Origin of the sequence: Klebsiella sp. 7-CIP_Kleb. (genome assembly GCF_050378655.1) — a bacterium.
Taxonomy (GTDB): domain Bacteria; phylum Pseudomonadota; class Gammaproteobacteria; order Enterobacterales; family Enterobacteriaceae; genus Klebsiella; species Klebsiella quasipneumoniae.
In genome coordinates this window covers 111,712-166,760 of sequence record NZ_JBNRLJ010000005.1, presented here as the reverse complement: position 1 = coordinate 166,760, position 55,049 = coordinate 111,712, and the positions used below count along the sequence as shown (strand labels likewise).

At 58.1% G+C, this 55,049-nt stretch carries 54 protein-coding genes, 1 tRNA gene, 4 pseudogenes and 1 riboswitch (2 of these 60 only partly in view); of the genes and pseudogenes, 27 read left to right on the top strand and 32 right to left on the bottom strand.

The window, feature by feature from the left end:
* Positions 1–1,895 carry the 3' portion of a dihydroxyacetone kinase operon transcriptional regulator DhaR gene (gene dhaR, locus ACQUTI_RS18070; RefSeq protein ID WP_348878286.1) on the top strand. The gene continues 31 nt to the left of window position 1, outside the view, so only the last 1,895 of its 1,926 coding nucleotides appear in the window; its start codon lies off the left edge, out of view; it ends in the stop codon at positions 1,893–1,895.
* Here the strand turns inward: dhaR and ACQUTI_RS18065 are convergent.
* The 3 genes and pseudogenes from ACQUTI_RS18065 to ACQUTI_RS18055 all read right to left on the bottom strand — a co-directional run.
* Positions 1,873–2,004, bottom strand: a pseudogene (locus ACQUTI_RS18065) (cob(I)yrinic acid a,c-diamide adenosyltransferase); the annotation flags it as partial. The gene dhaR and the pseudogene ACQUTI_RS18065 sit on opposite strands and share 23 nt — an antisense overlap.
* Before the next feature lie 80 nt (positions 2,005–2,084).
* Positions 2,085–2,390, bottom strand: coding sequence for an acid-activated periplasmic chaperone HdeB (hdeB, locus tag ACQUTI_RS18060; RefSeq protein ID WP_004206087.1), 306 nt, complete (start codon positions 2,388–2,390; stop codon positions 2,085–2,087).
* Positions 2,391–2,416: 26 nt separating this feature from the next.
* The gene (locus ACQUTI_RS18055; protein WP_049004694.1) at positions 2,417–2,992 is read right to left on the bottom strand and encodes an HdeD family acid-resistance protein; all 576 of its coding nucleotides are present in this window, start codon (positions 2,990–2,992) and stop codon (positions 2,417–2,419) included.
* 239 nt (positions 2,993–3,231) lie between these two features.
* On the opposite strand from ACQUTI_RS18055, the gene ACQUTI_RS18050 reads away from it, so the two are divergent.
* A complete protein-coding gene (locus ACQUTI_RS18050; RefSeq protein WP_072140371.1) occupies positions 3,232–3,894 on the top strand; it encodes a YfdX family protein in 663 nt (220 codons plus the stop codon).
* 89 nt (positions 3,895–3,983) lie between these two features.
* Here ACQUTI_RS18050 and ACQUTI_RS18045 read toward each other — a convergent pair whose 3' ends face one another.
* The gene (locus tag ACQUTI_RS18045; RefSeq protein ID WP_064187769.1) at positions 3,984–7,226 is read right to left on the bottom strand and encodes an ATP-binding protein; all 3,243 of its coding nucleotides are present in this window, start codon (positions 7,224–7,226) and stop codon (positions 3,984–3,986) included.
* A gap of 4 nt (positions 7,227–7,230) precedes the next feature.
* Positions 7,231–7,845 carry an acid-sensing system DNA-binding response regulator EvgA gene (evgA, locus tag ACQUTI_RS18040; protein ID WP_004205283.1) on the bottom strand — a complete coding sequence of 205 codons (615 nt, stop codon included), beginning with the start codon at positions 7,843–7,845 and terminating at the stop codon, positions 7,231–7,233.
* 300 nt (positions 7,846–8,145) lie between these two features.
* Between evgA and ACQUTI_RS18035 the strand changes: the two genes are divergently transcribed.
* Positions 8,146–8,511: an HdeA/HdeB family chaperone gene (locus ACQUTI_RS18035; RefSeq protein ID WP_017899731.1), complete on the top strand. Its 366-nt coding sequence runs from the start codon at positions 8,146–8,148 to the stop codon at positions 8,509–8,511.
* Positions 8,512–8,579: 68 nt separating this feature from the next.
* Here ACQUTI_RS18035 and ACQUTI_RS18030 read toward each other — a convergent pair whose 3' ends face one another.
* Positions 8,580–8,852, bottom strand: a complete 273-nt coding sequence (locus ACQUTI_RS18030; protein ID WP_004205279.1) for a hypothetical protein — start codon at positions 8,850–8,852, stop codon at positions 8,580–8,582.
* A gap of 871 nt (positions 8,853–9,723) precedes the next feature.
* Between ACQUTI_RS18030 and ACQUTI_RS18025 the strand changes: the two genes are divergently transcribed.
* From ACQUTI_RS18025 to ACQUTI_RS18010, 4 genes and pseudogenes are all read left to right on the top strand, one after another.
* A complete protein-coding gene (locus ACQUTI_RS18025) occupies positions 9,724–9,972 on the top strand; it encodes a hypothetical protein (RefSeq protein WP_131405006.1) in 249 nt (82 codons plus the stop codon).
* Between the two features lie 153 nt (positions 9,973–10,125).
* Positions 10,126–10,533, top strand: coding sequence for a hypothetical protein (locus tag ACQUTI_RS18020; protein WP_131405005.1), 408 nt, complete (start codon positions 10,126–10,128; stop codon positions 10,531–10,533).
* 76 nt (positions 10,534–10,609) lie between these two features.
* Positions 10,610–11,123, top strand: a pseudogene (locus ACQUTI_RS18015) (transposase); the annotation flags it as partial.
* A 919-nt stretch (positions 11,124–12,042) separates the two neighbouring features.
* Positions 12,043–12,240, top strand: a complete 198-nt coding sequence (locus tag ACQUTI_RS18010) for a hypothetical protein (RefSeq protein WP_023340736.1) — start codon at positions 12,043–12,045, stop codon at positions 12,238–12,240.
* 221 nt (positions 12,241–12,461) lie between these two features.
* Here ACQUTI_RS18010 and ACQUTI_RS18005 read toward each other — a convergent pair.
* Positions 12,462–12,537, bottom strand: a tRNA-Ile gene (locus ACQUTI_RS18005).
* Positions 12,538–12,661: 124 nt separating this feature from the next.
* On the opposite strand from ACQUTI_RS18005, the gene mug reads away from it, so the two are divergent.
* The gene (gene mug / locus ACQUTI_RS18000) at positions 12,662–13,168 is read left to right on the top strand and encodes a G/U mismatch-specific DNA glycosylase (RefSeq protein ID WP_108450842.1); all 507 of its coding nucleotides are present in this window, start codon (positions 12,662–12,664) and stop codon (positions 13,166–13,168) included.
* Positions 13,169–13,267: 99 nt separating this feature from the next.
* Here mug and rpoD read toward each other — a convergent pair whose 3' ends face one another.
* The 3 genes from rpoD to rpsU all read right to left on the bottom strand — a co-directional run bounded on the left by rpoD (position 13,268) and on the right by rpsU (position 17,401).
* Positions 13,268–15,109 (bottom strand): RNA polymerase sigma factor RpoD, encoded by a 1,842-nt coding sequence (gene rpoD / locus ACQUTI_RS17995; RefSeq protein ID WP_004174339.1) that lies wholly within the window; start codon positions 15,107–15,109, stop codon positions 13,268–13,270.
* Between the two features lie 219 nt (positions 15,110–15,328).
* On the bottom strand, positions 15,329–17,074 hold the full coding sequence (gene dnaG, locus ACQUTI_RS17990) for a DNA primase (protein WP_048295607.1): 1,746 nt from the start codon (positions 17,072–17,074) through the stop codon (positions 15,329–15,331).
* Between the two features lie 111 nt (positions 17,075–17,185).
* Positions 17,186–17,401 carry a 30S ribosomal protein S21 gene (gene rpsU / locus ACQUTI_RS17985; RefSeq protein WP_001144069.1) on the bottom strand — a complete coding sequence of 72 codons (216 nt, stop codon included), beginning with the start codon at positions 17,399–17,401 and terminating at the stop codon, positions 17,186–17,188.
* 237 nt (positions 17,402–17,638) lie between these two features.
* On the opposite strand from rpsU, the gene tsaD reads away from it, so the two are divergent.
* Positions 17,639–18,652 (top strand): tRNA (adenosine(37)-N6)-threonylcarbamoyltransferase complex transferase subunit TsaD, encoded by a 1,014-nt coding sequence (gene tsaD / locus ACQUTI_RS17980; RefSeq protein WP_002916879.1) that lies wholly within the window; start codon positions 17,639–17,641, stop codon positions 18,650–18,652.
* A gap of 44 nt (positions 18,653–18,696) precedes the next feature.
* Here the strand turns inward: tsaD and ACQUTI_RS17975 are convergent, their stop codons facing one another.
* The 8 genes from ACQUTI_RS17975 to ACQUTI_RS17940 all read right to left on the bottom strand — a co-directional run bounded on the left by ACQUTI_RS17975 (position 18,697) and on the right by ACQUTI_RS17940 (position 25,407).
* Positions 18,697–20,304: a purine-cytosine permease family protein gene (locus ACQUTI_RS17975; protein WP_428923334.1), complete on the bottom strand. Its 1,608-nt coding sequence runs from the start codon at positions 20,302–20,304 to the stop codon at positions 18,697–18,699.
* Between the two features lie 152 nt (positions 20,305–20,456).
* Positions 20,457–21,074 (bottom strand): urease accessory protein UreG, encoded by a 618-nt coding sequence (ureG, locus tag ACQUTI_RS17970; protein ID WP_002916877.1) that lies wholly within the window; start codon positions 21,072–21,074, stop codon positions 20,457–20,459.
* Positions 21,075–21,082: 8 nt separating this feature from the next.
* Entirely contained in the window at positions 21,083–21,757 is a 675-nt protein-coding gene (locus tag ACQUTI_RS17965) for an urease accessory protein UreF (RefSeq protein WP_004205263.1), read from the bottom strand.
* 1 nt (position 21,758) lies between these two features.
* Positions 21,759–22,235, bottom strand: a complete 477-nt coding sequence (ureE, locus tag ACQUTI_RS17960) for an urease accessory protein UreE (RefSeq protein WP_017899736.1) — start codon at positions 22,233–22,235, stop codon at positions 21,759–21,761.
* Positions 22,236–22,244: 9 nt separating this feature from the next.
* Positions 22,245–23,948 carry an urease subunit alpha gene (gene ureC, locus ACQUTI_RS17955; protein WP_004205260.1) on the bottom strand — a complete coding sequence of 568 codons (1,704 nt, stop codon included), beginning with the start codon at positions 23,946–23,948 and terminating at the stop codon, positions 22,245–22,247.
* On the bottom strand, positions 23,941–24,261 hold the full coding sequence (locus ACQUTI_RS17950) for an urease subunit beta (RefSeq protein ID WP_064183227.1): 321 nt from the start codon (positions 24,259–24,261) through the stop codon (positions 23,941–23,943). The genes ureC and ACQUTI_RS17950 overlap by 8 nt, the downstream gene beginning before the upstream one ends.
* Before the next feature lie 9 nt (positions 24,262–24,270).
* Positions 24,271–24,573: an urease subunit gamma gene (locus tag ACQUTI_RS17945; RefSeq protein WP_002916871.1), complete on the bottom strand. Its 303-nt coding sequence runs from the start codon at positions 24,571–24,573 to the stop codon at positions 24,271–24,273.
* 9 nt (positions 24,574–24,582) lie between these two features.
* Positions 24,583–25,407 carry an urease accessory protein UreD gene (locus ACQUTI_RS17940; RefSeq protein WP_032456633.1) on the bottom strand — a complete coding sequence of 275 codons (825 nt, stop codon included), beginning with the start codon at positions 25,405–25,407 and terminating at the stop codon, positions 24,583–24,585.
* On the opposite strand from ACQUTI_RS17940, the gene ACQUTI_RS17935 reads away from it, so the two are divergent.
* Positions 25,397–25,543: a hypothetical protein gene (locus ACQUTI_RS17935; RefSeq protein ID WP_032447021.1), complete on the top strand. Its 147-nt coding sequence runs from the start codon at positions 25,397–25,399 to the stop codon at positions 25,541–25,543. The genes ACQUTI_RS17940 and ACQUTI_RS17935 overlap by 11 nt on opposite strands.
* Positions 25,544–25,553: 10 nt before the next feature.
* On the opposite strand, the pseudogene ACQUTI_RS17930 reads toward ACQUTI_RS17935, so the two are convergent.
* Positions 25,554–25,655 (bottom strand): annotated as a pseudogene (locus tag ACQUTI_RS17930) (hypothetical protein); the annotation flags it as partial.
* Positions 25,656–25,804: 149 nt separating this feature from the next.
* A complete protein-coding gene (plsY, locus tag ACQUTI_RS17925) occupies positions 25,805–26,422 on the bottom strand; it encodes a glycerol-3-phosphate 1-O-acyltransferase PlsY (protein WP_004205257.1) in 618 nt (205 codons plus the stop codon).
* Positions 26,423–26,529: 107 nt separating this feature from the next.
* On the opposite strand from plsY, the gene folB reads away from it, so the two are divergent.
* On the top strand, positions 26,530–26,913 hold the full coding sequence (gene folB / locus ACQUTI_RS17920) for a bifunctional dihydroneopterin aldolase/7,8-dihydroneopterin epimerase (RefSeq protein ID WP_004150923.1): 384 nt from the start codon (positions 26,530–26,532) through the stop codon (positions 26,911–26,913).
* A gap of 198 nt (positions 26,914–27,111) precedes the next feature.
* Positions 27,112–27,933: an undecaprenyl-diphosphate phosphatase gene (gene bacA, locus ACQUTI_RS17915; protein WP_004205255.1), complete on the top strand. Its 822-nt coding sequence runs from the start codon at positions 27,112–27,114 to the stop codon at positions 27,931–27,933.
* Between the two features lie 11 nt (positions 27,934–27,944).
* Here the strand turns inward: bacA and ACQUTI_RS17910 are convergent, their stop codons facing one another.
* Both ACQUTI_RS17910 and ACQUTI_RS17905 read right to left on the bottom strand, forming a co-directional pair.
* Positions 27,945–29,186 carry a multifunctional CCA addition/repair protein gene (locus tag ACQUTI_RS17910; protein WP_017899740.1) on the bottom strand — a complete coding sequence of 414 codons (1,242 nt, stop codon included), beginning with the start codon at positions 29,184–29,186 and terminating at the stop codon, positions 27,945–27,947.
* A 61-nt stretch (positions 29,187–29,247) separates the two neighbouring features.
* A complete protein-coding gene (locus tag ACQUTI_RS17905; protein WP_004205252.1) occupies positions 29,248–29,868 on the bottom strand; it encodes a TIGR04211 family SH3 domain-containing protein in 621 nt (206 codons plus the stop codon).
* Between the two features lie 214 nt (positions 29,869–30,082).
* Between ACQUTI_RS17905 and ACQUTI_RS17900 the strand changes: the two genes are divergently transcribed.
* Genes ACQUTI_RS17900 through hldE form a run of 3 tightly spaced genes read left to right on the top strand, consistent with a single transcriptional unit; the run spans position 30,083 to position 35,731 of the window.
* Positions 30,083–31,381 carry an inorganic triphosphatase gene (locus ACQUTI_RS17900; protein WP_032456631.1) on the top strand — a complete coding sequence of 433 codons (1,299 nt, stop codon included), beginning with the start codon at positions 30,083–30,085 and terminating at the stop codon, positions 31,379–31,381.
* Positions 31,382–31,401: 20 nt separating this feature from the next.
* The gene (gene glnE / locus ACQUTI_RS17895) at positions 31,402–34,239 is read left to right on the top strand and encodes a bifunctional [glutamate--ammonia ligase]-adenylyl-L-tyrosine phosphorylase/[glutamate--ammonia-ligase] adenylyltransferase (protein ID WP_074194589.1); all 2,838 of its coding nucleotides are present in this window, start codon (positions 31,402–31,404) and stop codon (positions 34,237–34,239) included.
* A gap of 58 nt (positions 34,240–34,297) precedes the next feature.
* Positions 34,298–35,731, top strand: a complete 1,434-nt coding sequence (gene hldE / locus ACQUTI_RS17890; protein ID WP_064187774.1) for a bifunctional D-glycero-beta-D-manno-heptose-7-phosphate kinase/D-glycero-beta-D-manno-heptose 1-phosphate adenylyltransferase HldE — start codon at positions 34,298–34,300, stop codon at positions 35,729–35,731.
* 80 nt (positions 35,732–35,811) lie between these two features.
* On the opposite strand, the pseudogene ACQUTI_RS17885 reads toward hldE, so the two are convergent.
* A pseudogene (locus tag ACQUTI_RS17885) lies at positions 35,812–35,958 on the bottom strand (hypothetical protein); the annotation flags it as partial.
* Here ACQUTI_RS17885 and glgS point away from each other — a divergent pair.
* On the top strand, positions 35,950–36,147 hold the full coding sequence (gene glgS, locus ACQUTI_RS17880) for a cell surface composition regulator GlgS (protein WP_004205248.1): 198 nt from the start codon (positions 35,950–35,952) through the stop codon (positions 36,145–36,147). The pseudogene ACQUTI_RS17885 and the gene glgS sit on opposite strands and share 9 nt — an antisense overlap.
* A 34-nt stretch (positions 36,148–36,181) precedes the next feature.
* Here glgS and ubiK read toward each other — a convergent pair whose 3' ends face one another.
* A complete protein-coding gene (gene ubiK, locus ACQUTI_RS17875; RefSeq protein ID WP_004174355.1) occupies positions 36,182–36,454 on the bottom strand; it encodes a ubiquinone biosynthesis accessory factor UbiK in 273 nt (90 codons plus the stop codon).
* A 120-nt stretch (positions 36,455–36,574) separates the two neighbouring features.
* A riboswitch (FMN riboswitch) is annotated at positions 36,575–36,726 on the top strand.
* 105 nt (positions 36,727–36,831) lie between these two features.
* On the opposite strand from ubiK, the gene ribB reads away from it, so the two are divergent.
* Entirely contained in the window at positions 36,832–37,485 is a 654-nt protein-coding gene (ribB, locus tag ACQUTI_RS17870; RefSeq protein WP_017899745.1) for a 3,4-dihydroxy-2-butanone-4-phosphate synthase, read from the top strand.
* Between the two features lie 63 nt (positions 37,486–37,548).
* Here the strand turns inward: ribB and zupT are convergent, their stop codons facing one another.
* Positions 37,549–38,319 carry a zinc transporter ZupT gene (gene zupT, locus ACQUTI_RS17865; protein ID WP_017899746.1) on the bottom strand — a complete coding sequence of 257 codons (771 nt, stop codon included), beginning with the start codon at positions 38,317–38,319 and terminating at the stop codon, positions 37,549–37,551.
* 185 nt (positions 38,320–38,504) lie between these two features.
* On the opposite strand from zupT, the gene ygiD reads away from it, so the two are divergent.
* A complete protein-coding gene (gene ygiD / locus ACQUTI_RS17860; RefSeq protein ID WP_049093667.1) occupies positions 38,505–39,296 on the top strand; it encodes a 4,5-DOPA dioxygenase extradiol in 792 nt (263 codons plus the stop codon).
* Positions 39,297–39,340: 44 nt separating this feature from the next.
* Here ygiD and ACQUTI_RS17855 read toward each other — a convergent pair whose 3' ends face one another.
* The 3 genes from ACQUTI_RS17855 to tolC all read right to left on the bottom strand — a co-directional run bounded on the left by ACQUTI_RS17855 (position 39,341) and on the right by tolC (position 42,806).
* Positions 39,341–40,501 (bottom strand): glutathionylspermidine synthase family protein, encoded by a 1,161-nt coding sequence (locus tag ACQUTI_RS17855; RefSeq protein WP_017899748.1) that lies wholly within the window; start codon positions 40,499–40,501, stop codon positions 39,341–39,343.
* A gap of 5 nt (positions 40,502–40,506) precedes the next feature.
* Positions 40,507–41,178, bottom strand: coding sequence for a DUF1190 family protein (locus ACQUTI_RS17850; protein WP_002916849.1), 672 nt, complete (start codon positions 41,176–41,178; stop codon positions 40,507–40,509).
* A 167-nt stretch (positions 41,179–41,345) separates the two neighbouring features.
* A complete protein-coding gene (gene tolC, locus ACQUTI_RS17845; protein ID WP_004205242.1) occupies positions 41,346–42,806 on the bottom strand; it encodes an outer membrane channel protein TolC in 1,461 nt (486 codons plus the stop codon).
* 196 nt (positions 42,807–43,002) lie between these two features.
* Here tolC and nudF point away from each other — a divergent pair, with 196 nt between their 5' ends.
* From nudF to parE, 5 genes are read left to right on the top strand one after another with little or no spacing between them, the layout of a single operon-like run.
* Positions 43,003–43,635, top strand: coding sequence for an ADP-ribose diphosphatase (gene nudF / locus ACQUTI_RS17840; RefSeq protein WP_004205241.1), 633 nt, complete (start codon positions 43,003–43,005; stop codon positions 43,633–43,635).
* Positions 43,632–44,054: a DUF1249 family protein gene (locus ACQUTI_RS17835; RefSeq protein ID WP_004205239.1), complete on the top strand. Its 423-nt coding sequence runs from the start codon at positions 43,632–43,634 to the stop codon at positions 44,052–44,054. The genes nudF and ACQUTI_RS17835 overlap by 4 nt, the downstream gene beginning before the upstream one ends.
* A 24-nt stretch (positions 44,055–44,078) precedes the next feature.
* Positions 44,079–44,906 (top strand): 3',5'-cyclic-AMP phosphodiesterase, encoded by an 828-nt coding sequence (gene cpdA, locus ACQUTI_RS17830; protein ID WP_004205237.1) that lies wholly within the window; start codon positions 44,079–44,081, stop codon positions 44,904–44,906.
* Positions 44,906–45,481 carry an esterase YqiA gene (gene yqiA, locus ACQUTI_RS17825; protein ID WP_004205236.1) on the top strand — a complete coding sequence of 192 codons (576 nt, stop codon included), beginning with the start codon at positions 44,906–44,908 and terminating at the stop codon, positions 45,479–45,481. Before cpdA ends, yqiA begins: the two co-directional genes overlap by 1 nt.
* Positions 45,482–45,511: 30 nt before the next feature.
* On the top strand, positions 45,512–47,407 hold the full coding sequence (parE, locus tag ACQUTI_RS17820; protein ID WP_004205235.1) for a DNA topoisomerase IV subunit B: 1,896 nt from the start codon (positions 45,512–45,514) through the stop codon (positions 47,405–47,407).
* Positions 47,408–47,480: 73 nt separating this feature from the next.
* On the opposite strand, the gene ACQUTI_RS17815 is transcribed toward parE, so the two are convergent.
* From ACQUTI_RS17815 to qseB, 4 genes are all read right to left on the bottom strand, one after another.
* Positions 47,481–47,795: a putative quinol monooxygenase gene (locus ACQUTI_RS17815; RefSeq protein WP_004205233.1), complete on the bottom strand. Its 315-nt coding sequence runs from the start codon at positions 47,793–47,795 to the stop codon at positions 47,481–47,483.
* 81 nt (positions 47,796–47,876) lie between these two features.
* Positions 47,877–48,458, bottom strand: a complete 582-nt coding sequence (locus ACQUTI_RS17810) for an NAD(P)H-dependent oxidoreductase (RefSeq protein WP_023319164.1) — start codon at positions 48,456–48,458, stop codon at positions 47,877–47,879.
* A 106-nt stretch (positions 48,459–48,564) separates the two neighbouring features.
* Positions 48,565–49,914, bottom strand: coding sequence for a quorum sensing histidine kinase QseC (gene qseC, locus ACQUTI_RS17805; protein ID WP_048295599.1), 1,350 nt, complete (start codon positions 49,912–49,914; stop codon positions 48,565–48,567).
* Positions 49,911–50,570, bottom strand: a complete 660-nt coding sequence (gene qseB, locus ACQUTI_RS17800) for a quorum sensing response regulator transcription factor QseB (protein WP_023319162.1) — start codon at positions 50,568–50,570, stop codon at positions 49,911–49,913. The genes qseC and qseB overlap by 4 nt, the downstream gene beginning before the upstream one ends.
* A 149-nt stretch (positions 50,571–50,719) precedes the next feature.
* Between qseB and ACQUTI_RS17795 the strand changes: the two genes are divergently transcribed.
* The 4 genes from ACQUTI_RS17795 to plsC all read left to right on the top strand — a co-directional run.
* Positions 50,720–51,127, top strand: a complete 408-nt coding sequence (locus tag ACQUTI_RS17795) for a YgiW/YdeI family stress tolerance OB fold protein (RefSeq protein WP_023319161.1) — start codon at positions 50,720–50,722, stop codon at positions 51,125–51,127.
* Positions 51,128–51,204: 77 nt separating this feature from the next.
* A complete protein-coding gene (locus ACQUTI_RS17790; protein WP_053809950.1) occupies positions 51,205–52,074 on the top strand; it encodes an AraC family transcriptional regulator in 870 nt (289 codons plus the stop codon).
* Between the two features lie 120 nt (positions 52,075–52,194).
* Positions 52,195–54,453 (top strand): DNA topoisomerase IV subunit A, encoded by a 2,259-nt coding sequence (gene parC / locus ACQUTI_RS17785; RefSeq protein WP_004205224.1) that lies wholly within the window; start codon positions 52,195–52,197, stop codon positions 54,451–54,453.
* Positions 54,454–54,644: 191 nt separating this feature from the next.
* Positions 54,645–55,049, top strand: partial view of a 1-acylglycerol-3-phosphate O-acyltransferase gene (gene plsC, locus ACQUTI_RS17780; protein WP_004205223.1) — the 5' portion only. The gene runs 333 nt beyond the window's last position; 405 of the gene's 738 nt are visible here — the first part of the coding sequence; the start codon lies at positions 54,645–54,647; its stop codon lies off the right edge, out of view.

The window sequence follows — 55,049 nt, the reverse complement described above, 5'->3', positions numbered from 1 at the left end:
CGGTCTCTGCCGTCATCGCCCAGTCATGGCATCGCTGCAGCAAGTTTATGCAGCGTGAAACCTGGCAAACGCCGCACCAGGCCCAGGGCCTGACTTTTGACTCTATCTGTCGGCGTAAAACCGCGCTGCTGACCATCGGTCAGGCGGCGCTGGAGGACGCCTGGGAGTTTATGGACGGTCGCCCCTGCGCGCTGTTTATTCTTGATGAGACCGCCTGCATCCTGAGCCGCTGCGGCGAACCGCAAACGCTGGCGCAGTTGGCTGACCTGGGATTTCGCGACGGCAGCTACTGCGCGGAGAGCATTATCGGCACCTGCGCGCTGTCGCTGGCCGCGATGCAGGGGCAGCCGATCAACACCGCCGGCGATCGGCATTTTAAGCAGGCCCTGCAGCCATGGAGCTTTTGTTCGACGCCGGTGTTCGATAACCACGGGCGCCTGTTCGGCTCTATCTCGCTTTGCTGTCTGGTGGAGCACCAGTCCAGCGCCGACCTTTCCCTGACGCTGGCCATCGCCCGCGAGGTGGGCAATTCCCTGCTCACCGACAGCCTGCTGGCGGAATCCAACCGCCACCTTAATCAGATGTACGGCCTGCTGGAGAGCATGGACGACGGGGTGATGGCGTGGAACGAACAGGGGGTGCTGCAATTTCTCAATGTTCAGGCGGCGAGACTGCTGCATCTTGATGCCCAGGCCAGCCAGGGGAAAAATATCGCCGATCTGGTGACCCTTCCGGCGCTGCTGCGCCGGGCCATCAAACACGCCCGCGGCCTGAATCACGTTGAAGTTACCTTTGAAAGCCAGCACCAGTTTATCGACGCGGTGATCACCTTAAAACCGATCGTCGAGGCGCAAGGCAACAGCTTTATTCTGCTGCTGCACCCGGTGGAGCAGATGCGGCAGCTGATGACCAGCCAGCTGGGCAAAGTCAGCCACACCTTTGAGCAGATGTCAGCCGACGATCCGGAAACCCGGCGGCTGATCCACTTTGGCCGCCAGGCGGCGCGCGGCGGCTTCCCGGTGCTGCTGTGCGGTGAAGAAGGGGTGGGGAAAGAGCTGCTGAGCCAGGCCATCCACAATGAAAGCGAGCGGGCGGGCGGCCCCTATATCGCCGTCAACTGCCAGCTGTATGCCGACAGCGTGCTGGGCCAGGACTTTATGGGCAACGCCCCCACTGACGATGAAAATGGCCGCCTGAGCCGCCTTGAGCTGGCCAATGGCGGCACCCTGTTTCTGGAAAAAATTGAGTATCTGGCGCCGGAGCTGCAGTCGGCCCTGCTGCAGGTGATTAAGCAGGGAGTGCTTACCCGCCTCGACGCCCGCCGCCTGATCCCGGTGGATGTGAAGGTGATCGCCACCACCACCGTCGATCTGGCCAACCTGGTGGAACAGAACCGCTTTAGCCGCCAGCTGTACTATGCGCTGCACTCCTTCGAGATTGTCATCCCCCCGCTGCGCGCCCGGCGCAACAGCATCCCGTCGCTGGTGCATAACCGGCTGAAGAGCCTGGAGAAGCGTTTCTCTTCGCGGCTGAAAGTGGACGATGACGCGCTGGCCCAACTGGTGGCCTACTCGTGGCCGGGAAATGATTTTGAGCTTAACAGCGTGATAGAGAACATTGCCATCAGCAGCGACAACGGCCACATTCGGCTAAGCAACCTGCCGGAATATCTCTTTTCCGATCGGCCGGGGGTCGATAGCGGCTCATCGCTGCTGCCGGCCAGCCTGACCTTTAGCGCCATCGAAAAAGAGGCCATCATTCACGCTGCCCGGGTGACCAGCGGGCGGGTGCAGGAGATGTCGCAACTGCTGAATATTGGCCGCACCACCCTGTGGCGCAAAATGAAGCAGTACGATATCGACGCCAGCCAGTTCAAGCGCAAGCATCAGGCCTAGTCTTCTCGATACGCGCCATGGAGAACAGGGCGTCCGACAGACGATTGCTGTAGCGTTTGAGCGCGTCGCGCAGTGGGCCAAATTGGCCATCCTCTGCCGTGCGAATGCGCTAGCGATGAGTGTGACGGGGCCCGCCGCATAACGGCGGGTAACGAGGTTAACTTTCCCCGGCGAGCGCCGGGGGATGGCTTATTTTTTAATAACCGAGTTGAGGTCGCCGAGTTTAGCGGCGGGGTTCTTGTGGCACTGCTGCAGCATTTTCGGCACCGAGACGGTCTCGACTTCATGCCAGTCGACATAGTCCCCGCCGCTGAAGTCGGTGTTGCGATTCACTACCCAGAAGGCCACCGGGGTCATGCTTTTCGGGTTCATATCCATAAATTCCTGACAGGTCATATTCTGCGGTGTGGTTTCCTGTACCGCGAATGCCGGGCTGGTCATCAGACAGAATGTGGTCGCCGCCACGGTCAATACGAGTGCTTTAGGTAAATTCATTTTCTTCTCCAGTCATAAAATACGGCTTAAGCCCGAGCATGCTTCATCTTATTTCTCAGGACCAGAAAGCCGATGGCGCTAAATATCATTTCAACGCCGATAAATGCGGTAATAAATAACCAGCTTTGCTGCGGGTTCATTGCCAGCCACAGGCAGGCGATAATTAAATCCAGCAGACCGATAAAAATATTCCAGCCAGCGCCGCTTTGTTTTCGGGTTTTACATCCGCTGACGATGCGGGAAATACCGCCGAGAACAAATAAAAGGCCGAATAAAAAGGCCAGACTGCTCATGCCGTTGAGGGGATTGACGACAAAACTCAGGCCGAGCACGATCCAGGCGATGGCGAAGATCAGCGCCACCAGGCGTGATTTCCAGTGCTGCTGACGGAAAACAATCAGGCTGTATAGCGAATAGAAGCCGCAGATCATGAACAACATGCCGGTCACCGTGGCGAGATACCAGCCGGCGACCAATGGCCAGGCCAGACAACAGGCTCCGCAGATAAACAGCAGGGTGGCCATCATGCCGGCATGCCGTTTATATCGAATGAAGACGCGTGGGCTAAACGCATTTAAGGTGTAATGGCTAAACATAAACATAATTGCTCCGCAGATCCGGTTGGCGGCCTGACGCTGAATAAAATACGTTATGATTTATTCAGCGGGCCAAAAGAAATGTCTGAGGAAAATAGTAGGCCGTGCCATCGCCAGGCGTAAATAAGAGTGCTGAGGTCACTTTATACGCCTTGTCTGACAGCTGTCAGACAAGGCCCGCAATATCGATTCCGGGCTCTGATTCTCAATAACCACGATATTTTTTAAGCTGGCTGCGTTTGGTGATGCTTACCGATTTTAATCAGGAGTTAACGATGAAAAAAGTCATTCTGGCGAGCCTGCTGGCAACCATGATGGGTACCTCTCCGGTGTGGGCAGCAGATAACGCGACGGCAGCGCCTGCCGCGGCAGCCACAGCGCAGGTGCAGAAAGAAGCCGCCGATGTGTTACAGGTGGCGGTTCAGGGCGCGAACGCGATGCGCGACGTCCAGTTCGCCCGCCTGGCGTTGTTTCACGGCCAGCCGGAGAGCGCTAAAAAACTGACAGACGACGCCGCCGCGCTGCTGGCCGCCGATGACGCCAGCTGGGCGAAGTTCGTGAAAACCGACGCGACAGCCAAAATGATCGCCGATCGCTATGTGGTGATCAATGCGACCATCGCCTTGTCTGAAGACTATGTGGCCACCCCGGAAAAAGAGAGTGCCATTAAATCTGCCAACGAAAAACTGGCGAAAGGCGATCAGAAAGGGGCTATCGATACCCTGCGCCTGGCCGGTATTGGCGTGATTGAGAACCAGTATCTGATGCCGCTTAACCAGACCCGTAAGGCGGTGGCGCAGGCGCAAAAACTGCTGAAAGCCGGGAAGTATTACGAAGCGAATCTGGTGCTGAAAGGCGCTGAAGAGGGCATCGTGGTGGACAGCGAGATGCTGGTGGCGGGTAACTGATACCTGTTCCACCCTGAGAGAGCGCAGAGGAAGAGACTGACAAGGATGTCCCCTTAACGGTCGGGCAGCGGACTGCCCGACCGGAACGGCTAGCGGCCGATGAGGGCGTCGATTTCGCCATCGATCTCGCGCATGACGCCGGTGATGCGCTGTACCACCTCCAGACAGCTTGCCGGCGTCAGCGAATCAGGCCGCTTAGCCTCAAAAGGGGCGCACAGTTGTTGTAGCGCAGTAATCCCCAGGATTTGTGCTGAACCGTGCAGACGGTGCAGCGCCCGCAGAAAGGTCTGCGGTTCATGCCGGGCGATAGCCTGTCCGGCGGCCTGTAAATCTGTGGCCGACGCATCGCGGAACGTCTCCAGCATCTCAGCCATCAGCGCCTGGTCTCCCCCCGTATTTTCGGTCAGCACGCTGAGCTTCAGATGCCGGGCGGCGTTAGGTGATGCGTGGCCCACCGCTAAGCGGCTGAGCTCATGGCTCAGCGTCTGAACCGACACTGGCTTAAACAGACACATATTCATGCCGCTGGCCAGACATGCCTCCCGCGACTGCGGCAGCGCGCTGGCGGTCACTCCCCAAATCACCAGGCTCGGGTAGCGTCGGCGTAACGACGCCGCCAGCGCCAGGCCATCTTTCTTCGGCATATTGAGGTCCGTGATCAGCAGATCGTAATGTTTGCCGGCGAGCTTATTCTCCGCTTCTTCACCGTCGCAGGCTTCATCGACACTGTAGCCGATAGTGTTGAGCTGGCGTTTGAGCAACAGCCGGTTGGTGGGGTGGTCGTCCGCTATCAATATCGACAGCCCGGGCAGGGCCTGCGGCCTGACGGGCAATGCCTGTGGCGCGTGAATCGCGCAGCGACTCACCCTGACCGGCAGCGTGATGGTGAAAGTGGTCCCCACGCCCGGACGGCTGACCATCTCCAGCCGGCCCTGCATCAGCGTAACCAGCTCCTGGCAAATGACCAGCCCCAGCCCGGAGCCGGTCTGCTGGCGTCCCTGGCGCGCCTGGGCATAGCGATGAAAGAGGGTGGCCTGCTCTGCTTCACTGATCCCGCAGCCGCTGTCGCTAACGATGAGGGTCAGCTCTCCCTGTGTCTCATCCGCCTGCGCCAGCCGGCATGAGATCTGAATCGCGCCCTCGGCGGTAAACTTCAGCGCATTGCCGATGAGATTATTGAGAATTTGCCGCAGCGCCTGAGGGTCGACCCACAGCGCGATCCCCTCCTGCAGAGGGAGATGGCTATGCAGCGCGATCCCCTTCTGCTGCGCCAGCGCGCCGAAGGTGTGGCACTGCTGCGACACCACCTGCGCCACATCGCTCCACTGTGGGGTGATCTGGTATTTTCCCGACTCAATCTTGTCGATATCGAGAATATTGCCGATAAGTCCCAGCAGGGTTTGCGCCGTCGACCCCGCCAGCTCGATCGCCTCTTTACGCTGACCGACGTTCAGCTCTGGTTTCGCCAGCAGTTCCAGAAAGCCGACGATGGCGCTCACCGGCGTGCGCAGCTCGTGGCTCATGCTGGCCAGAAAGCGACTCTTGGCTTTTGTCGCTTGAATCGCTTTGTCTTTTTCCCGCTCCAGCGCGCAGGAGAGGGCTTCCTTCTGCGCCAGCTCCTCTTCCAGCCGCTGCTGAGAGTCTTTGCGTTTGCGTACTTCCCGGCACAGGGAGAGTCCCCAGCCGAGGCTGATGGCGATCAGCACCAGCGCGAAGGCGATCAGCTGGTAAAACTGGCGGCTGTACTGGCTCCAGTTCTCTATTTGCTGGCTGGAGATTTTCGACCACTTCTCGGTCATCTGCAGAATGTCCCGCGGCGGAATGGCCTGCAGCGCTTTGTTGAGCACGGCGGCCAGCACCGGTTCATCGCGTGGGATCGCCAGCCGAATGGCGGCGACCGGGAGTCCATCGATGCGGGTGTAGTGAAGATCTTGCGGATAGTAGTGATCGATCATATAGCGGGCGGAAAGCTCCGAGGCCACGGCGGCATCCACCTCGCCTTCCTCCACCATCTTCATGGCGACACCAACGTTATCCGTCTCCACCCAGTTAACCTGCGGAAAGCGCGCTTTCAGGTCGTGGGCGGCGATCGGCCCCACCGGCAGGGCGATCCGTGCCGGGCGCGTCAGCAGATGCGGGTCGGGCGCGCTGCCGCGGGCGACCAGCACAAAGGCCACGTTAATGAGCGGCTCGCTGAGGGTGACGTAAGCCTGCGGCTGCGGGGTCAGGGTCGCGGCGGGCATGATCGCCCAATCCTCTTTTTCCATGCGCTTTGCCAGATCCTGACGATTGCGCACCAGAATAGGGTCAAACTGCAGCCCGGTCTGTAGTGAGAAAATATTCAGCATATCGGCCATGATGCCGCGCAGCTCATCTTCGTCATCCACCAGGGTAAAAGGTGGAAAGTAGGGGTTAACCAGCAGGCGGATGTGACGATGCTTCCGCAGCCAGCGCTGCTCCTCAGCGGTAAAAGGCAACGGGGTATTAAGAAACGACAGATCGCCGCGGTTGAGCCAGTTTTGCATGATCCGCATCGCGGTATCGCTGTCGATGGCGTGGATAAAACGGTCAAGGAGCTGGTGCAGCGCCGGTCGATCTTCACGGGTGACAAAGCGGTTGTGCTGCTCCTGCTGACGAAAATAGTGCGTGATGACCAGCGATTGCGAGAAATATTTCGAGATGCAGTGGCCGGTGGTGATGTTGTTGCCGATGAAATACTGATTCTCGCCGCTGACCACCGAGGCGAGGGCCTGATAGTCGCTATCATAAAGGGTGATTTTGGCGTTGGGAAACGCCTGTTGAATAATATCGAAAAAGGCGCAATCGCGGGTGCAGGCTAGCTTGACGCGGCGGTCGGTGGTTAGCGGCGGCAGGGGGGATTTTAGCGAGGTGACCAGCGTCGGCCAGGTTTTGATCAGCGGTGCGGATTGAACCAGGCCCGGGGCGAGCGCATCCCGGTGCGCCACCTGAGTGAGCAGGGTATCGACCTGGCGGTCGGCCAGGGCGGCCAGCGCCTGCTGCTCGGTGTCATATTGGCGGATAACCACCTTTAGCCCGAGGCTGTGCGCCATCAGCGCCAGATAGTCGGCGTTAATCCCCTGATAGCTTTCTTCGTCGCTGTCGTAGACGACGGGCGTCATCTCAGGGAGCCAGGTGCCGACGATCAGCGTTGGCTGGGCGGCCAGCCAGGCCTTTGCCTTATCGTTGAGCGGAATGTCGATCGCCGCAATGTGGGCATGGCTTTTCAGCTCCAGTTGCTTCATGGCAAACGCGGAGGGAGAGAGACTCAGCGCCAGCCCGACAATCAGGGATAAAATAAGACGAACGACCATGCCATCACCCTATTTTATTGCGTTGCGCAAAGTCATAAAGCTCAAGCAGGGAGCTGCAGCCTAATTTATCCATCAGACGGACCTTATAGGTGCTTACCGTCTTATTGCTGATATTCATTTTGCTGCCGATGGTGGTGTAGTCGATGCCGCTGAGAATATAGCGGAAGACCTTCATCTCCTGCGTTGACAGCGTATCCAGTCGGTCCTGATCGGTGATGCCGTGGGTGCAGAAGCGCTCCAGTGAAAAAGGGAAATAGCTGTAGCCATTATTGGCCGCGTCGATCGCGGCGAGGATATTATTCATTCCCTCTTTTTTACTCACAAAACCATTGGCCCCGCAGTCGGCGCTACGTTTGCCGTAAAACAGTTCATTCTTGGCGGAAATGACGATGATTTTTCCCCGGTAGCGGCGTTTTCGCAGCTGCTCCAGAACGTCTATGCCGCTGAGTTCCGGAATATCAACGTCGACGATCAGCAGGTCAGGCTGCATGGTTTCGGCGGTCTGTACCGCATGGGCGCCGCTGTCGAGTTCCGCTGCGACGGTAATGCCGTTGCTGTCGAGAAGGTTGCGAATGGCGATACGTGCCAATGGATGATCGTCAATGATTATCGCATTCATGGGGGCGTAAATCCTGATATGAAAAAAGAGGGCGATGCCTGATGCAGGTGCGGCGGGGGTTATTTTTATCGGTGCCGTAATAAGGCGCAATTGTAACACAAATCGTTTTCGGCCGGGAAAATATTGTGGATGTGTGCCTGCCGAATATATTTGCATATCGGGATGACAGCTGTAGGAAAAGGCGTTCGCTTGCTTCAGCGCTGTCTGCTGTTAAAAAAAATGCAAACGATTAATCTGCGCTTTTTAAGGTGAGGTGCCGGGAATATCGTCCGGTGACAGCTGGCAGGTAAAATAATAACAATGGTAAAAGCAAAGCGCCGCCTCTGGCGAAAATGGGCTTGGAAACGTCTGATGGCAGGAATAATCGTCCTGGCAATAAGTAACGCCGCGGTGGGAAAGGACGTGACGACCACTGAGGCGCGGACGCGCGATATGATGCGCTGTCAGGATTATCTGCAGCTGGATCCGCGCACCTGGACGCCGATGGTGATCTGGCTGATGAACGATCCTTTTTCCCTGCAGCCGCCGGAGTGGACCGACTTCCATGAAGCCGAGCTGGTGCTGACGCCGATCCTCACCGAAATCTGCCGTCAGGAGCCAGATGCCTGGCTGACTTCGCTGCGGGAACGGCTCAATTCTTATCAGCAGGTGCGGTCGCTGAACTAAGCGACCGCGGTAAAGCGGCAGAAAAAGTGACTAAACGTGCAGTTAGCGGCCAATTTCTGCGCCGAAGATCAGCAGCGGCCCGCTTTTTTCGACAGGGCGTCGCAGGTTTTGCTCGCTGGCGTCGGGTTGGCGCCGGCACAGATGGCATCCGAGACGGTGCTACTGCCGCCCAGCGGGATCAGTCCATACAGTTTCGGCTCGGCGGCTTTAGTCACATAGCAGCGATGGCGGGTGTTGCCGATGGTCGCCACAAAGTTGGTTTTCACATCCTGCTGCTTCGCATCGGAAATGGTCACCTGCGAAACATCGACATTAAAGGCAAAAGCGGCGGCTTCTTTCATTTCGCTTTCCGTCGCCATCGGTGGTTTAGCTACGCAACCCGTTAATAACAGTGCCAGACAGGTACTGACTGATATATCCCGTATTTTCATATTTTCATCCTTTTGTGTGAGTCAGCGGGTTGTATATATGAGCGACGGGAGGGGGGCGTTGATTTTGATCAGCTGGTACAGGGAAGGGGTATTTTTCGGAAATTGGCCTGAATTGTTAAAGTTATCGTGAGCAGTATGAATTCCAGCGTTGCGGGAATGAAAGGTGTTTTATGCCGACCTTGCGTAGTAAGACAGAGTAAACAGGAACGCGGCAATGATGGACTGGCTTCGGGAGGTGGGCAACGCAGATGGCCTGCGCAAACTTTTGCCAGGATAGAGCACTGTCTATTTTAGCGTAAGCGTAAATTTTCCTTTTCGCGATAACGGATTTTTTATCCTCTTAGCGGAATGGCAAGAAAATGCTGACCACGCGCATTGCTCAACGGCTTATGTTGCCATTTTATCGCTATTCTAAAATTTAGAAACAAAAAAGCCACTCTTTAGAGTGGCCTAACTGTATGTATTTACTGCTAAAATTTGGTGGCCCCTGTTGGGTTTGAACCAACGACCAAGCGATTATGAGTTCCTACCTGAACAACCGAAAATCAATGTTTTGCGTTATTTATCATTGACATAGATTGCCATCATTTGCCAATGATTACCCATTATTCGCCATTTCTACCGAAACTTTATCGCCATTTCATTTCTTTACTGTTTGAGGTGTTGCTTCAACGAAACTATGGCCGTACATTTTGAATTAAGCCGTGAGTATACCCGCACTGGCTTGTTTGAAAGTGGCAAGGTGGCTTCCTCATATCCCTTAAATCCCTAAGGAATGGATATGAAAAAGAAGCTTAAGAGAAAACATAAAACCTACGCTAAAAGCGTTCAAGTTTCTCGTTGTAGTCGAACTGTTGCAAAAAGCAAAATTTCATGTAAGGCATTGAAAGTTTTTCAATTTATTTCATGTGCTTTTTCAATGTACAGATCTATGCGGGACTTAGGTTGGTTAGAACACCTTCCAGCGCTTGTGGAGAAAATAGGCGTAGTTTTGAAGTTGCTGTCATTGGTTTTTAAACGATTTTTTTAGAATAATGGAGGGCTTATGAGTAATTCGTCCCTATCTTCTACGATTTCTGAAGTATAAAAACCACTTAAAACGGAGGAATCCCCTCCATTTTAGCTTCCGTTGAAGAGGAGTAGCTCTTCTGGAACGTTAGGGTAAATGTAACGAGGAAAAGCATTGAAGCAATTACTAGTCACAAAGCGAAATGGTAACTTGGAAGCGATCAACATTGATCGAATCCATAAGGTGCTATCGCATGCGGCTGATGCTTTAGGCTTTGATGCTAGCGAAGATGATCTAGAAAGTAGTTATCTTGATTATGCTATAAGAGTTATCGTTGGTCGATCTCCTAGTGATCCAAAGGTAAACGTTGGAAAGATAGAGATACAAAACTATATTTTTCTTCTGCCTTATCAAGGTGTTGTTAGAGTTTTTGTCATCGCGACAAAAAATGCACCCCAAAATTTCTCGATTTGTGATGCATTGTTTTCCGTTACTACAATCCAACTACTCAAAGCTTCGAGAAGGTTAGCCCGTTCTCCTCCATTTCAGCGATTACCCATTGTTCCTCATTTTTGCCACTGATCTCCTCCCTGCAAATAGTGCCTGGCTAAACTGAAGCCTCCGGTCTTTCTTCCATCTCACAGAGAGGCACATCGCCATGAAAAAGACCCGCTATACCGAAGAACAGATTGCGTTTGCGCTGAAACGGGCCGAAACCGGCACCCGCGTCGGGAAGTCTGCCGAAAGATGGGCATTTCTGAAGCCACTTTTTATAACTGGAAGAAGAAATTCGCCGGTCTGGGCGTAACGGAACTGCGGCGTCTGCGGCAACTGGAGGATGAAAATCAGCGGCTGAAGAAACTGGTGGCTGACCTGAGTCTGGACAAGGAGATGCTGCAGGAGGTACTGAAACAAAAGTTCTGAGGCCGGCTCAGAAGCGTCAGGCGGTGCATTTTCTGCGGGAGGCTTACCGTATCAGTGTCCGACGGGGGGGCGGACTGCTGATACAGAGCAGAACCGTTTACCACTGGCAGAGCCGGCGGGATGATCGGGCGATAACCCTGCGTATCCGGGAAATAGCGGAAACCCGGATCCGCTACGGTTGCCCGCGTATTCATATTCAGTTGCGGCGGGAAGGCTGGCCTGTTAACCACAAGAAAACACACCGGATTCGGCTGAATTCATCCGAAGTCTCCGGAAAGACGAAGATCTCTGATTTAGCACTGCACTGAATTTGGGCTAGGGTCAAAACCCCCGAAATCTCAAAAAGTGCGTGGAACTAAAACGGGTGCGCTTACACAGTGGCCAAAGTCAGCTTTGTATGTGAATGTAGAAGTACAAAATTTTGCCATAGTTGTTGCGACTAACTGACTACCATCGCTATAAAAAAACCCCACCGAAAGATGGGGTTTTTTTATAGCGGAAATTTGGCATGATTCGCGCTATGTCACATCAATTCGATAAATGGTTTGGCGACCACTTATGAAAGTCTGTGAGACTGCAAGTTGATCAGATGTATTTTCGAACACCTAAGCGCATACGTCAACCCATCATCTTTATAGCTATATGCTATCAACGTCATGAAATGGATGGTTCAAAGCAAAAGTTTTTGGACTGATAGTAAGCTTCAGCCGTATAATCTCCCTAGATCAAAGACTTCTTGCTCTATGGTTGATCAGAATGTGGATGCTATTGAACTCTGTTGTTAAGCGATAATCGGTCCTAAGGTAGCGAAATTCCTTGTCGGGTAAGTTCCGAGAAGACTAAGCCTATTGAGGCTTTTGAACGCCGAGCTGGAGAGTAGCCGTTAGCGCATAAGCGCAAACTACCGAACTTTCCTTTTCGTACGTACAAGATGCTTATCATTCTCAATATGAGAGCAGATAAAGTTATTAATGTGGCTTAATCTGTTGAATTCAATATAAGTTGCTCACCGGTGGCACGGTTTGGTGGGGTTCTCGTTTTACGAGGGTAGTGACTTCAATCCCGAGGCTGTGAGACTGCAAGTTGATCCTTTGGTCGCTCATGAGTATTTTTGCGGCCCCTGACGCTATCTTTTGAGATACAGCCTCCTTTAACCAGGAGGTTAAAATGCCAAAAAAACGTAAAAAATCGAGCGGAAAAAAGGGCGGGCTACCTGCAATGTTCATCACATTCTTGTTGTCAGTCTCAGGAGCATTGCTAGTGCACGGCGACCAGGGAAACCTTTTAGCTAACCCACTGATCAATGTGACGGTTGTTAATGTTCACAGTAATGTGACTGTTAACAACTTAAGTTCTGTAAGGTAAGCTGTAAGGGGGAAGCGGAGCTCGGAAACGGGTTCCGCTTTTCTTTTTTCTTACCCAGATTGCAAAGTGGTTGTGCATTGAGACAGAAAATTTGTTAGGGCATGAGCACTGAATGAGCATGGCTGAAAAAATACACCGCCATTTTATCGCCACTCAAAAAACATATAACAAAAAGGCCACTCGCTAGAGTGGCCTAAATGCATGTATTTATTGTTAAAATTTGGTGGCCCCTGTTGGGTTTGAACCAACGACCAAGCGATTATGAGTCGCCTGCTCTAACCACTGAGCTAAGGGGCCGTGGCGAGGGATTATAAAGTAACTGACGGTTGCAATCCAGCGTAAAGCGCGCAGCTGCTGTTTTTATAAACAATGCATTTTCAATCCTTTATAATCATGTTTTAGCCATACAGCCGGAGAAAACATGATTAGCGATATCCTTGCGCCGGGCCTGCGCGTCGTCTTTTGCGGTATCAACCCGGGGAAGTCTTCCGCCCATACCGGCTTTCATTTTGCCCATCCTGGCAACCGCTTCTGGAAGGTCATCCATCAGGCCGGCTTTACCGATCGGCAGCTCAGGCCGGAAGAGGAGCTACAGCTGCTGGATACGCGCTGCGGCATCACCATGCTGGTTGAGCGTCCGACGGTGCAGGCCAGCGAGGTCGCCCTGCAGGAGCTGCGCAGCGGCGGCCGTGAGCTGGTGAAGAAGATTGAGGAGTATCAGCCGCAGGCCCTGGCGGTGCTCGGCAAGCAGGCCTTCGAGCTGGCCTTTAACCAGCGCGGGGCGAAGTGGGGGAAACAGGCGATAACCATTGGCACGACCCAGGTGTGGGTGCTGCCCAATCCCAGCGGTTTAAACCGGGCGACGCTCGATAAGCTGGTGGCGGCCTATCGTGAACTGGATGATGCCCTGGCGACCCGCGGTCAGTAGCGGAGAGCGGCGGCTTTCCCCGAGCGGCCAGCGAAACGCCATAAAAAAAGCTCCCCGCAGGGAGCTTTTTAACCGGCTTTGGACGCTGTCCCGCGACGATTAATCGTCGAGGAAGCTACGCAGCACTTCAGAACGGCTCGGGTGGCGCAGTTTACGCAGCGCCTTCGCTTCGATCTGACGGATACGTTCGCGAGTAACGTCGAACTGTTTACCCACTTCTTCCAGCGTGTGGTCGGTGTTCATGTCGATACCGAAACGCATACGCAGGACTTTCGCTTCACGAGCGGTAAGGCCGGCCAGCACGTCGTGCGTTGCCGCACGCAGGCTCTCGGTGGTCGCGGAATCCAGCGGCAGCTCGAGGGTGGTATCCTCGATGAAATCCCCCAGATGCGAATCTTCATCGTCGCCGATCGGCGTTTCCATGGAGATAGGCTCTTTGGCGATCTTCAGCACTTTACGGATTTTGTCTTCCGGCATCAGCATGCGCTCGGCCAGCTCTTCCGGGGTCGGTTCACGGCCCATCTCCTGCAGCATCTGACGGGAGATACGGTTGAGCTTGTTAATGGTCTCAATCATATGCACCGGAATACGGATGGTGCGCGCCTGATCCGCGATGGAGCGGGTGATCGCCTGACGGATCCACCAGGTAGCGTAGGTCGAGAACTTGTAGCCGCGACGGTATTCGAACTTATCCACCGCTTTCATCAGACCGATGTTGCCTTCCTGAATCAGGTCGAGGAACTGCAGACCGCGGTTGGTGTATTTCTTGGCGATCGAGATAACCAGACGCAGGTTCGCTTCCACCATCTCTTTCTTCGCACGGCGGGCTTTCGCTTCACCGATGGACATGCGACGGTTGATATCCTTCACCTGCTCGATGGTCAGGCCGGTCTCTTCTTCGATCTGCTGCAGCTTCTGCAGGCCGCGCTGCACGTCTTCTTTCACTTCCAGCAGCTTCTCGGACCACGGCTTGTTCATCGCCACCGCGGCGTTGAACCAGGTTTCGCTGGTTTCGTTGCCGGTGAACAGGGTGATGAAGTTTTTCTTCGGCATTTTGCACTGCTCAACGCACAGCTTCATGATGATACGTTCCTGAGTACGAACGCGATCCATCATGCTACGCATGCTGTTGACCAGGTAATCGAACTGCTTCGGCACCAGGCGGAACTGCTTGAAGACTTCAGACAGCTTCAGGATCTCTTCCTGGGCGGCGGCATGGCTACGACCTTTGGCTTTGATAGTGTCGCGCGTCAGCTCGTACTGGGTACGCAGCTCGGCGAACTTCTCACGGGCCAGCTCAGGGTCGATGCTGTTGTCGTCATCGCTGTTGTCGTCGGCGTCTTCATCTTCGTCTTCGTCTTCGTCGTCATCCATCTCTTCCTGAGACAGCTCGGAGCCAACGTGGGTGGCGGTCGGCGCCATATCTTCTTCGGCGTTCGGATCGACGAAACCGGTGATCAGATCGGACAGACGGGCTTCTTCCGCTTCCACGCGGTCGTACTGCTCAAGCAGGTAGGTGATCGCTTCCGGGTATTCGGCAACGGAGCACTGCACCTGGTTGATGCCGTCTTCAATGCGTTTGGCGATGTCGATTTCGCCTTCACGGGTCAGCAGCTCTACGGTACCCATTTCACGCATGTACATGCGCACCGGGTCGGTCGTACGCCCGATTTCGGATTCCACGCTGGAGAGCACCTGCGCGGCGGCTTCGGCAGCATCTTCATCCGCGGTGTTTTCGGCAAGCATCAGATCATCGGCATCCGGTGCTTCTTCCATCACCTGAATGCCCATGTCGTTGATCATTTGGATGATGTCTTCGATCTGATCGGAATCGACGATATCTTCCGGCAGATGGTCATTGACCTCGGCATAGGTCAGATAGCCTTGCTCCTTACCACGTTGGACAAGAAGCTTCAGCTGTGACTGCGGGTTTTGCTCCATAAGACGGTATCCACACTTAATTCGTTTGATTGGTGTCGGCAGGCGGGCTGTCGACATTTAAAGCGAGGGCGTACTTATATTATTGCCGCTGCGCCTCTGCGCGGCTGTCGGGGGCTTCCCGATCGATACTCGGCACTTAAGCCGTTAAATACGGTGTCCTTCACGTTGCTCTGCGTTCTGCTGCTGCATCAATGCAACGTGAATGACTGAGTCTGTCATTTATTTTTTCGCCAGCTCCTGGCTGATGGTCCAGAGCTCCCGGCGTTCCTCACTGCTTAAACCGTGTGTGCGATCGCGAGCAATCAACTCTTCCTGTCGCAGTTCCAGCAGTGAATCAAACATATGGTTGAGCGAGTCGGTGAAGGTTTGTTCAGCGATATCTTTATCTGCTATATCGTCCCACATCGACAGTTTTTCAAGGGTTGCGGCCTCTTTTGTGCCGCGATATTGCTCTAAAAGTTGCCCGGTTGTCAGACCAGGCTGCGCCAGACAGCTCTTCACCAGCTCGCCGAACAGGCTCAGCCCCGGCATTTTGCGCGAGTCCAGCCCCTCCAGCGGTGGGACTAACGGCGCCAGATCCGGGTTTTGCACCAGCAGTCCTATCAGTATACGCATGGTCGTGCGTTTTAGCTGTGGTGCGGGGCGCGGGGCGCCATTTTCCGCCTGTTTTGGCATTAAACGTTCAAGCTGGGCGTCATCTAAAATGCCCAGCTTGTTGCCCAGCTCCTGACGCAAATAGATGCGCAGGGTTTCGCCCGGCACCTGGGTTATCAGCGGCAGCGCCAGCGTGCTCAGCTGCGCGCGCCCGTCCGGCGTGCTGAGGTCGACCTGCGGCAGCAGGCTGTTAAACAAGAACGTGGAGAGCGGCTGAGCCTGCTCCATCCGCGTCTCGAACGCCGCTTTGCCCTCTTTACGCACCAGCGTATCCGGGTCTTCGCCGTCAGGCAGAAACATAAAGCGCAGCTGGCGCCCATCGGTCATGTACGGCAGCGCCGTCTCCAGCGCGCGCCAGGCGGCATCGCGGCCGGCCCGGTCGCCGTCGTAGCAGCAGATGACGTTATTGGTCACCCGGAACAGCAGCTGGATATGATCGGCCGTGGTCGAGGTACCCAGCGAGGCGACAGCATAATTGATGTCGTACTGCGCCAGCGCCACGACGTCCATATAGCCTTCGACAACCAGCAAACGCGGTGGTTCGGGGTTGTCCTGCTGCGCTTCATACAGGCCATATAGCTGACGGCCTTTATGGAATATGTCGGTTTCCGGGGAGTTGAGATACTTCGGCAGGGCATCGCCCAGCACCCGTCCGCCAAACCCAATCACCCGGCCTCGCTTATCGCGGATGGGGAACATCACCCGTTCGCGGAAGCGGTCGTAACTGCGTCCCTGATCGTTGGTGACCAGCATGCCGGCATCAATAAGCGACTGGCGGTTTTCCTGATTGCCGCCAAAACGTTTTAAAACGTTATCCCAACCTGGGGGAGCATAGCCGATGGCAAAGCGCGTAATCACCTCGCTGCTTAACCCCCGTTTTGCCAGGTACTGGCGCGCAGGGTCGGCGGCGGGCTGCATCAGAGACTGTTGATAAAACGTATTCAGACCATCCAGTAACTGGTAGAGGTTCTGCCGTTGATGGCGCTCTATCTGGCTGGGTCCGTTGCCTGCTTCATAAGGCACTTCGAGGTTGTGCATGGCGGCCAGCTCTTCGACCGTTTCCACGAACTCGAGCTTGTCGTAGTTCATCAGGAAATCGATAGCATTGCCGTGCGCCCCGCAGCCGAAGCAGTGGTAAAACTGTTTTTCACCGTTGACGGTGAAAGAGGGGGTTTTTTCGTTATGGAACGGACAGCACGCGTGAAAATTTTTGCCCTGCTTTTTCAGCTTTACCCGCGCATCGATCAGATCGACGATGTCGGTTCTGGCAAGCAGATCGCTAATAAATACACGTGGAATTCGTCCAGCCATAAGCCCCGTTATTTCTGATGACTATAAACGAAAATAAGCCGCGCATTCCTTTCGGAAGCACGGCCTTACAACTACAACTCGGTCTGAATTGAGAGCGTCGCTCTCAACAGATTAGTACAGACGAGTACGGCGTGCGTTTTCGCGAGCCAGTTTCTTCGCGTGACGTTTCACTGCAGAAGCTTTAGCGCGCTTACGTTCGGTAGTCGGTTTTTCATAGAACTCACGACGACGAACTTCCGCCAGAACACCTGCTTTTTCGCAGGAACGCTTGAAGCGACGCAGAGCTACGTCGAACGGCTCGTTTTCACGTACTTTAATTACCGGCATGTGCCTCTCACCTTTGATTAATTCGGTTTGCCGCTGGCCGCAATGCCAGCTTATTTCAAAATGGTGCGGAATTTTACTGCAACTACTGCTGCTTTGTAAAGCACCTGCGCCTTTTTTGAAAGGGACTTTTATAAGGGTGAGGAGTATACACGAAGAGAGCACCAGGGGTGAGCAAAGTTTTACATCGCCGGTCATTGGACCTACACTGCGCGGTATTGAAGCGAGGTAAAACAACTCATGCGTGTACTGGGCATTGAAACATCCTGCGATGAAACCGGCATCGCGATTTATGACGACCAGCAAGGTCTGTTAGCCAACCAATTGTATAGTCAGGTGAAACTGCATGCGGACTACGGCGGCGTGGTGCCGGAGCTGGCATCGCGCGACCACGTGCGCAAAACGGTGCCGCTGATCCAGGCGGCGCTGAAAGAGGCCGGCCTGACGGCGAAAGATATCGACGCCGTCGCCTATACGGCGGGTCCTGGGCTGGTCGGCGCGCTGCTGGTCGGGGCGACCGTTGGCCGGTCGCTGGCCTTCGCCTGGAACGTGCCGGCGATCCCGGTACACCATATGGAAGGGCACCTGCTGGCGCCGATGCTGGAAGATAACCCGCCGGCGTTCCCGTTCGTCGCGCTGCTGGTTTCCGGCGGCCATACGCAGCTGATCAGCGTCACCGGTATCGGCCAGTACGAACTGCTGGGCGAGTCGATTGACGATGCGGCGGGCGAAGCCTTTGATAAAACCGCGAAACTGCTGGGGCTGGATTATCCCGGCGGGCCGATGCTGTCGAAAATGGCGTCCCAGGGTACTGAAGGCCGCTTCGTCTTCCCGCGTCCGATGACCGACCGTCCGGGGCTGGACTTCAGCTTCTCCGGACTGAAGACCTTCGCCGCCAACACCATTCGCAGCAACGGCGACGATGAACAAACCCGCGCCGACATCGCTCGCGCGTTTGAGGATGCGGTTGTCGATACGCTGATGATTAAATGTCGCCGCGCGCTGGAGCAAACCGGCTTTAAGCGTCTGGTGATGGCGGGAGGCGTGAGCGCCAACCGCACCCTGCGGGCGAAGCTGGCGGAGATGATGCAAAAACGCGGCGGTGAGGTATTCTACGCCCGCCCTGAGTTCTGTACCGATAACGGCGCGATGATCGCCTACGCCGGCATGGTGCGTCTGCAAACCGGCGCCAAAGCTGAGCTCGGCGTGACGGTCCGCCCGCGCTGGCCGCTGGCCGAACTACCTGCCGCCTAAAGCGTCCTGAAACAGGCCGACGTCACGTCGGCCTGCCTACCTGACTACTCCATACTTTTACACAGTGAGCAGATGGCACCCTGATGCTTATGTGAATGCATCACGTCCGGGCGCTCGTACTCTTCCTCACAGCTAACGCATTGATACACGGTGGTCGAGGCGTTCCCCGCCGCGTCATAGCGCGGTTCGGCGATCCCGTCATCCACCTGCTTAATATAGTAGCGCCCGCGGGTGAGGATCCCCATCAGCGGGGTCATGACAAAGGCGACGACCAGCGCGATCAGCGGCGAGAACGGCGCCAGCGTCGTCCCCAGCAGGCCGAAGAAAGCGCAGATCGACAGCCCGGCGGCCAGGCCAAAGGAAACCACGCCCACCGGGTTAACGTTGTAGATCATGCCGCGACGATATTCCGGCTGCGCCGGGGCCAGCTTGAGCAAGCCTTTATTAAAGGTGATGTCGGTCGCCACCACCACGACCCAGGCGATAGCGAAGTTGGAGTAAAAGCCGAGGATCCACGACAGGGCGCTGAACATATCGCCTTCCATCAGCGCCAGGGCAATCGCCAGATTGACCACCACAAAAATAATCCGCCCCGGATAGCGTTTGGTGGTGCGGGTCCAGGCGCTGGTCCACGCCAACGAGCCGGAGTAGGCATTGGTGACGTTAATTTTGATCTGCGAGATCACCACCAGCACCACCGCCAGCGTCAGGGCCAGCCAGCCGGGCACCAGATTATCGAAGACGCTGACGAACTGCTGCACCGGTTCGGTATTGTGCACCGCCGGAAAACGGGTCAATAGATAGAAGCCGAGGAAGGCGCCGATGATCTGTTTGATCGCGCCTAGCACCACCCAGCCCGGACCGGCGGAAAAGACCGCCAGCCACCAGGTTTTACGGTTCTCCGCGGTTTTAGGCGGCATAAAGCGCAGGTAATCAATTTGCTCGCCAATTTGCATGATAAGCGACAGGCATACCCCGGCGCCGAGCATGATGGCGGTGATATCCACCGTCGACGCGCTGTTTTTACCAGCGAAATGCAGGAAGCCGTCCACCAGCTGCGGATCTTTGACAATCAGCCACACCACCGGCACCACCATCAGCACCAGCCACAGTGGAGTGGTCCATACCTGCAGGCGGGTCAGGGCTTTCATGCCATAGACCACCAGCGGGAGCACCATCAGGGTGGCGATCAGATACCCCATCCACAGCGGTATCCCGAGGCCCACCAGCAGCCCCTGGGCCATGATCGAGCCTTCGAGGGCGAAGAAGATAAAGGTGAAGCCGGCAAAAATAATGCTGGTGATCACCGAGCCGAAATAGCCGAAGCCGGCGCTGCGGGTGATCAGGTCAAGGTCAATGTTGTAGCGCGCGGCGGTGATCGCCAGCGGAATGCCGGTGAGGAAGATCATCAGCGCCGCCACCAGGATCGAATAGATGGCGTTGCTGGTGCCCCAGGCCATACCGATGCTGGCGCCGATGGAAAAGTCCGCCAGATAGGCGATGCCGCCCAGCGCCGTGACCGCGACGACGCCCGGTCCCCAGCGGCGGAAGCTCAGCGGGGCGTAACGTAAGGTGTAATCTTCTAAGGTTTCCCGGGAGCCGGAAGTCCGCGCTGTCGCGGGTAATTCAGGGTTGAGATCCAGTGATGACATAGTCATTCCTTAATGGTTAGGCATGACTTGAATTAGCAAACCTTATGCCATATTGCAGGGCAGGCGTGGCGGGGAGGGGAGCGCAGGGTGATAGAAGAGAGAGCAGGGGTTGCACCATCCGGACGCGTCTGCGCCCGGCTGGTGCAACAGGCCTATTTGCCGAGCATGCCTTTGTCTTCGAGGAAGGCGATAATGGTGCTCAGGCCGTCTCCCTGCTTCAGATTGGTGAAGGTCCACGGGCGATCGCCGCGCATACGCTGGGTATCGCTGGCCATCACCTCCAGCGAAGCGCCGACATAGGGGGCAAGGTCGGTTTTATTGATCACCAGAAAATCGGATTTGGTGATCCCCGGCCCGCCTTTGCGCGGGATCTTCTCCCCTTCGGCCACGTCAATGACGTAGATGGTCAGATCCGCCAGCTCCGGGCTGAAGGTGGCGCTCAGGTTATCGCCGCCGCTTTCCACGAAGATAAGGTCGAGGTTACCGAACTTTTCACTCAGCGCTTCCACGGCGGCGAGGTTCATCGAGGCATCTTCGCGGATCGCTGTGTGCGGGCAGCCGCCGGTTTCTACACCGACAATGCGTTCAGGGGCCAGCGCGCCCGCTTCGGTGAGGATGCGCTGATCTTCTTTGGTATAGATGTCGTTAGTGACCACCGCCAGCTGCCAGGTATCGCGCATCGCTTTGCACAGCGCTTCCAGCAGGGCGGTTTTACCAGAGCCGACCGGGCCGCCGACGCCGACGCGCAGCGGGTGTTTATAAGAATTCATGGCTTCTCCTAGGAACGGAATAATCGGGAGTATTGGGTTTCATGCCGGGCAGAGGCGATGGCGGCGAGCGGCGTGGCCGATCCGATATCGCCGTCCGGCGCGGCCAGTGCGCGGGGCATCGCCGCTGCATAGTGGTCGCAAAGACGTAAAATGAGCTGCTGGGCGGCCTGCTGGCCGAAGGGCACCAGCTTGACGCCGGCCATTACGGCGCTCTCAATCCAGCTGTAGCCCAGGCTTAAGGCCATCTCGGGCAGCGCGATGCGCCAGCGCACGCCGAGCCAGGCCATCCCGGCGAGCTGGCTTTGCTGGCACAGCGTGCGCCACGGCGGCGGACAGTCCGGCTGCCAGTCGCCCAGCAGGCGGGCAAACGCCGCGCCGCGGTTGCGCTCTTCCTCCCGCAGTTCACGGGTCTCCCGGCAGGCCAGCAGATAAGCCGTCCAGCGCCGGGCCGCGGCGATATCGCCTTGGTCGCAGGCGCGGTACAGGCGGGCGAACAGCGGCAGGTCAACGGTAAAAAAGCCTTCCGTCATCTGCCGTCGCTGCCAGCGCTCGAAGGCCGCGACGTCCGGCACCCAGCCGGCTTCCACAGCCCACTCCAGCCCCTGGGACCAGCTGTAACCTCCTACCGGCAGGTTGCTGCTGGCCAGCTGCATCAGCCGCAGGCGTTGTTCCGCTGTCGACATGCTAGTGGCTGTGAGCGTGGTGGTCATGATGAGCATGATGATGACCGTGGCTTTCGCTGGCGTAAGCGCCGGCTTCCGGCTCGAACGGCAGCTGGCCAAAGGTCACCGTCAGGCCGAACTGGCGCAGCATATCGTCCAGCACGTGATCGTGATGGTAGCGCAGCTCGCCTGGCATAATCTGCAGCGGTACGTGACGGTTGCCGAGGTGATAGCAGGCCTTCGCCAGCATAAACGGGTCGTCGCAGCGCACCACCGACACCCCTTCATCAGCGGCAATCACCTGCACAAATTCGGTGCCGTCTTCGTTACTCAGCACATCGCCGCCGCGCAGCAGCAGGCCGCGGGGCAGCAGCAGACCGGCTTCCCGGCCATCGTTGAGGGTGACTTTTACCCGGCTTTTGACGCGAACATCAATCGGCAGCGTAACGCTGGCGGTCGCGGCGGCGGGGGTCTCCAGACGTTGAGTTAAATAAAGCATCCGCACTCCTTAAAACAGAAAATAACGTTGCGCCATCGGCAGAACCTCTGCCGGCTCGCTGGTGATGAGTTCGCCATCCACCCGCACCTCATAGGTCTGCGCGTCGACGGTGATGTTAGGCTGCAGGCTGTTGTGCACCATGTCGGCTTTCTGCACCGTGCGGCAGCCTTTCACCACGGCAATCGCGCTGCGCAGGTTCAGCCGCTCGGCTACGCCATGGTCCGCCGCTGCCTGCGACAGGAAGGTGAGGCGGCAGTGATGGCGGGCGCTGCCCAGCGCGCCAAACATCGGACGGTAGTGTACCGGCTGCGGGGTCGGAATAGAGGCATTGATATCGCCCATCGGCGCGATGGCGATCATGCCGCCCTTGATCACGGTGGCCGGTTTCACGCCGAAGAAGGCAGGCGACCAGACCACCAGGTCCGCCAGCTTACCCACCTCAATGGAGCCGACTTCGTGCGCGATGCCGTGGGTCAGCGCCGGGTTGATGGTGTATTTGGCGATGTAGCGCTTCACGCGGAAGTTGTCGTTATCCCCGGTCTCCTCCGCCAGCGCGCCGCGCTGCACCTTCATGCGGTGCGCCACCTGCCAGGTGCGGAGAACCACTTCTCCGACGCGGCCCATGGCCTGCGAATCGGAGGAGGTGAGCGAGAAGGCGCCAAGGTCGTGCAGCACGTCTTCTGCGGCGATGGTTTCCCGGCGAATGCGCGACTCGGCAAAGGCCACGTCCTCGGCGATGTCCGGGTCCAGATGGTGGCAGACCATCAGCATATCGAGATGTTCGTCGATGGTGTTGAGGGTGTAGGGCAGCGTTGGGTTGGTGGAGGACGGCAAAATGTTCGGGTGGGCGCAGGCGGTGATGATGTCCGGCGCATGGCCGCCGCCGGCCCCTTCGGTATGGAAGGTGTGGATGGTGCGCCCGCCGATGGCGGCGAGGGTATCTTCCACAAAACCGGACTCATTGAGGGTGTCGCTGTGCAGGGCGACCTGAATATCCATCTCATCGGCGACGGTTAATGCGCAGTCGATCGCCGCCGGGGTGGCGCCCCAGTCCTCATGGATCTTCAGGCCAATAACGCCCGCCGCCACCTGCTCGCGTAGAGCGTCCGGCTGAGAAACGTTGCCCTTGCCCAACAGGCCGACATTAACCGGCAGGCTGTCGGCCGCCTGCAGCATGCGTGAGATATACCAAGGCCCCGGGGTGCAGGTGGTGGCATGGGTACCCGCCGCCGGGCCGGTGCCGCCGCCGACCATGGTGGTCACGCCGGAGACCAGCGCCTCTTCCGCCTGCTGCGGACAGATCCAGTGAATATGGGTATCGATCCCGCCGGCGGTGACGATTTTTCCTTCGGCGGCAATCACTTCCGTCGCGGCGCCGATGGGGATGGTGACGTTGGGCTGGATGTCGGGGTTGCCGGCTTTGCCGATGGCGAAGATCCGGCCGTCCTTCACGCCGATATCGGCCTTAACGATGCCCCAGTGATCGACGATCAGCGCGTTGGTGAGCACCAGGTCAACACAGTCGGCGGCCAGCATCTGTCCCTGGCCCATCCCGTCGCGGATCACTTTGCCGCCGCCGAATTTGACCTCTTCCCCGTAGGTGGTCAAATCGTCCTCCACCTCGATCCACAGCTCGGTGTCGGCCAGGCGCACCTTATCGCCGACGGTGGGGCCGAACATGTCGGCATAGGCCTGGCGTGAAATATTACTCATCGTTTGCCTCCAGTGGGCCCATGACTTCGCTGCGGAAGCCGAAGACGGCGCGGTGACCGGCGAAGGCCACCAGCTCAATCTCGCGTTTCTGGCCAGGTTCAAAGCGTACCGCCGTGCCGGCCGGGATATTCAGGCGATAGCCGGTGGCCTGCTGACGGTCGAACTTCAGCGCCGGGTTGACCTCGGCGAAATGGTAGTGCGAACCGACCTGAATCGGCCGATCGCCGTGGTTTTCAACGACCACGCGACAGGTCGCCCGGCCGGTGTTGAGGGCTATCTGGCCGGGCTTAACGTGATATTCACCAGGGATCATGGCGCTGCCTCAGATAATCGGGTTGTGAACGGTGACCAGCTTCGAGCCGTCCGGGAAGGTGGCTTCGACCTGGATATCCGGGATCATTTCCGGGACGCCTTCCATCACCTGCTCGCGGGTCAGGACGTGACGACCTTCCTCCATTAGCGAGGCCACGCTTTTGCCGTCGCGGGCGCCTTCCATAATAAAGGCGCTGATCAGGGCCACGGATTCCGGATAGTTGAGCTTCAGGCCGCGGGCCAGGCGGCGTTCCGCCACCAGCGCGGCGGTAAACAGCAACAGCTTGTCTTTTTCTCGGGGGGTCAGTTCCATAACGTTCTCTTAAGTCAGCCAGATTCGGGGGAGTACGGGGGACTTGCCGGTGAGATGAGGACGCAGAAACTGCCAGACGTCGCGCATCACCTGCTGGCAAATCAGATTATCGTCACTGAGGAAGCGCACCGTCAGTAGGTGGTCGGTCAAGCTGGCGCCGGCGTAGAGGCCGAGCGGCGCCAGCGCGTCGCGCACCCCGTCGAGCAGGGCATCGGTTGCCGGATAGCACAGCAGCGTGCCGACCCAGGGACGTCCAGCGATGCTGGAGAGCTCTCCCTCCTGCAGGTGCAGGCGCTCGACCAGCAGCGGCTCATTGTCCACCCATACCTCCAGCCGGTTGCTGAGGGTGCCGTGGCTGAAGGTTTCGCCGATCACCGGGCGGCCAAGGCAGAGCAGATCCCAGGCCAGCAGGGTGCTGGAGGCACACAGGTGAAAGGTGGTGGACAGTCGGGCGTTCGCCCCGGGAAAGAAGATGGCATCCTGCGGGAGCCACTCCAGGGTCGCCTGCGGGGCGAGGGTCAACTGCTGGCGCAAAAGCGCTTGCGCGCCGCTGCTGCGGTAAAACTTGCTGGCGCCAGGCATGGTGATCAGGGTATGGCAGCCGGGATCAAGGTGGGCGCTAATCGTCAGTTCATCACCGCCGACGATGCCGCCGGGGGGGTGAAGCAGATAGAGGTGACAGGTCTCTTCTTCCGGGTAAAACGGGCGCTGGACGGTCAGCGGGCCGACGTGTTGGGCGCTGGCGAGAACGGTCTTGCCGCCGGCCTGCTGAAAGCGCAGATCCAGCGTGGCCTGCCAGCCTTTTTTGAGTGGTGGTAACACGGTGCCGTGCAATGTTGCGCCCCTGCAAAATCAAGATAAAACAGCAGCAATGAGTATTGATCGGCGGGAGATTATCCCGGTCATACGAAACGCTTATGTCATCTGTTACCCGCAGCGTCGCATTGGGCGCAAGGGGAAAGCGGCATAACCGCTCCGGATTATTCACCCGGATAATCATTGCCGTCAATATCCTGATCCGCTGCCTGGCCGCTGCGGAAAAGGCGCCAGCGGGGGGGACGCCGCGCCGCTGGTCGCTGGCGTGATTTTTGCTGAGGGTCACCGCTAACGCATTGTTACAAAAGAGGGATGTGGTGAAGATCGCCAATCATGACGACGTAAGGCGAAAAGGCGGGTGAGACAGGTAAATAGAAGCGGCGATCCCTCCGGCTGGCGGGGCCGGGAGGGGAGATTACTTCTCTTCTGGCGTTTTTTTCTTCTTCACACGCGTCCAGATTTTGCTCTCCTGGCGGCGCCACAGACGCTGAATGTTGTCGTGATGGCGCAGGAGGATCAGGCAGGAGAGCATCGACACCGGGAAGGTGTACTGCGGTTTAAACCACCAGACGTAGAACGGAGCGATCAGCGCGCTGACGATAGCGCCAAGGGAAGAGTAACCGCTGAGCAGGATGGTCAGCAGCCAGGTCCCGGCCATCACGCCGGTCAGGTCGAGGCCGATGGGGGCGATAGCGCCGAAGGCCGTGGCGACGCCTTTACCGCCGCGGAAATGAAAGAAAACCGGCCAGATATGGCCCACGCAGGCGGCAATCGCCACTAAACCCAGCCAGAACGGCGTCAGGCCCAGCGCCCAGGCGCCCCATACCGGCAGCATGCCCTTCAGCACATCAAAAATAAGTACCGCTACGGCCGCCCCTTTTCCGCCAATTCGTAGTACGTTAGTGGCCCCGGGGTTGCCTGAGCCGCTGTCGCGTGGGTCGGGCAGGCCAGCAAGGCGACATACCAGAATGGCGCTGGAAATGGAGCCGCAGAGGTAGGCGAGGAGTACCAGTCCAGGCGCGATTGCACTCATAACGCTGTTCCGTTTTGAAAATGTCGTTGTATTCTCTGCATCTGTGGATAATACGCATAATTCGCCGGAAGTGGTATCCGGTTTAGCTAAAAAGCAGGCAGGGCGTGATGGATATTGTATTTATAGAGCAACTTTCGGTAATCACCACCATTGGTGTTTATGACTGGGAACAAACCATTGAGCAGAAGCTGGTGTTCGATATCGAAATTGCATGGGATAACCGCAAGGCGGCCGCCAGCGATGATGTCAGCGATTGCCTCAGCTATGCTGATATCAGCGAGCGCGTCATCGCGCATGTTGAGGGGGGAAAATTCGCGTTAGTGGAGCGGGTGGCGGAAGAGGTGGCCGACCTGCTGCTGGAGACATTCCAGTCGCCATGGGTGCGCATTAAAGTCAGCAAACCTGGCGCCGTGGCTCGCGCGGCAAACGTCGGGGTGATTATTGAACGTGGCCTTAATCTGAAACAAAACTTTTCAGGTCATACTTGTTAAACAAATTGCGTTTATACCGGTCATAGCATCCGGTCATCAGGCAATTTTACTGGCGATCTTCTACCAGAACGGCAGGCGAATCCTTGTGTACGCCGTGTATGCTGCGGATTGTGCGCCCTCTGGCAGTCGGGTTGTGCCTGTTGAACGATACCGTGTTCCTGGTTTTTTTCATTTTACTTTTTTAAAGGGTTTAATTGGATGAGCGATATACACTCGCTGCTGGTGGCGGCAATATTGGGTGTGGTTGAGGGGTTGACAGAGTTTTTACCTGTTTCCAGTACCGGTCATATGATTATTGTTGGTCACCTGCTGGGGTTTGAAGGTGATACGGCAAATACCTTTGAAGTGGTTATTCAGCTAGGCTCGATACTCGCCGTGGTGGTCATGTTCTGGCGTCGCCTGTTCGGCCTGATCGGCATCCATTTCGGCAGGCCGCCGGAGCACGAAGGCAAAGGCAGCGGTCGCTTGTCGCTTATCCATATCCTTCTCGGCATGATCCCCGCGGTGGTAATGGGGCTTATTTTCCACGACACCATTAAGTCTTTGTTTAACCCGGTAAACGTGATGTACGCCCTGATTGTCGGCGGTGTGCTGTTAATTGCGGCGGAAGTGCTGAAGCCGAAACAGCCGCGCGCGGTCGGGATTGACGATATGACCTATCGTCAGGCGTTCGTTATCGGCTGCTTCCAGTGCCTGGCGCTGTGGCCGGGCTTCTCCCGCTCAGGGGCGACCATCTCCGGCGGCATGCTGATGGGCGTCAGCCGCTACGCGGCGTCGGAATTCTCATTCCTGCTGGCGGTACCGATGATGATGGGCGCCACGGTGCTGGACGTCTACAAGAGCATCGGCTTCCTCAACATGGGCGATGTCCCGATGTTTGCCGTCGGCTTCGTGATGGCGTTTATCGTGGCGCTGATTGCGATTAAAACCTTCCTGCAGCTGATCAAACGGATCTCGTTCATTCCGTTCGCTATCTACCGCTTTATCGTCGCGGCAGCGGTTTACGTGGTCTTCTTCTAAGGCCTGCGCCCTCAGCCTTGCGGCTGGGGGCAACGCTGTTCCTTCCACTGCGCCACCGCCGCAATTCTCCGCCGCGTCAGCTCCTCGCGAATTTCCGCCCCTTTAAACCCCGCCGCCACCACCTCTTTGGTGGAGACCGACCGCGCCACTTCCCAGGCCTCTAATAGCAGGCGCCCCTGCGGATAATCGCTAGCCTCGAAACCGGTGCGCCCGCGAACGTCGGCTTCGCTGGTGAGGGCGATCTGCTGCACGCGCTGCGGTTTACGCCAGGCGTCAATGCTGTCGAAGAGTTTGACGAGGGTTTTCGGCTGCAGGATCGGCAGGGTGTGGATCAGATCATGATACTCCGCCACCAGTTTCGCGAGATCGCGGATATCGTTCGGCACCCGCAGACGCGCGCAGAGCTGCTCCACCAGCTTGACTCCCGCCGGGCCATGGCCGTGGTGACGCGGCCAGAGCGCTTTCGGCGTCAGCCCTTTGCCGAGGTCATGGCATAGGGTGGCGAAGCGCACATCGACGTCCGGCGACAGCATCGCGGCCATCGTGACGGTCATCAGGGTGTGCAGGCCGGTGTCGATTTCCGGGTGCCATTTGGCCGGGGCCGGCACGCCGTACAGGGCGTCAATCTCCGGGAACAGCACCTTGAGGGCCTGGCAGTCGCGCAGCGTCTGAAAAAAGACCTGCGGGTTGCGGGTGGTCAACGCGCTTTCCGTCTCTTTCCACACCCGCTCCGGCGTTAAATGGGCCAGTTCGCCGGCCTCAACCATGGCGGCCATCAGGGTCTGGGTCTCTTCGGCAATGCGAAAACCGAGATGGGCATAGCGGGCGGCAAAGCGCGCCACGCGCAGCACGCGCAGCGGATCTTCGCTAAAGGCAGGGGAGACATGGCGCAGCAGACGCTGGCGGAGATCGTTTTGTCCGCCGTAGGGGTCGATAATTGCGCCGTCGGCGTCCTGGGCGAGGGCGTTGACCGTCAGGTCACGGCGCAGCAGATCCGCTTCGAGGGTGACGTCCGGGGCGGCATAGCAGGTAAAACCGGTATAGCCTGCGCCGGATTTGCGCTCGGTGCGGGCCAGGGCATACTCTTCCCGGCTTTGCGGATGAAGGAACACGGGAAAGTCGCGGCCTACCTGCTGATAGCCCGCGTCAAGCATCTGTTGCGGGGTGGCGCCCACCACCACCCAGTCTCGGTCTTTGACCGGCAGTCCTAACAGCGCGTCGCGCACCGCACCGCCGACCAGATAACTCTTCACGCCTGATTCTCCCGTATCTGTTTTTTGCAAGATGATACGTAAGTCTGGCAGAGAAGACGAATTAGTTCATCCACCGGTCTTTACGTTTGCGGCTTGGCACCAGATGCGGCAGCACCAGACCCAGCAGCAGACCGACGCCCAACACGCCGCCGCCGTACATAAACCACTGCATGATAATGGTGCGCTGTTTGTCATCAAGCTGCAGATTCGCCGCATTCACCTTCTTCTGTGCGACAACCAGCTCATTTTTCAACTTTTGGTTCTCGTCTTTCAGCGCGTTGATCACGCTGTCGCTGCCGGCGACTTTCTTCTGCATATCCGCCGTGCGCTGGTTCCAGGTGGCGTCGATATTATTCAGCTTATCGGTCAGCGTTTTGACCTGGTTTTCCAGATCCGGGACGCGGGTGCGCAGGCTGGGCTCGTTGCTCAGCTCTTTCAGCGGGATCCAGGCAGTACGCCCATTGGCGTCGCGGATCTGCGCGTAACTGGTGCTGTCGTTGGTTTGCAGCACCGCCACTTCTTCCCCGGCGTTGATGGTGCCGACCAGACGATAATTATCGCCCGGGCCGCTGCGAACCCAGGTGTTCAGCTCATCGGAAACGTAGCGCTTTTCTTCTGCGTGAACCGCCGTGGCGGCGCTAAGCGCGAGCAAAGTAAAAGTAATCAGGCGTAATTTTGGCATCAGGTCATCGTTTGGTCATAAAAAGTGGAACGATAGTAGAGGCATCGCCAGAGCGACGCAAAGTTTTCCGCCACAATCGGAATCATCCAGGAGGTGGCCCGGCAAAAAGCGCGTTGCATGGCGATTCGCCGCAAAATACTATCTACTGACAAAAAATATCGTCGTAAGTTCGCCGCAATTTGTCGGCGCAGCACAGAAGCGGAAGAATTCAGTCATGGCTCAAGAAATCGAACTTAAGTTTATCGTCGCTCAGGATGGGGTAGAGACGCTGCGCGAGCAGCTCAATGCGCTCGAGGCGAAACATACGCCCGCGGGCCAGTTGCTGAACATTTATTACGAAACCGCCGATAACTGGCTGCGTCGTCACGACATGGGGCTGCGCATCCGCGGCGATCAGGGGCGTTATGAAATGACGCTGAAAATCGCCGGTCGGGTGGTGGGCGGCCTGCACCAGCGCCCGGAATACAATATTCCCCTGGATAAACCGGAGCTGGCGCTTGAGCGCCTGCCGGCGGAGGTTTGGCCGCAAGGGGAACTTCCGACCGCGCTGGCGGAGCATGTCCAGCCGCTGTTCAGCACCGATTTTGCCCGTGAACGCTGGGTGATCCAGGAAGGAAAGAGTGAGATTGAGATTGCTCTCGATCGCGGCGAAGTGAAGGCGGGCGAGCATCAGGAGCCGATCTGCGAGCTGGAGCTGGAGTTGCTCGCCGGGGAGACCGCCGATCTGCTGCGCTTCGCGCAGCGTTTGCTGGAGAGCGGCGTCCTGCGTCAGGGGAGCCTGAGCAAAGCCGCGCGCGGGTATCATCTGGCGCAAGGCAACAATGAGCGCCCGGTGGCCCGGCTGGCGGTGCTGCCGGTGGCGGCGAAGGCCAGCGTGGAGCAGGGGCTGGAGGCGGCGCTGGAGAGCGCCCTGGCGCACTGGCTGTATCACGATGAGGTCTGGCTGCGCGGCAACGCGAAAGCTAAAGCGGAAATCCTGCTGGCGTTGGCCCGCGTGCGCCATGCCCTCGTGCTGTTCGGCGGCATCGTGCCGCGGAAGGCGACCACCCACCTCCGCGCCTTGCTGAACGACGCCGAAGCCGCGCTGCTGGCCGCGGACACCGCCGAGGAGGCGTTATTCCGCACCGAGGTCGTCGCCGCCAAACTGGCGCTGACCGAATGGCTGGTCCAGCGCGGCTGGCGTCCGTTCCTCAACGAGGCGGGAGAGAAAAAAATAGCCGGATCGTTCAAACGGTTTGCCGATATTAACCTCTCGCGGGTGGCGGCCGAGCTGCGCAGCGCCGTGCAGCATCTGGCGGTTGAAGATGCCGCCGACCAGTTGCCGAAGCTGTCCCGCGATATCGACAGCGTCCAGCTGCTGGCGGGCGCCTATGGCGACGCCGTCGCGCCGTGGCTGGAGAACTGGCAGGAGCTTCAGCGTGCGATAGAGCATGACGACCGCAGCGTCTTTGAATATTTCCGTCGCCAGGCGCTGGCTGCCGAGCCGTTCTGGCTGCATAGTGGAAAACGATAATTACAGGCCAGGGAGCCCCTATGATGCCGCTTTCTTCGCAGTTACAGCAGCACTGGCAGACGGTCGCTGACCGCCTGCCAGCGGATTTTCCCGTCGCCGAACTGAGCCCGCAGGCCCGGTCGGTGATGGCGTTCAGTGATTTTGTCGAACAGAGTGTGATCGCCCAGCCAGGCTGGCTGAACGAGCTTGCGGACTCCTCGCCGGAGGCGGAAGAGTGGCGGCATTACGAGACCTGGCTGCAGGAGCGCCTGCAAGCGGTGGCTGACGAAGCGGGGTTGATGCGAGAGCTGCGTCTTTTCCGCCGCCAGATGATGGTCCGCATTGCCTGGGCGCAGGCGCTGTCGCTGGTAAGCGAAGAAGAGACGCTGCAGCAGCTGAGCGTCCTGGCAGAGACCCTGATTGTCGCCGCTCGCGACTGGCTGTATGCCGCCTGCTGTAAGGAGTGGGGAACGCCCTGCAACGCCGAGGGCCAGCCGCAGCCGCTGCTGATCCTCGGGATGGGAAAGCTGGGCGGCGGCGAGCTGAACTTCTCTTCCGATATCGATCTGATTTTTGCCTGGCCTGAGCATGGTGCCACCCGCGGCGGCCGCCGCGAGCTGGATAACGCCCAGTTCTTTACCCGCCTGGGGCAGCGGCTGATCAAGGCGCTCGACCAGCCGACGCAGGACGGCTTTGTCTATCGGGTGGACATGCGCCTGCGACCGTTTGGCGACAGCGGGCCGCTGGTGCTCAGCTTTGCGGCGCTGGAGGATTATTACCAGGAGCAGGGCCGGGACTGGGAACGCTACGCGATGGTGAAAGCGCGGATCATGGGCGATAACGACGACGCCTACGCCAGCGAGCTGCGCGCGATGCTTCGCCCCTTCGTCTTCCGCCGCTATATCGACTTCAGCGTGATCCAGTCGCTGCGTAACATGAAAGGGATGATCGCTCGTGAAGTGCGGCGTCGCGGGCTGAAAGACAACATCAAGCTCGGCGCCGGCGGGATCCGTGAAATTGAGTTTATCGTGCAGGTCTTTCAGCTGATCCGCGGCGGTCGCGAACCTGCGCTGCAGCAGCGGGCGCTGCTGCCGACGCTGGCGGCGATTGATGAGCTGCATCTGCTGCCGGAAGGCGACGCGGCGCTGCTGCGCGCGGCCTATCTGTTCCTGCGCCGGCTGGAAAATCTGCTGCAGAGCATCAACGATGAGCAGACCCAGACTCTGCCGCAGGATGAACTGAACCGCGCCAGGCTGGCGTGGGGGATGCATACTGACGACTGGGAGACGCTGAGCGCGCAGCTGGCGAGCCATATGGCCAGCGTGCGGCGGGTGTTTAATGAGCTGATCGGCGATGATGAGGCTCAGTCGCCGGATGAGCAGCTCGCCGAGTACTGGCGCGAGCTGTGGCAGGATGCGCTGGAAGAAGATGACGCCAGCCCGGCGCTGGCGCATTTAAACGACGCCGACCGCCGCAGCGTGCTGGCGCTGATTGCCGATTTCCGTAAAGAGCTGGATCGGCGCACCATCGGCCCGCGCGGCCGCCAGGTGCTGGATCAACTGATGCCGCATCTGCTGAGCGAAATCTGCTCGCGCGCCGATGCGCCGCTGCCTCTGGCTCGGATCACGCCGCTGTTGACCGGGATCGTCACTCGCACCACCTATCTTGAACTGCTGAGCGAATTCCCCGGCGCGCTGAAGCACCTGATTACGCTCTGCGCCGCGTCGCCGATGGTCGCCAGCCAGCTGGCGCGCCACCCGCTGCTGCTTGATGAGCTACTGGATCCCAACACCCTCTATCAGCCGACGGCGACCGATGCCTATCGCGATGAGCTGCGTCAGTATCTGCTGCGGGTGCCGGAAGAGGATGAAGAGCAGCAGCTGGAGGCATTGCGCCAGTTCAAGCAGGCGCAGCAGCTGCATATCGCCGCGGCGGATATCGCTGGCACGCTACCGGTGATGAAGGTTAGCGATCACTTAACCTGGCTTGCCGAAGCCATCCTCGACGCGGTGGTGCAGCAGGCATGGGGACAGATGGTGGCCCGCTACGGCCAGCCGACCCATCTGCACGATCGCCAGGGGCGCGGCTTCGCCGTCGTCGGCTACGGCAAGCTCGGCGGCTGGGAGCTGGGCTACAGTTCCGATCTCGACCTGGTGTTCCTCCATGACTGCCCGCCGGAGGTGATGACCGACGGCGAGCGGGAGATCGACGGCCGTCAGTTCTACCTGCGGCTGGCTCAGCGGATCATGCATCTGTTCAGCACCCGCACTTCGTCCGGTATTCTCTACGAAGTTGACGCCCGGCTGCGCCCTTCCGGCGCGGCGGGGATGCTGGTCACCACCGCCGACGCGTTTGCCGACTATCAGCAGAACGAAGCCTGGACATGGGAACATCAGGCGCTGGTGCGCGCTCGCGTGGTCTATGGCGACCCGGCGCTGCAGGCGCGATTTGACGCCATTCGGCGCGATATTCTGACCACCGTGCGGGATGGCGCGACCCTGCAGACCGAGGTTCGCGAGATGCGCGAGAAGATGCGCGCCCACCTTGGCAACAAACATGCCGATCGTTTTGATATCAAAGCCGATGCCGGTGGGATCACGGATATTGAATTTATTACCCAGTATCTGGTCCTACGCTATGCCAGCGACAAGCCAAAGCTGACCCGCTGGTCTGATAACGTGCGTATTCTCGAGCTGCTGGCGCAGAACGAGATCATGGACGAGGAGGAAGCGCGAGCTTTAACGCACGCGTACACCACCTTGCGTGATGCGCTCCATCACCTGGCCCTGCAGGAGCTGCCGGGACACGTGGCGCCGGAGGCATTCAGCCGGGAGCGTGAGCAGGTCAGCGCCAGCTGGCAGAAGTGGCTGATGGCTTAACTATAAAATCGGGTGTGCTATTATCGCGCGCAAAGTTTGCGTCTCGCAGGAGAGAGTCATGAAAGTAACGCTGCCGGAGTTTGAACGTGCAGGAGTGTTGGTGGTGGGTGATGTGATGCTGGACCGCTACTGGTACGGCCCCACCAGTCGTATTTCCCCGGAAGCCCCGGTGCCGGTGGTGAAGGTGGAAAATATCGAAGAACGTCCTGGCGGCGCGGCAAACGTAGCGATGAACATCGCCTCCCTGGGGGCGACGTCGCGCCTGGTGGGATTGACCGGGATTGATGACGCCGCTCGCGCGCTGAGCCAGGCGCTGGCCAACGTCAATGTGAAGTGCGACTTCGTCTCCGTCCCAACTCACCCGACCATCACCAAGCTGCGGGTGCTGTCGCGCAACCAGCAGCTGATCCGCCTCGACTTTGAAGAGGGCTTCTCCGGCGTTGATCCGCAGCCGATGCACGAGCGCATTCAGCAGGCGCTGGGCGCCATTGGCGCGCTGGTTCTCTCGGATTACGCCAAAGGGGCGCTGACCAGCGTCCAGACGATGATCAAGCTCGCCCGTGAAGCAGGCGTGCCGGTACTGATCGATCCGAAAGGCACCGATTTCGAACGCTATCGCGGCGCGACGCTGCTCACCCCGAACCTCTCTGAGTTTGAAGCGGTGGTGGGCAAGTGCCAGGACGAAGCGGAGATCGTTGAGCGCGGCATGAAGCTTATCGCCGAATTCGAACTGTCAGCGCTGCTGGTGACGCGCTCTGAGCAGGGGATGACGCTGCTGCAGCCGGGGCGTCCGCCGCTGCATATGCCGACCCAGGCTCAGGAAGTGTACGATGTCACCGGCGCCGGCGACACGGTGATTGGCGTGCTGGCGGCGACCCTGGCGTCCGGCAACACCCTGGAAGAGGCCTGCTATTTCGCTAACGCCGCGGCGGGCGTGGTGGTCGGTAAGCTGGGTACATCCACCGTTTCCCCTGTCGAGCTGGAAAACGCGGTCCGCGGCCGGGCTGAGACCGGCTTTGGCGTGATGAGCGAAGAAGAACTCAAACAGGCGGTTGCGGCGGCGCGCAAGCGCGGCGAGAAAGTGGTGATGACCAACGGCGTCTTCGACATTCTGCACGCCGGCCATGTCTCCTATCTGGCGAATGCGCGCAAACTGGGCGACCGTCTGATCGTGGCGGTCAACAGCGATGCCTCCACCAAACGACTGAAAGGCGAAACCCGCCCGGTAAACCCGCTGGAGCAGCGGATGATCGTGCTGGGGGCGCTGGAGGCGGTCGACTGGGTGGTCTCCTTCGAAGAAGATACACCGCAGCGCCTGATTGCCGGGATCCTGCCGGATCTGCTGGTGAAAGGCGGCGACTACAAACCGGAGCAGATCGCCGGCAGTGAAGAGGTCTGGGCGAACGGTGGCGAAGTGCTGGTGCTCAACTTTGAAGATGGTTGCTCAACCACCAACATTATTAAGAAAATACAAAAAGATAGCGAAAAATAACCGTTTCGTTATTCCCCCGCCATAACGGTGCGGCATCACGGCCTGCGATAGCGATATCGCGGGCCGTTTTTATTTAATGATGTGGAAAATGATTTGGCGCAATAAATAATCATATTAAGCGCATTTTTCGTACAGATGGCGTTAAGGTAAGCGTAAATACTGAAGTGAGTAAAAGGCATATGACTGATCAGAACATCCACCGCTGAAGGAGTATGCGCATGAACCATAACGACATGTATTCAATGAAGAATTTTGATTTTTTGGCACGGAGTTTCGCCAGAATGCACGCCCAGGGCCAGCCAGTTGATCTTCAGGCCATTGTCGGCAATATGGATGAAGAACATCGTGAATGGTTTTGCCAGCGCTATGAACTGTACTGTCGTCAGGTGAACAGCCCGGCGGAAGCCGCACACTAAGCCAACGCAAACGGGCCCCTGAGGGCCCGTTTTTTTACTGCTGCTCTTCGCTGCCAGGCGTCGTCGCCGGGCGGTTTTCGAGGTCATTCAGGCGCTGTTCCAGCAGCGCCAGTTTTTCGCGGGTCCGCAGCAGAACCTGAGTCTGCACGTCAAACTCTTCGCGGCTGACCAGGTCCAGACGGGTCAGCTGCGACTGCAGCGCCTGGCGGATTTTCTTTTCAACATCCTCACCCAGATCGCGAAGTCCTTTTGGCATCGACTCATGGACCTGGCGGGCGATTTGTTCAATTTTTTTCGGGTCAATCATGGTGGTTTCCTGCTCGGGTCGGATGATTGATCATTGTAGTGCGAACCAGGCCGCCTATAAACCAGAAATGTTTGAAGCTTATGCATTGCCGAGGATAGTCAATAGCGTTATAGTTATCTCGCTTATTCTCAGGGCGGGGCGAAATTCCCCACCGGCGGTAAATCAACCATGGCGTTGAAAGCCCGCGAGCGCTTCCCGTGACTACGGGAAGGTCAGCAGATCCGGTGTAATTCCGGGGCCGACGGTTAAAGTCCGGATGGGAGAGAGTAACGGCACAGTCGGGCCCAGGCCCGCTCGCGTTGACTTTTGCCGCTAAACCGGCGCTCCTAAGACTGCCCTGATTCTGGTAACCATAATTTTAATGAGGTTTTTTTACCATGAATCAGACGCTCCTTTCTTCTTTTGGTACCGCTTTTGAACGTGTGGAACACGCTTTGGACGCCCTGCGCGAAGGCCGCGGCGTGATGGTGCTTGACGATGAAGACCGTGAAAACGAAGGCGATATGATCTTCGCCGCCGAAACCATGACCGTAGAGCAGATGGCGCTGACCATTCGTCACGGCAGCGGCATTGTGTGCCTGTGCCTGACCGAAGATCGCCGCAAACAGCTGGATCTGCCGATGATGGTGGAGAACAACACCAGCGCCTACGGCACCGGATTTACCGTCACCATCGAAGCGGCGGAAGGCGTGACCACCGGCGTTTCCGCTGCTGACCGCGTGACCACCGTCCGCGCGGCGATTGCCGACGGCGCGAAACCTTCCGATCTCAACCGTCCTGGCCACGTTTTCCCGCTGCGGGCGCAGCCGGGCGGCGTACTGACCCGCGGCGGCCACACTGAAGCCACTATTGACCTCGTGACCCTCGCTGGCTTCAAACCGGCAGGCGTGCTGTGCGAGCTGACCAATGACGATGGCACCATGGCGCGCGCGCCGGAGTGCATCGCGTTCGCTCAGCAGCACAATATGGCGGTGGTCACGATTGAAGATCTGGTGGCCTATCGTCGCGAACATGAGCGTAAAGCCAGCTAATCAGCGGCTCACAACGCCAGTGAAAACAGCCCGCTTATTAGTGGGCTGTTTTGTTTCTGTGCCTTAACCGATGCCCATCGTCTGGAGCACCACCAGACTCAGCCCCATCACCGACATCCCGCACAGGACGCCATAGCTCGGGTTGCTTTGCGGATCGATCTCTTTCGCCAGCGGCATCAGTTCATCGACCGACAGCGCCACCATAATCCCGGCGACGGCGGCCATGATCGCGCCCATGACCATCGGCGAGACCAGGCTACCCAGAATCAGCCACGCCAGCACGCCGCCCAAAATCTCCGCCATGCCGGAAAGACCGGCCCAGAGCACCGCCTTACTGCGCGATCCGGTGGCGGCATATACCGGCCCGGCAACGGCCAGTCCTTCAGGAATATTGTGCAGGGCGACGGCAAGCGCCACTCCCATGCCAAGCTCGAGGTTGTTGCTGGCCGTGACATAGGTGGCGATCCCTTCCGGAAAGTTATGCAGGCTGATACCCAACGTCAGCAGAATGGCGGTGCGGCGTAAATTGCGCGGGCGCGGCGCGGCGGGGGTCATCAAATCCTGCGGGTGGGCATGCGGCAGCAGGCGATCGAGACCAAAGTAGCCCAGCAGGCCGAAAACAAACATTCCGTAGCCGAGCAGCGGCGACATGTCCTCGGCGGCCAGCGCGGCAGGCAGCATTTCCATCAACGAAATCAACAGCATGATCCCGGCGGCAAAGCCGAGGGAGAAGCCCAGCAGGCGGTTAGAGGGTTTCTGGCCAATCACGCCGAAAATGGCGCCTATAAAGGTTGCGCTACCGGCTAACAGCGTCAATATTAAGGGTGATGACATCGCTTCTCTCCCTGCGAAAAAAGTGCATAGGAGTATATTGCCTGAGGATGCGCGTACGGGACAGCTCCCTTTACCGCGAATTACATTCAAATTTTCTGACGATCATCATCATGGTTATCTGAGTTTATCCTGGCGCAAAAGCGCGTAATGTGAGCACATCACATTGACACCCTAAGGATATCATCATGTCCCGTACCCGAATGCCCGCGTTGTTTCTCGGCCATGGCAGCCCAATGAACGTGCTGGAAGACAACCGCTATACCCGCGCCTGGGCTCACCTGGGCGAAACCCTGCCGCGTCCGAAAGCGATCGTGGTGGTCTCTGCGCACTGGTTCACCCGCGGTACGGGCGTGACGGCGATGGAGGCCCCGAAGACCATTCACGACTTCGGCGGTTTCCCGCAGGCGCTGTATGACACCCATTACCCGGCGCCGGGCTCCCCGGCGCTGGCGCAACGGCTGGTGGAGCTGCTCTCGCCGGTGCCGGTCACTCTCGATAAAGAAGCCTGGGGATTTGACCATGGCTCGTGGGGCGTGCTGATCAAGATGTATCCGCATGCGGATATCCCGATGGTTCAGCTGAGCATCGACAGCACCAAACCGCCGGCCTGGCATCTCGAAATGGGGCGAAAGCTGGCCTCGCTGCGTGATGAAGGGATTATGCTGGTGGCCAGCGGCAACGTGGTGCACAACCTGCGTACCGCCCGCTGGCATGGCGAGAACACGCCGTATCCGTGGGCGGAGTCCTTCAACAACTACGTGAAGGCGAATCTGCAGTGGCAGGGCCCGGACGATCAGCACCCGCTGGTTAACTACCTGGCACACGAAGGGGGCTCGCTCTCCAACCCAACGGCGGAGCATTTCCTGCCGCTGTTATACGTGCTGGGGGCATGGGATGGCGTGGAGGCGATTTCGACCCCGGTCGATGGCATCGAGATGGGCTCGCTGAGTATGCTGTCGGTGGTGGTTGGCGCCTGATAAAAATTGAGCTCCGGCGGCGATATCGTCGCCGGAGCGCGACATTATTCGACGAAAATGTGCGGATAGAAACGCGACAGATCCTGGGTAATCAGCGCCCGGTCTTCACGAATGCCGATCCCGGCGGGCTGATCGTTGATGAGCCAGCTGCCAATCAGCGTGTAGCTGTCACCAAACTTCGGCAGCGGGTAAAATTCCTGCACGATAGTGCCTTCTTCCCCATACGGACCTTCCACCGACTCCACCACCTTGCCCTGTTCAACGATCGATACGTTGGCGCCTTCGCGAGAGAAGATCGGCTTAATGACGTACTTCTCCATCTCCGGATGGGCATCTTCGCTGAAGTAAGCCGCCAGCAGATTTGGGTGATTGGGGAACATTTCCCACAGCATCGGCAGCAGCGCTTTGTTGGAGATGATGCTCTTCCACGCCGGCTCCAGCCAGCGAACGCCGGCGTCTTCCAGCTTGGTGGAGAACATCTCCCGCAGCATAAACTCCCACGGATAGAGCTTGAACAGGTTGCCAATCACCTGATCCTGGAGATCGGTAAACTGGCCTTTTTCACCCAGCCCAATATCTTCGATGTAGAGGAATTCCGTCGCCAGCCCCGCCTCGGCGGCGCAATCCTGCAGATATTGCACGGTGCCGCGATCTTCAACGGTATCGCGGCAGCAGGCCATATGCAGCAGCTGGAAGCCAAACTGCTCGCGCAGCTCACCGAAGCGATCGATCAGCTTCTCCTGCAGGCTATTGAACTGGTCGCTGCCCGCCGGCAGCTTGCCGGCGTTGAGCTGGTCTTCCAGCCAGATCCACTGGAAGAAGGCCGCTTCATACAGCGAGGTTGGCGTGTCGGCATTGTTCTCCAGCAGCTTCGGCTCGCCGACGCCATCCCAGGCCAGGTCGAGACGTGAGTAAAGTGACGGCTGGTTGGTTTTCCACGACTGGCGCACAAAGCCCCAGGTGTGTTTAGGGATGCGGAATTTGGCCATCAGCTCATCGCTGGCGATCACTTTTTCCACCACCTGAAGACACATCTGATGCAGCTCGGCGGTGACCTCCTCCAGCTTTTCCACCTGGGCGAGGCTCAGCTTGTAATAAGCCTCTTCGCTCCAGTAGGGCTCGCCGTACATGGTGTGGAAGTTGAAGCCGTATTCGGTCGCTTTCTCGCGCCAGTCCGGGCGCTCGGTAATGCTGACTCTTTCCATGTTGCTTAGCCGCCCATTGAGCGAGAAGAAGAGGTTGAGCCTGCGGCGCTACGCTGCATAGTCGACTGCTTCGCCACCGACTCGCCGAAGCCCCCGCGGGTGACGGTCGTGGTGGTTGCCGGTTTCGGCGCCATCGCGGTTTTCGGCACGTTCATGGTGCGGCCCGGCTGGGCGGCGCCATAGCTCTTACCGCTGGCGTCAGTGTACTGACCGTAGGCCGGGCTGGCAGGGTTTTTGGAGCTGAACAGCGGCTGCTGTTGCGCCATGCCGCCGCCCATCAGGCGGCCCATCATGTAGCCGGCCATCAGCGGCATCCAGAAGCTGCCGCTGCTTTGCGCCTGGGCCTGGTTTTCCGGGGCGACGCCCGCCTGGGCAGGCGTTTGCTGGCACTGACCTTCGCCAAACTCGGCGACGCAGTCTTCGCGGGTGGCATATTTCGGCGCGGTGCGCTCTGCCTCTTTCACCGCGTTGGTGTAGGCCGTGGTGCATTCGGCTGCTTTGCCCGGGTTGGCGGCGGAGCAGTCATCGGCGTTCTGGTACAGCGAGACCGTTTCGTCGCTTTTTTCACAACCGGCAAGCATAAAGACCGCGGTGACGGCCAGGGCGACCGGCGTCAGGTGGCGTGCGCTCCAGCTTTTGCGGAACGACGAATGATTAATATTTTTTGTCCGTTTCATATTTGTCTTCCAGGACCCAGTGGTATGGCGTGTGTTAACGCTCAGGATAGAGGATGAGTGGTGGAAAATGAAGCGAAGAGGGGCGATAAGCGGGGGATCTTTACGTTGCCTTACGTTTAACGCATCGCCTGTCCGACGGACAGGCGATGCGCGTCACAGTATGAAAATTACTGACGGAACGGATTGCTGCCGCTGCTATGGGTCGTCGTCCGTGCGGACGCCGGCTTCATAGCCGCAGTCGTGTTGCCGTAACCATCGGCAGTGGCATCCTGCTGCGGATTCTCCGGCGCGACGCTGTCGGCAGAGGTCGAGATCGGTTTGCCCAGGGTGTTGTTCAGGGCGATCAGATCCTGCTCGTTCAGCGTACCTAACGCCGACTTGATGTTCAGCTCGTTGATCAGGTAGTTGTAGCGCGCATTAGAGAGCTGCTGTTTGGCGTTGTACAGCGTGGTGGTGGCGTCGAGGACGTCAACGATAGTACGGGTACCCACCGAATAGCCAGCTTCCATCGCATCCAGGGAGCTTTGCGCAGAGACCACCGCCTGTTTGTAGGCGTTGATGCTGCTGATAGAGGCATTCACGTTGTTAAACGAAGAACGCACGGTCTGGACCACGCTGCGGTGAGCGCTTTCCAGTTGCTCGCTGGCGCCGACGAAATTGTACTGCGCCTGTTTGACCTGCGAGTTAACCATCCCGCCCTGGTACAGCGGCAGGGAGAAGCTCAGGCCGATTTTATTCTGACCGATATCAGCATCTTGCGAGATGCTTTTTGAGCCGCTGTAGCGGTTGTTGGAAACGCCAGACGAGGCGTTTAAATCCAGGGTCGGCAAATGGCCGTCCTGCGCCTGGCGAATCTGCTCGCGGGCCAGGTCCTGATTCAGACGCGCCTGCAGCAGCGACAGGTTGCGGTTCTCCGCTTCCTTCAGCAGGGCGTTCACCGCCTGCGGTTTGCTGGTTTTGAAGCCGTCTACGTTCAGGGAGGCCAGCTCCGGGTAGTAGTTGCCGGTAACCTGGCGCAGTTCTTCCACGGCGTTGTCGAGATCGTTACGCGCGGTCACTTCGTTCGCCAGCACGGCGTCGTATTGTGAGCGGGCGTTCTGCACGTCGGTGATCGCCACCAGACCGACGTTAAAGCGCTGGGTGGTTTGATCCAACTGACGGTAAATAGCCTGTTTCTGCGCTTCGGTATAAGAGAGCGTATCGATGGCGGCCAGCACTTTGAAATAGGCCGTCGCGGTATTCAGAATCAGCGTTTGCTGATCGGTCTGATACGTGACATCCTGAATGCCTGCCGCTTTTTCCTGCAGCGTCAGGGCGCGCCATTTCGACATATCAAACAGAACCTGCGTTAACTGCAGCGAGCCGCTGGTGACGTTAGAATTCTGGTCTTTATAATCACGGAAGCCGCTGGTATAGGTATAATCCGCTCCCAGCCCGAGCTGAGGCAGTAATGGACTGCGCGCTTCGTTGATCTTTTCGAATGCGGCGTCACGATCGGCTGCCGATTTACGCAGATCGGGGTTGCTGATGCGCGCCTGCTGGTAAACCTGAAGCAGGTTTTCCGCCTGGCTCATGGCGCTGAACCCGGTCAGGCTCAGGCCGATAAGAATGGGGAGCAATTTCTTCATTTGCATTCCTTGTTGTGAAGCATTTAGCGCTGGTCTAATTCTAAGAAAAATTCCGCTGATTGTATCGATTCTGCCGCCGTAAAAAGTTGGCGTTACGTGCCATCCGGCGGTAATTTGCACCAATCTAACATACGGACCGTAAAACGGTAGCCAAACGGTCTGGAAATCCCTCATTTCGGATTAGCAGGACATAACAATGAGCAAACCCATCCACCAGGGAATTACCTTCTCCAAAAATGATGTAGAAATTATTGCACGCGAAACGCTGTATCGTGGTTTTTTTTCACTCGATTTATACCGTTTTCGCCACCGCCTGTTTAACGGCGGCATGAGCGGCGAAGTCACCCGTGAAATTTTTGAGCGCGGGCATGCCGCCGTCTTGCTACCCTTTGACCCGGTGCGGGACGAAGTGGTGCTGGTCGAACAAATCCGTATCGCCGCCTATGATACCAGCGAGAGCCCGTGGCTGCTGGAAATGGTCGCCGGCATGATCGAGGCGGGTGAGACGGTGGAAGATGTCGCCCGTCGGGAAGCGCTGGAAGAGGCCGGGCTTGAAGTTGGGCGGACGAAACCAATATTAAGCTATCTGGCCAGTCCTGGCGGCACCAGTGAACGGTTATCGATCCTGGTGGGCGAAGTTGATGCATCGACGGCAAAAGGCATTCACGGCCTGGCCGAGGAAAATGAGGATATTCGGGTGCATGTGGTAAGCCGGGAGCAGGCTTACCAGTGGGTAGAAGAGGGGAAAATCGACAACGCAGCCTCTGTCATCGCCTTGCAATGGCTGCAATTGCATTATCACAATTTACGAAACGAGTGGACAAAATGAAGCGTTATACACCTGACTTCCCTGAGATGATGCGCCTGTGCGAGACCAATTTCGCCCAGTTGCGCCGCCTGTTGCCGCGAACGGATGCAGCGGGTGAGAAGGTGAGCTATCAGGTGGGAAGCGCGCAATATCGGTTAACGATAACGGAATCAACCCGCTACACTACTCTGGTGGCGATAGAGCAGACTCTGCCAGCGGTGAGCTACTGGAGTCTGCCATCCATGACCGTTCGCCTCTACCATGACGCCATGGTGGCCGAAGTGTGTTCGAGTCAGCAGATCTTTCGCTTCAAAGCGCGATATGATTATCCTAATAAAAAGTTGCATCAACGCGACGAAAAGCATCAAATTAACCAGTTTCTGGCCGACTGGCTGCGTTACTGTTTAGCACATGGAGCGATGGCGATTCCGGTTTGTTAGCGTCGTTAAACCTAAGGACACCATTTGGAAAGCCTGTTAAACCTACCTCTGGCTGGTGAGGCCAGAGTCAGGATCTTACAAATTACTGATACTCACCTGTTTGCTGAAAAACATGAAACGTTGTTAGGCATCAATACCTGGGAAAGCTATCAGGCCGTACTGTCGGCCATTCATGCCTCACAGCGTCCATGCGATTTGATTGTCGCAACAGGCGATCTGGCGCAGGATCACTCCTCCGCGGCCTACCAGCATTTTGCTGAGGGCATCGCGAGTTTTGCTGCACCCTGCGTCTGGCTACCGGGCAACCATGATTTCCAGCCGGCGATGTACAGCACCCTGCAGGAGTCGGGCATTTCCCCCGCCAAGCGCGTGTTTCTCGGCGACCACTGGCAGATCCTGCTGCTGGACAGCCAGGTGTTCGGCGTTCCCCATGGCGAGCTGAGCGACTTCCAGCTGGAATGGCTCGAACATAAGCTGGCGGAGGCGCCGGAGCGTTATACCTTACTTCTGCTGCATCATCATCCGCTGCCGGCCGGCTGCAGCTGGCTGGATCAACACAGTCTGCGCAACGCCGGCGCGCTGGACAGCGCGCTGAGCGCCTGGCCGCGGGTGAAGCATCTGCTGTGCGGCCATATTCATCAGGAACTGGATCTCGACTGGAATGGCCGACGTATGATGGCGACGCCGTCGACCTGCGTTCAGTTCAAGCCGCACTGCGCCAATTTCACCCTCGATACGGTGTCGCCGGGCTGGCGCTGGCTGGAGCTTCACCCTGACGGAACGCTGACCACCGAAGTGTGCCGCCTGGAAGGCGCGGCGTTTCATCCGGATATTGCTTCAGAAGGCTACTGATGGCGACGCTTCTTTATCTGCACGGCTTTAACAGTTCCCCGCGCTCGGCGAAGGCGACGGCGTTAAAGACCTGGCTGGCGCAGCACTATCCTGAGATCGCCATGGTGGTGCCTGAGCTGCCGCCTTACCCGGCGGAAACGGCGGAGCTGCTGGAGTCCATCGTGCTGGAGCACGGCGGCGAGCCGCTGGGGGTCGTAGGGTCGTCGCTGGGCGGCTACTACGCCACCTGGCTGTCGCAATGCTTTATGCTGCCAGCGGTCGTGGTTAACCCGGCGGTGCGGCCGTTTGAGCTGCTGAACAATTTTCTCGGCCACAATGAGAATCCGTACACCGGGCAGCAATATGTGCTAGAGTCTCGCCATATTTACGATCTCAAAGTCATGCAAATCGACCCGCTCGAAGCGCCGGATTTACTCTGGCTGCTGCAGCAGACCGGGGATGAAGTGCTTGATTACCGCCAGGCCGTTCATTACTACGCCTCCTGCCGGCAGACGGTGGAGGAGGGCGGTAATCACGCATTTGTCGGCTTTGACGATCATTTCACTCAGATTATCGAATTTCTCGGCCTGCGCTAAACGGCCCTGAACGACCTACGAATACACACCATGACGCAATCTTCATATAACGCTGATGCCATTGAGGTACTCACCGGGCTAGAGCCGGTGCGCCGCCGTCCGGGCATGTATACCGACACCACCCGTCCTAACCATCTTGGTCAGGAAGTGATTGATAACAGTGTGGACGAAGCGCTGGCAGGCCACGCCAAACGCGTGGAAGTGATCCTTCACGCCGACCAGTCCCTCGAGGTGATTGACGACGGGCGCGGGATGCCGGTCGACATTCACCCGGAAGAGGGGGTGCCGGCGGTTGAGCTGATCCTCTGCCGACTGCACGCGGGCGGTAAGTTTTCCAACAAAAACTACCAGTTTTCCGGCGGCCTGCACGGGGTGGGGATTTCGGTGGTCAACGCCCTGTCTAAACGCGTGGAGGTCAACGTGCGTCGCGACGGTCAGGTCTACAGCATCGCCTTTGAGAATGGTGAGAAAGTAGAAGACCTGCACGTCACCGGCACCTGCGGTAAACGCAACACCGGGACCAGCGTCCATTTCTGGCCTGACGAAAGCTTCTTCGATAGCCCGCGCTTCTCCGTTTCGCGTTTGACCCACTTGTTAAAAGCGAAAGCGGTGCTGTGCCCGGGCGTGGAAATTGTTTTCCGCGATCAGGTCAACAACAGCGAGCAGAGCTGGTGCTATGCCGATGGCCTTAACGACTACCTTAGCGAAGCGGTGAACGGCCTGCCGCTGCTGCCGGAAAAACCCTTCGTAGGCACCTTCTCAGGTGAGACGGAGGCGGTGGACTGGGCGCTGCTGTGGCTGCCGGAAGGCGGCGAGCTGCTGACCGAGAGTTATGTCAACCTGATCCCGACCATGCAGGGCGGGACGCACGTCAACGGCCTGCGCCAGGGGCTGCTGGACGCGATGCGTGAGTTCTGCGAGTACCGTAATATTCTGCCGCGCGGGGTGAAACTGTCGGCGGAAGATATCTGGGATCGCTGCGCCTACGTGCTGTCGGTGAAGATGCAGGATCCGCAGTTCGCCGGGCAAACCAAAGAGCGCCTGTCGTCGCGTCAGTGCGCGGCGTTCGTCTCCGGCGTGGTGAAAGACGCCTTCAGCCTGTGGCTGAACCAGAACGTGCAGGCTGCGGAGCTGCTGGCGGAGATGGCCATCTCCAGCGCCCAGCGTCGTCTGCGCGCCGCCAAGAAAGTGGTGCGCAAAAAGCTGACCAGCGGTCCGGCGCTGCCGGGTAAGCTGGCCGACTGCACCGCCCAGGATCTGAACCGTACCGAACTGTTCCTCGTCGAAGGGGACTCGGCGGGCGGGTCAGCCAAGCAGGCGCGCGATCGTGAATATCAGGCGATCATGCCGCTGAAAGGCAAGATCCTTAATACCTGGGAAGTCTCTTCCGATGAAGTGTTAGCTTCGCAAGAAGTGCACGACATTTCGGTGGCGATTGGTATTGACCCGGATAGCGATGATTTAAGCCAGCTGCGCTACGGCAAAATTTGTATTCTGGCGGATGCGGACTCCGATGGCCTGCACATTGCCACGCTGCTGTGCGCGCTGTTCGTGAGACATTTCCGTACTCTGGTGAAAGAGGGGCACGTCTACGTGGCGCTGCCGCCGCTGTACCGTATCGACCTCGGCAAAGAGGTTTACTACGCGCTAACGGAAGAAGAAAAAACCGGCGTGCTGGAGCAGCTGAAGCGCAAGAAAGGCAAGCCAAACGTCCAGCGCTTTAAAGGTCTCGGCGAGATGAACCCGATGCAGCTGCGGGAAACTACCCTCGACCCGAATACCCGCCGCCTGGTGCAGCTGGTGATCAGCGATGAGGATGAGCAGCAGACCACGGCGATGATGGATATGCTGTTGGCCAAGAAGCGTTCTGAAGACCGTCGCAACTGGCTGCAGGAGAAGGGCGATATGGCGGACCTGGAAGTGTAAGACCGCACGCTGCGCCAGACGTAAAAGGGAGCCTCAGGCTCCCTTTTCTTATTCCGTTTCAGCGTCGGCGGGCTTAGACGCCGGCCTGCAGGATACGGATGGTGGTCTCCAGCACATCGCCTTTGACCGCTTCCGACCAGGCTTTCATGTGCGGGGTCTGCAGGTGCGCTTCAAGATGCGCGACGCTTTCCCACTGCTCCACCATGACGATAGAGTCAGGAGCGGTGGTCTGGAAGCTGACGCCAGCGGCATGATCCACCATAGGCGCATAGCCGTGGCAGCCGGCTTCCTGCAAAACGGTCGGAATAATTTTCGCGAACTGATCGAGAACCGCCTGGCGGTGGTGCTGGCCCGGACGGGTACGGATTTCTGCAATCACTGTTAACATGGTTAACTCAACTCCTTCTGTGTGGATCTTGTCATACTCCAGGTTCCAATAACTCGAAATATGTAGAGCATAGACCTCTAGTTAACCAAAAATTTCCGCCAGATGCTTGCGATATTCTGCGATATACCGTGGGACATCAGGCATTTTTATCACGTCGTTGGCGATAAAGGTTGGCAGCGCCTCCATACCCAGGAACTGGTTGGCTTTATGGAACGGCAGGTAAACGCCGTCAACGCCAACGCCGTGGAAGAACTGCTCTTTGTCGGTGAAGGCCTCCATTGGCGCGTTCCAGGTCAGGGAGAGCATATATTTTTTCCCCTGCACCAGGCCGCCGGAGCCATATTTTTTGCTGGCGTCGGAGCGGGTACGGCCGTCGCTGGCGTACAGCGAACCGTGGCCTTCGGTAAAGACGTCATCCATATATTTTTTCACCGTCCACGGGGCGCCCATCCACCAGCCCGGCATCTGCCAGATCACCACATCGGCCCAGAGGAAATTCTGCACTTCGGCTTTTACGTCGTACTCGCTTTCGGCGCGAACGCTTTTAACATCGTGCCCGGCGTCGCGCAGATAACTCTCCGCGACCTCGGTCAGGGTGTCGTTCAGTTGGCCATTCGAGTGGGCGAATTTTTTTGCGCCATTGATAATCAGGATGTTGCTCATCATTTGTCCTCAATCTTGAAAATTTGCCGACGATCTTACCCCGCGAAGCGGGGCAGTAAAATGAGCAAAATGTGCAAAGTCTTTTGCTAAATGAGCAATAATCCCGCTACCAGCCAACGCGGGCTTCGAAGCCGCCGTCGCGGGCGTTGGCAAACTCGACGCGCATGCCATGCAGCGAGGCGATGCGCCGGACGATAGACAAGCCCAGGCCGCTGCCCGGAGCATCCTGACCCGGTGGGCGATAGAAACGCTCGCCGATGCGCGCCAGCGCCTGCGGGCTGATGCCGGGGCCGTTATCGCGGACCCGAAACTCGCGGGCGTTGAGGGTGATATCGACCTGGCTGCCGCGCGGGCTGTAGCGCACCGCGTTATCCAGCAGATTGCGCACCAGCAGGCTGAGGAGCAGCGGCTGGCCGGTGCGGGAGATGCCAGAGGCATTAAGATGCAGGCGCAGCTCAATCCCGGACTGCTGCGCCGGGTGGTACATCTCCATTACCGCCGACTGCAGCAGGTCGTCGAGGGCGACCGGCTGCAGGTCGTCCAGCTGGGCGAGCGAGTCCAGCCGCGACAGCGTCAGCAGCTGATCCACCAGACGGGTGGCGCGATCGATCCCCTGATGGAGCTGAGCCAGGGCTTTCTCCCGCCCTTGTGGATCGTCCAGAGAGAGCTGGGCGACTTCAGTCTGCACCTTCAGCGCCGCCAACGGGCTGCGCAGCTCGTGGGCGGCATCAGAGGTAAACCGACGCTCGCGCAGCATGACGTCGTGGGTGCGCTGGAACAGCTGATTCAGCGCTTCGACCAGTGGGCGGACTTCAGGGGGGATCTTCTCCACGCTGAGCGATTCCGCCGAGTCCGGCGCGCGCAGACGCAGCGTGCGCGCCAGATGTTTCAACGGCGCCAGTTCGCGGCTTAACAGCACGATGAGCAGCACGAACATCAGCGGCAGGGCGACCATCCACGGAGTGAGCTGCGAGGTGACAATGTCCATCGCCATTTCGCGGCGATAATCCCACTCCTGGCCGACGGCGATGCGGTGGCGGCCATCGGCGGTGGTTAACCACAGGAAGCGCCACTCGTCATCATCGCCGCGCAGGTAGCCATCGCTAAAGCCCTCACGCTGCGAGTGCCACTGTATATCCTCTCCGTTCTCGCCGTCGTTAAGCACCATTTTGCCGTCGCGGGTGAAGATGGCGAACGCTAGCGCATCGTCGTCGATATGCCCGTGGCGCACCTTTTTCTTTTCCCCGAGCGATGCCGGCGGGGCGCGCAGTTCATCGAAATGCATGGCGCTCAGGCGGCGGGCGAACAGCAGCTGCTGGGTATCAAACAGCTTATCCAGCTTTTTACTGGTCTGCTGCCAGGCGATCACGCTGGCCACGCCCCAGGCAGCGGCGGTCAGCACGGCAAACAGCAGCGTCAGGCGCAGGCGCAGGCTCAGGCGGGCAAGTCGTTTCATGCGTCACCCAGGGTATAGCCGATGCCGTGGACGGTGCGGATAAATTCACTGCCGAGTTTGCGCCGCAGATGGTGGACGTGAACTTCCACGGCGTTGCTGGAGACCTCGTCGTCCCAGTTGTAGAGCTTTTCTTCAATAAGCTTACGCGGCAGCACGCGCCCGGCGTTACGCAGCAGCAGTTCCAGCAGGGCGAACTCCTTCGGCTTCAGCGTCAGGCTTTCGCCGTCGAGGCTGGCGGTTAAGCGGTTCGGGTCAAGGCGTACCTTGCCGTGGCGCAACTCGCTGCTGCTCTGGCCGTGGGCACGGCGGATCAATGCTTCGAGGCGGGCCGCTACCTCAATCAGGGCGAAAGGTTTGCACAGATAATCATCGGCGCCCAGGCGCAGCCCCTCCACCCGCTGGCTGAGCGCATCGCGGGCGGTGAGGATCAGCACCGGTTCATGGCGGCCTTTGTCGCGCCACTCGCGCAGAATATCGAGGCCATCAACGCCAGGAAGAGTGAGATCAAGAATTGCCGCGTCGTAGGGGGCGCTGTATAGGGCGTTTTTGCCCTCCAGCCCGGCGGTAAACCAGTCGATGCTGAAGCCCATTTTGCTCAGCCCGGCCTTGATGCCATCGCCGATTAACTTGTCATCTTCCACCAATAATATGCGCATGTTTCCCTCTGACGATCCTGATTCTTTGCGCAGTAAACCGCGTTGAAGCGGGTGATGTACAGCATTAAAATTTCTTTTTTCCGCTTAAGAAGTCGTTAAGTTTTGTCGGGCGTAATAGGAGCCATATCAACACGAAGGGAGAACACATCATGAAGAAAATTGCTGCGATGACCGCGATCGTTGCCCTGGTTTCCATGCCGGTGCTGGCTGCCGGACAGGGCGGGTATACCGGTCCTTCTGCGACCACGCCGGCAAGTTCAACCACCCAGGGCGGCGGCTTCACCGGCCCGAGCGGCGCGGTCACCACCGTCACCAATGTCAAATCGCTGCGGGACGATACCTGGGTGACCCTGCGCGGCAAAATCACCGAGCGCGTTTCCGACGATCTGTATAAGTTCCAGGATGCTACCGGAGTGATCAATGTCGATATCGACCACAAACGCTGGAACGGCGTCACCGTCGGCCCACAGGACACGGTAGAAATTCAGGGGGAAGTCGATAAGGACTGGAACTCGGTGGAAATCGACGTTAAACAGATCCGTAAAATCGCGCCATAAGTCTCCGTCGGATAAGCGCAAGATCGGTCAGGCATCGCTATCCTCGCTCTGTCAGAGTATGTCGCGAGGAGGAGACGATGAACGATATTAAGGCCAGCCCGGCGTATGTCGGGCGCTTTCAGCGCGTCTGTAGGTACATTGCGCACCATCTTGATGAGCCGCTGTCGCTGGAGATGCTGAGCGCGATAGCGCACAGTTCGCCTTACCATTTTCACCGGCAATTTAGCGCTTATACCGGCATTCCCTTGTACCGGTATATTCAGTGGTTGCGTCTGCGACGCGCCTGTTGGCGCCTGGCGTTCAACCCCCGCGATAAAGTCATCGATATTGCCCTTGATGCCGGATTTCAGAATGCGGAGTCGTTCAGTCGTGCCTTCCGTACCGCGTTTGACCAAAGCCCGACCCAGTTCCGTCAGCAACCGGACTGGGCCGAGTGGCATCGGCGCGTACCGAAACATACGCTACAGGAGCAAACGTCGATGGACGTCAACATTATTTCGTTCCCCACCACCCGGATAGCCGTACTGCAACATCGCGGCAGCCCGGACCTTGTCAACGCCACCGCCGCGCGTTTTATTGCCTGGCGTAAAACGAGCGGATTATCGCCCATCACCACCTGCGATACCTGGGGGATCGCCTGGGACGATCCGCAGACCACCCCGCAGGGGGAATTTCGTTTTGACATCTGCGGTACGGTCGCACGGCCGGTCGGTGAAAACGCCTTTGGCGTGATTAACGGCGAAATCCCCGGCGGACGCTGCGCCGTCGTGCGCCATCACGGCTCGCTGGACACGCTGGCGAACAGCGTTTGGTTTCTCTATCGCGACTGGTTACCCGCTTCAGGCGAGACGTTACGGGATTTTCCGGTGTACTTCCGTTACCTCAATTTTGTCCATGAGGTGGCTGAGCATGAGCTGCAAACCGATATTTATCTGCCGCTGGCCTGATTAAGGTGACGGAATCCTCAACCGATCTCACGGCCTGTGACTCAGGGCGTGAGATCGGGTATTATCGCGGGTAGTTTTGCCGTCCGAACGGTCGGTACCCAGATTGAGGATCCACGATTAATGAGCGATATGGCAGAGCGCCTTGCGCTGCATGAATTTACGGAAAATGCTTACCTGAACTACTCCATGTACGTGATCATGGACAGGGCATTACCGTTTATTGGCGATGGCTTAAAACCGGTCCAGCGTCGCATCGTCTATGCGATGTCCGAACTGGGGCTGAACGCCAGCGCCAAATTCAAAAAGTCCGCCCGCACCGTCGGCGACGTGCTGGGTAAATATCACCCGCACGGCGACAGCGCCTGCTATGAAGCGATGGTGCTGATGGCGCAACCCTTCTCCTATCGCTATCCGCTGGTGGATGGCCAGGGGAACTGGGGGGCGCCGGACGATCCGAAATCCTTCGCCGCCATGCGTTACACCGAATCCCGCCTGTCGAAGTATGCCGAGCTGCTGCTCAGCGAGCTGGGGCAGGGGACGGTCGACTGGGTGCCAAACTTTGACGGCACGCTGCAGGAGCCGAAAATGCTGCCGGCGCGCCTGCCAAACATTCTGCTCAACGGCACCACCGGCATCGCGGTGGGCATGGCGACCGATATTCCGCCGCACAACCTGCGTGAAGTAGCGAAAGCGGCGATTACGCTCATTGAGCAGCCGAAAACGACCCTCGACGAACTGCTGGATATCGTCCAGGGGCCGGATTTCCCGACCGAGGCGGAGATCATCACTTCGCGGGCGGAAATTCGCAAAATCTACCAGAACGGACGCGGCTCTGTGCGCATGCGCGCGGTGTGGAGCAAAGAGGACGGCGCGGTAGTGATCAGCGCGCTGCCGCACCAGGTCTCCGGCGCCAAAGTTCTGGAGCAAATTGCGGCGCAGATGCGCAATAAAAAGCTGCCGATGGTGGATGACCTGCGCGACGAATCGGACCACGAAAATCCGACCCGTCTGGTGATCGTCCCGCGCTCCAACCGGGTGGATATGGAGCAGGTGATGAACCATCTGTTCGCCACCACCGATCTGGAGAAGAGCTACCGCATCAACCTCAATATGATCGGTCTCGACGGCCGCCCGGCGGTAAAAAACCTGCTGGAGATCCTCAGCGAATGGCTGGTGTTCCGTCGTGATACCGTACGTCGCCGTCTGAACCACCGGTTAGAGAAGGTCCTTAAGCGCCTGCATATCCTCGAAGGTTTGCTGGTGGCGTTCCTTAATATCGATGAAGTCATTGAGATCATCCGCACGGAAGATGAGCCGAAGCCAGCTCTGATGTCGCGCTTTGCCATCAGCGAAACCCAGGCGGAAGCGATTCTGGAACTGAAGCTGCGCCATCTCGCCAAACTGGAAGAGATGAAGATCCGCGGCGAGCAGAACGAGCTGGAAAAAGAGCGCGATCAGCTGCAGGCGATTCTGGCCTCTGAACGTAAGATGAACAATCTGCTGAAGAAAGAGCTGCAGGCCGATGCCGATGCTTTCGGCGACGATCGCCGCTCGCCGCTTCACGAGCGTGAAGAAGCGAAAGCGATGAGCGAGCATGACATGCTGCCGTCTGAGCCGGTGACTATCGTTCTGTCGCAGATGGGCTGGGTGCGCAGCGCCAAAGGGCACGACATTGACGCCCAGGGCTTAAGCTATAAGGCGGGCGACAGCTGGAAAGCCTCGGCGAAGGGCAAGAGCAACCAGCCGGTGGTGTTTATCGATACCACCGGGCGCAGCTATGCCATTGATCCGATTACTCTGCCCTCGGCGCGTGGCCAGGGTGAGCCGCTGACCGGTAAGCTCACGCTGCCGCCGGGCGCGACCGTGGAACATATGCTGATGGAAGGCGACGATCAGAAACTGCTGATGGCCTCCGACGCCGGCTACGGTTTTGTCTGCACCTTTAACGATCTGGTGGCGCGCAACCGCGCCGGTAAAGCGTTGATCACCCTGCCTGACAACGCGCATGTGATGCCGCCGCTGGTCATTGAGGACGAGTCCGATATGCTGCTGGCCATCACCGCCGCCGGGCGGATGCTGATGTTCCCGGTCAGCGATCTGCCGCAGCTGTCGAAAGGCAAGGGCAACAAAATCATCAACATTCCCGCGGCGGAAGCCGCCGCCGGCCAGGACGGCCTCGCACATCTGTTTGTCCTGCCGCCGCAGAGTACGCTGACCATTCACGTCGGCAAACGGAAGATCAAACTGCGTCCGGAAGAGCTGCAAAAAGTCACCGGCGAGCGCGGCCGCCGCGGTTCGCTGATGCGCGGGCTGCAGAAAATTGACCGTGTTGAAATTGACTCGCCGCGCCGTGCCGCGGCAGGCGATAGCGAAGAGTAAGCGCTTCTCCTCCCGTCTTTGACGGGAGGAGGCGAAAAAATGCCGCAAAATCGTTGTTTATTCAGGCGTTGCGATTAACAATGTCCATCATCAGGGACCCAGGAAGAACGGTCCCGGCCTGCGCAGAACTCGTGAGCCTGCCTTCTGCCAGCAGCGAATAATTCTAAGCGGTTTGGGTTTTAGAGGTAGCTATGCTATTCATTTTTCGAGTAATTTTCGTGGTCATTTATTGCATCGTGGTGTGCATACTTGGCTGTCTGTACTGCTTGTTCAGCCCGCGTAATCCAAAACACGTTGCCACTTTCGGCCATCTGTTTGGCCGCTTATCCCCGGTGTTTGGCCTGAAGGTGGAGCTGCGCAAACCTGCCGACGCGGAAAGCTATGGCAACGCGATCTACATCGCTAACCACCAGAACAACTATGATATGGTGACGGCGTCTAACATCGTGCAGGCCCCGACGGTTACCGTGGGGAAAAAGAGCCTGCTGTGGATCCCGTTCTTTGGCCAGCTGTACTGGCTGACCGGTAATCTGCTGATTGACCGTAATAATCGAACCAAAGCGCACGGCACCATTGCCGAGGTCGTTAACGCCTTT

Coding starts and splice junctions, on each gene's coding strand:
- hdeB (WP_004206087.1), bottom strand. CDS start 2,390: ATGAATTTACCTAAAGCACTCGTATTGACCGTGGCGGCGACCACATTC.
- ACQUTI_RS18055 (WP_049004694.1), bottom strand. CDS start 2,992: ATGTTTATGTTTAGCCATTACACCTTAAATGCGTTTAGCCCACGCGTC.
- ACQUTI_RS18050 (WP_072140371.1), top strand. CDS start 3,232: ATGCTTACCGATTTTAATCAGGAGTTAACGATGAAAAAAGTCATTCTG.
- ACQUTI_RS18045 (WP_064187769.1), bottom strand. CDS start 7,226: ATGGTCGTTCGTCTTATTTTATCCCTGATTGTCGGGCTGGCGCTGAGT.
- evgA (WP_004205283.1), bottom strand. CDS start 7,845: ATGAATGCGATAATCATTGACGATCATCCATTGGCACGTATCGCCATT.
- ACQUTI_RS18035 (WP_017899731.1), top strand. CDS start 8,146: ATGGTAAAAGCAAAGCGCCGCCTCTGGCGAAAATGGGCTTGGAAACGT.
- ACQUTI_RS18030 (WP_004205279.1), bottom strand. CDS start 8,852: ATGAAAGAAGCCGCCGCTTTTGCCTTTAATGTCGATGTTTCGCAGGTG.
- ACQUTI_RS18025 (WP_131405006.1), top strand. CDS start 9,724: ATGAAAAAGAAGCTTAAGAGAAAACATAAAACCTACGCTAAAAGCGTT.
- ACQUTI_RS18010 (WP_023340736.1), top strand. CDS start 12,043: ATGCCAAAAAAACGTAAAAAATCGAGCGGAAAAAAGGGCGGGCTACCT.
- mug (WP_108450842.1), top strand. CDS start 12,662: ATGATTAGCGATATCCTTGCGCCGGGCCTGCGCGTCGTCTTTTGCGGT.
- rpoD (WP_004174339.1), bottom strand. CDS start 15,109: ATGGAGCAAAACCCGCAGTCACAGCTGAAGCTTCTTGTCCAACGTGGT.
- dnaG (WP_048295607.1), bottom strand. CDS start 17,074: ATGGCTGGACGAATTCCACGTGTATTTATTAGCGATCTGCTTGCCAGA.
- rpsU (WP_001144069.1), bottom strand. CDS start 17,401: ATGCCGGTAATTAAAGTACGTGAAAACGAGCCGTTCGACGTAGCTCTG.
- tsaD (WP_002916879.1), top strand. CDS start 17,639: ATGCGTGTACTGGGCATTGAAACATCCTGCGATGAAACCGGCATCGCG.
- ACQUTI_RS17975 (WP_428923334.1), bottom strand. CDS start 20,304: ATGTCATCACTGGATCTCAACCCTGAATTACCCGCGACAGCGCGGACT.
- ureG (WP_002916877.1), bottom strand. CDS start 21,074: ATGAATTCTTATAAACACCCGCTGCGCGTCGGCGTCGGCGGCCCGGTC.
- ACQUTI_RS17965 (WP_004205263.1), bottom strand. CDS start 21,757: ATGTCGACAGCGGAACAACGCCTGCGGCTGATGCAGCTGGCCAGCAGC.
- ureE (WP_017899736.1), bottom strand. CDS start 22,235: ATGCTTTATTTAACTCAACGTCTGGAGACCCCCGCCGCCGCGACCGCC.
- ureC (WP_004205260.1), bottom strand. CDS start 23,948: ATGAGTAATATTTCACGCCAGGCCTATGCCGACATGTTCGGCCCCACC.
- ACQUTI_RS17950 (WP_064183227.1), bottom strand. CDS start 24,261: ATGATCCCTGGTGAATATCACGTTAAGCCCGGCCAGATAGCCCTCAAC.
- ACQUTI_RS17945 (WP_002916871.1), bottom strand. CDS start 24,573: ATGGAACTGACCCCCCGAGAAAAAGACAAGCTGTTGCTGTTTACCGCC.
- plsY (WP_004205257.1), bottom strand. CDS start 26,422: ATGAGTGCAATCGCGCCTGGACTGGTACTCCTCGCCTACCTCTGCGGC.
- folB (WP_004150923.1), top strand. CDS start 26,530: ATGGATATTGTATTTATAGAGCAACTTTCGGTAATCACCACCATTGGT.
- bacA (WP_004205255.1), top strand. CDS start 27,112: ATGAGCGATATACACTCGCTGCTGGTGGCGGCAATATTGGGTGTGGTT.
- ACQUTI_RS17905 (WP_004205252.1), bottom strand. CDS start 29,868: ATGCCAAAATTACGCCTGATTACTTTTACTTTGCTCGCGCTTAGCGCC.
- ACQUTI_RS17900 (WP_032456631.1), top strand. CDS start 30,083: ATGGCTCAAGAAATCGAACTTAAGTTTATCGTCGCTCAGGATGGGGTA.
- glnE (WP_074194589.1), top strand. CDS start 31,402: ATGATGCCGCTTTCTTCGCAGTTACAGCAGCACTGGCAGACGGTCGCT.
- hldE (WP_064187774.1), top strand. CDS start 34,298: ATGAAAGTAACGCTGCCGGAGTTTGAACGTGCAGGAGTGTTGGTGGTG.
- glgS (WP_004205248.1), top strand. CDS start 35,950: ATGAACCATAACGACATGTATTCAATGAAGAATTTTGATTTTTTGGCA.
- ubiK (WP_004174355.1), bottom strand. CDS start 36,454: ATGATTGACCCGAAAAAAATTGAACAAATCGCCCGCCAGGTCCATGAG.
- ribB (WP_017899745.1), top strand. CDS start 36,832: ATGAATCAGACGCTCCTTTCTTCTTTTGGTACCGCTTTTGAACGTGTG.
- zupT (WP_017899746.1), bottom strand. CDS start 38,319: ATGTCATCACCCTTAATATTGACGCTGTTAGCCGGTAGCGCAACCTTT.
- ygiD (WP_049093667.1), top strand. CDS start 38,505: ATGTCCCGTACCCGAATGCCCGCGTTGTTTCTCGGCCATGGCAGCCCA.
- ACQUTI_RS17855 (WP_017899748.1), bottom strand. CDS start 40,501: ATGGAAAGAGTCAGCATTACCGAGCGCCCGGACTGGCGCGAGAAAGCG.
- ACQUTI_RS17850 (WP_002916849.1), bottom strand. CDS start 41,178: ATGAAACGGACAAAAAATATTAATCATTCGTCGTTCCGCAAAAGCTGG.
- tolC (WP_004205242.1), bottom strand. CDS start 42,806: ATGAAGAAATTGCTCCCCATTCTTATCGGCCTGAGCCTGACCGGGTTC.
- nudF (WP_004205241.1), top strand. CDS start 43,003: ATGAGCAAACCCATCCACCAGGGAATTACCTTCTCCAAAAATGATGTA.
- ACQUTI_RS17835 (WP_004205239.1), top strand. CDS start 43,632: ATGAAGCGTTATACACCTGACTTCCCTGAGATGATGCGCCTGTGCGAG.
- yqiA (WP_004205236.1), top strand. CDS start 44,906: ATGGCGACGCTTCTTTATCTGCACGGCTTTAACAGTTCCCCGCGCTCG.
- parE (WP_004205235.1), top strand. CDS start 45,512: ATGACGCAATCTTCATATAACGCTGATGCCATTGAGGTACTCACCGGG.
- ACQUTI_RS17815 (WP_004205233.1), bottom strand. CDS start 47,795: ATGTTAACAGTGATTGCAGAAATCCGTACCCGTCCGGGCCAGCACCAC.
- ACQUTI_RS17810 (WP_023319164.1), bottom strand. CDS start 48,458: ATGAGCAACATCCTGATTATCAATGGCGCAAAAAAATTCGCCCACTCG.
- qseC (WP_048295599.1), bottom strand. CDS start 49,914: ATGAAACGACTTGCCCGCCTGAGCCTGCGCCTGCGCCTGACGCTGCTG.
- qseB (WP_023319162.1), bottom strand. CDS start 50,570: ATGCGCATATTATTGGTGGAAGATGACAAGTTAATCGGCGATGGCATC.
- ACQUTI_RS17795 (WP_023319161.1), top strand. CDS start 50,720: ATGAAGAAAATTGCTGCGATGACCGCGATCGTTGCCCTGGTTTCCATG.
- ACQUTI_RS17790 (WP_053809950.1), top strand. CDS start 51,205: ATGAACGATATTAAGGCCAGCCCGGCGTATGTCGGGCGCTTTCAGCGC.
- parC (WP_004205224.1), top strand. CDS start 52,195: ATGAGCGATATGGCAGAGCGCCTTGCGCTGCATGAATTTACGGAAAAT.